Annotated in this window: 60 protein-coding genes (2 of these 60 only partly in view); 6 read left to right on the top strand and 54 right to left on the bottom strand. The window is 46.8% G+C overall.

The window, feature by feature from the left end; translation table 11 throughout:
- From yihA to rpsO, 12 genes are all read right to left on the bottom strand, one after another.
- Positions 1-114, bottom strand: the 5' portion of a protein-coding gene (gene yihA, locus ABC765_RS03345) for a ribosome biogenesis GTP-binding protein YihA/YsxC (RefSeq protein ID WP_347980703.1). Its footprint begins 477 nt before the window's first position; only the first 114 of its 591 coding nucleotides appear in the window; its start codon is at positions 112-114; its stop codon lies beyond the left edge, outside the window.
- Positions 115-168: 54 nt separating this feature from the next.
- Positions 169-1,419 carry an ATP-dependent Clp protease ATP-binding subunit ClpX gene (gene clpX / locus ABC765_RS03340; RefSeq protein WP_006499749.1) on the bottom strand — a complete coding sequence of 417 codons (1,251 nt, stop codon included), beginning with the start codon at positions 1,417-1,419 and terminating at the stop codon, positions 169-171.
- Positions 1,420-1,634: 215 nt separating this feature from the next.
- The gene (gene tig / locus ABC765_RS03335) at positions 1,635-2,948 is read right to left on the bottom strand and encodes a trigger factor (RefSeq protein ID WP_006499748.1); all 1,314 of its coding nucleotides are present in this window, start codon (positions 2,946-2,948) and stop codon (positions 1,635-1,637) included.
- 133 nt (positions 2,949-3,081) lie between these two features.
- Entirely contained in the window at positions 3,082-4,827 is a 1,746-nt protein-coding gene (gene ade / locus ABC765_RS03330; protein ID WP_347980919.1) for an adenine deaminase, read from the bottom strand.
- A gap of 81 nt (positions 4,828-4,908) precedes the next feature.
- Positions 4,909-6,255: an NCS2 family permease gene (locus tag ABC765_RS03325; protein ID WP_006499746.1), complete on the bottom strand. Its 1,347-nt coding sequence runs from the start codon at positions 6,253-6,255 to the stop codon at positions 4,909-4,911.
- 200 nt (positions 6,256-6,455) lie between these two features.
- Complete coding sequence (locus ABC765_RS03320; RefSeq protein ID WP_347980702.1) at positions 6,456-7,226, bottom strand: ABC transporter permease; 771 nt, start codon at positions 7,224-7,226, stop codon at positions 6,456-6,458.
- 15 nt (positions 7,227-7,241) lie between these two features.
- On the bottom strand, positions 7,242-8,003 hold the full coding sequence (locus ABC765_RS03315; protein ID WP_347980701.1) for an ABC transporter permease: 762 nt from the start codon (positions 8,001-8,003) through the stop codon (positions 7,242-7,244).
- Positions 8,000-8,896, bottom strand: a complete 897-nt coding sequence (locus tag ABC765_RS03310; RefSeq protein ID WP_347980918.1) for an ATP-binding cassette domain-containing protein — start codon at positions 8,894-8,896, stop codon at positions 8,000-8,002. The genes ABC765_RS03315 and ABC765_RS03310 overlap by 4 nt, the downstream gene beginning before the upstream one ends.
- Before the next feature lie 445 nt (positions 8,897-9,341).
- On the bottom strand, positions 9,342-10,532 hold the full coding sequence (tuf, locus tag ABC765_RS03305; RefSeq protein WP_006499744.1) for an elongation factor Tu: 1,191 nt from the start codon (positions 10,530-10,532) through the stop codon (positions 9,342-9,344).
- Between the two features lie 187 nt (positions 10,533-10,719).
- Positions 10,720-11,625: a hypothetical protein gene (locus ABC765_RS03300; protein WP_347980700.1), complete on the bottom strand. Its 906-nt coding sequence runs from the start codon at positions 11,623-11,625 to the stop codon at positions 10,720-10,722.
- Positions 11,626-11,688: 63 nt separating this feature from the next.
- Positions 11,689-13,500, bottom strand: coding sequence for a ribonuclease J (locus ABC765_RS03295; RefSeq protein WP_347952927.1), 1,812 nt, complete (start codon positions 13,498-13,500; stop codon positions 11,689-11,691).
- Between the two features lie 206 nt (positions 13,501-13,706).
- Positions 13,707-13,976: a 30S ribosomal protein S15 gene (gene rpsO / locus ABC765_RS03290; protein WP_006499741.1), complete on the bottom strand. Its 270-nt coding sequence runs from the start codon at positions 13,974-13,976 to the stop codon at positions 13,707-13,709.
- A gap of 261 nt (positions 13,977-14,237) precedes the next feature.
- Here rpsO and rpsT point away from each other — a divergent pair, with 261 nt between their 5' ends.
- On the top strand, positions 14,238-14,492 hold the full coding sequence (gene rpsT, locus ABC765_RS03285; RefSeq protein WP_006499740.1) for a 30S ribosomal protein S20: 255 nt from the start codon (positions 14,238-14,240) through the stop codon (positions 14,490-14,492).
- Between the two features lie 51 nt (positions 14,493-14,543).
- Here the strand turns inward: rpsT and holA are convergent, their stop codons facing one another.
- The 12 genes from holA to ABC765_RS03225 all read right to left on the bottom strand — a co-directional run bounded on the left by holA (position 14,544) and on the right by ABC765_RS03225 (position 25,891).
- Positions 14,544-15,569, bottom strand: a complete 1,026-nt coding sequence (gene holA / locus ABC765_RS03280; RefSeq protein ID WP_347980699.1) for a DNA polymerase III subunit delta — start codon at positions 15,567-15,569, stop codon at positions 14,544-14,546.
- Positions 15,539-17,806 (bottom strand): DNA internalization-related competence protein ComEC/Rec2, encoded by a 2,268-nt coding sequence (locus ABC765_RS03275; protein WP_347980698.1) that lies wholly within the window; start codon positions 17,804-17,806, stop codon positions 15,539-15,541. Before ABC765_RS03275 ends, holA begins: the two co-directional genes overlap by 31 nt.
- The gene (locus tag ABC765_RS03270; protein ID WP_033934904.1) at positions 17,803-18,297 is read right to left on the bottom strand and encodes a ComE operon protein 2; all 495 of its coding nucleotides are present in this window, start codon (positions 18,295-18,297) and stop codon (positions 17,803-17,805) included. The genes ABC765_RS03275 and ABC765_RS03270 overlap by 4 nt, the downstream gene beginning before the upstream one ends.
- A gap of 67 nt (positions 18,298-18,364) precedes the next feature.
- On the bottom strand, positions 18,365-19,003 hold the full coding sequence (locus ABC765_RS03265; protein ID WP_347980697.1) for a helix-hairpin-helix domain-containing protein: 639 nt from the start codon (positions 19,001-19,003) through the stop codon (positions 18,365-18,367).
- Between the two features lie 96 nt (positions 19,004-19,099).
- The gene (locus tag ABC765_RS03260) at positions 19,100-20,149 is read right to left on the bottom strand and encodes a SepM family pheromone-processing serine protease (RefSeq protein WP_347980696.1); all 1,050 of its coding nucleotides are present in this window, start codon (positions 20,147-20,149) and stop codon (positions 19,100-19,102) included.
- Positions 20,133-20,654 carry a pantetheine-phosphate adenylyltransferase gene (coaD, locus tag ABC765_RS03255; protein WP_074504807.1) on the bottom strand — a complete coding sequence of 174 codons (522 nt, stop codon included), beginning with the start codon at positions 20,652-20,654 and terminating at the stop codon, positions 20,133-20,135. Before coaD ends, ABC765_RS03260 begins: the two co-directional genes overlap by 17 nt.
- Positions 20,654-21,220 carry a 16S rRNA (guanine(966)-N(2))-methyltransferase RsmD gene (gene rsmD, locus ABC765_RS03250; protein ID WP_347980695.1) on the bottom strand — a complete coding sequence of 189 codons (567 nt, stop codon included), beginning with the start codon at positions 21,218-21,220 and terminating at the stop codon, positions 20,654-20,656. Before rsmD ends, coaD begins: the two co-directional genes overlap by 1 nt.
- Positions 21,217-21,504 (bottom strand): YlbG family protein, encoded by a 288-nt coding sequence (locus ABC765_RS03245; RefSeq protein ID WP_347980694.1) that lies wholly within the window; start codon positions 21,502-21,504, stop codon positions 21,217-21,219. The genes rsmD and ABC765_RS03245 overlap by 4 nt, the downstream gene beginning before the upstream one ends.
- Complete coding sequence (locus ABC765_RS03240) at positions 21,494-22,675, bottom strand: FtsW/RodA/SpoVE family cell cycle protein (RefSeq protein WP_376752319.1); 1,182 nt, start codon at positions 22,673-22,675, stop codon at positions 21,494-21,496. The genes ABC765_RS03245 and ABC765_RS03240 overlap by 11 nt, the downstream gene beginning before the upstream one ends.
- Before the next feature lie 210 nt (positions 22,676-22,885).
- The gene (gene typA / locus ABC765_RS03235; protein ID WP_006499730.1) at positions 22,886-24,730 is read right to left on the bottom strand and encodes a translational GTPase TypA; all 1,845 of its coding nucleotides are present in this window, start codon (positions 24,728-24,730) and stop codon (positions 22,886-22,888) included.
- A gap of 92 nt (positions 24,731-24,822) precedes the next feature.
- Complete coding sequence (locus ABC765_RS03230; protein WP_347952919.1) at positions 24,823-25,587, bottom strand: inositol monophosphatase family protein; 765 nt, start codon at positions 25,585-25,587, stop codon at positions 24,823-24,825.
- 16 nt (positions 25,588-25,603) lie between these two features.
- Positions 25,604-25,891 carry a UPF0223 family protein gene (locus ABC765_RS03225; protein WP_347952918.1) on the bottom strand — a complete coding sequence of 96 codons (288 nt, stop codon included), beginning with the start codon at positions 25,889-25,891 and terminating at the stop codon, positions 25,604-25,606.
- 144 nt (positions 25,892-26,035) lie between these two features.
- On the opposite strand from ABC765_RS03225, the gene def reads away from it, so the two are divergent.
- Positions 26,036-26,596, top strand: coding sequence for a peptide deformylase (def, locus tag ABC765_RS03220; RefSeq protein ID WP_347980692.1), 561 nt, complete (start codon positions 26,036-26,038; stop codon positions 26,594-26,596).
- A gap of 86 nt (positions 26,597-26,682) precedes the next feature.
- Here the strand turns inward: def and ABC765_RS03215 are convergent, their stop codons facing one another.
- A complete protein-coding gene (locus ABC765_RS03215; RefSeq protein WP_347952916.1) occupies positions 26,683-27,147 on the bottom strand; it encodes a hypothetical protein in 465 nt (154 codons plus the stop codon).
- A 132-nt stretch (positions 27,148-27,279) separates the two neighbouring features.
- Here ABC765_RS03215 and ABC765_RS03210 point away from each other — a divergent pair, with 132 nt between their 5' ends.
- A complete protein-coding gene (locus tag ABC765_RS03210; RefSeq protein WP_006499725.1) occupies positions 27,280-27,492 on the top strand; it encodes a DNA-directed RNA polymerase subunit epsilon in 213 nt (70 codons plus the stop codon).
- A 70-nt stretch (positions 27,493-27,562) separates the two neighbouring features.
- Positions 27,563-28,525: a YegS/Rv2252/BmrU family lipid kinase gene (locus ABC765_RS03205; protein WP_347980691.1), complete on the top strand. Its 963-nt coding sequence runs from the start codon at positions 27,563-27,565 to the stop codon at positions 28,523-28,525.
- A 134-nt stretch (positions 28,526-28,659) separates the two neighbouring features.
- Here ABC765_RS03205 and ABC765_RS03200 read toward each other — a convergent pair whose 3' ends face one another.
- Positions 28,660-28,872, bottom strand: coding sequence for a hypothetical protein (locus ABC765_RS03200; RefSeq protein ID WP_006499723.1), 213 nt, complete (start codon positions 28,870-28,872; stop codon positions 28,660-28,662).
- A gap of 220 nt (positions 28,873-29,092) precedes the next feature.
- Positions 29,093-30,634 (bottom strand): LysM peptidoglycan-binding domain-containing protein, encoded by a 1,542-nt coding sequence (locus ABC765_RS03195; protein ID WP_347980690.1) that lies wholly within the window; start codon positions 30,632-30,634, stop codon positions 29,093-29,095.
- Between the two features lie 297 nt (positions 30,635-30,931).
- Between ABC765_RS03195 and ABC765_RS03190 the strand changes: the two genes are divergently transcribed.
- Complete coding sequence (locus ABC765_RS03190) at positions 30,932-31,354, top strand: transcriptional regulator Spx (protein WP_006499721.1); 423 nt, start codon at positions 30,932-30,934, stop codon at positions 31,352-31,354.
- Positions 31,355-31,415: 61 nt separating this feature from the next.
- Here ABC765_RS03190 and ABC765_RS03185 read toward each other — a convergent pair whose 3' ends face one another.
- The 27 genes from ABC765_RS03185 to ABC765_RS03055 all read right to left on the bottom strand — a co-directional run bounded on the left by ABC765_RS03185 (position 31,416) and on the right by ABC765_RS03055 (position 57,517).
- A complete protein-coding gene (locus tag ABC765_RS03185) occupies positions 31,416-32,417 on the bottom strand; it encodes a ribose-phosphate pyrophosphokinase (protein WP_143112979.1) in 1,002 nt (333 codons plus the stop codon).
- A 78-nt stretch (positions 32,418-32,495) separates the two neighbouring features.
- Positions 32,496-34,994, bottom strand: coding sequence for an ATP-dependent RecD-like DNA helicase (locus ABC765_RS03180; RefSeq protein WP_347980689.1), 2,499 nt, complete (start codon positions 34,992-34,994; stop codon positions 32,496-32,498).
- Entirely contained in the window at positions 34,981-35,274 is a 294-nt protein-coding gene (locus ABC765_RS03175; RefSeq protein WP_006499718.1) for a hypothetical protein, read from the bottom strand. The genes ABC765_RS03180 and ABC765_RS03175 overlap by 14 nt, the downstream gene beginning before the upstream one ends.
- Complete coding sequence (locus ABC765_RS03170) at positions 35,271-35,957, bottom strand: tetratricopeptide repeat protein (RefSeq protein ID WP_347980688.1); 687 nt, start codon at positions 35,955-35,957, stop codon at positions 35,271-35,273. The genes ABC765_RS03175 and ABC765_RS03170 overlap by 4 nt, the downstream gene beginning before the upstream one ends.
- Before the next feature lie 13 nt (positions 35,958-35,970).
- The gene (locus ABC765_RS03165; RefSeq protein ID WP_347980687.1) at positions 35,971-36,630 is read right to left on the bottom strand and encodes a histidine phosphatase family protein; all 660 of its coding nucleotides are present in this window, start codon (positions 36,628-36,630) and stop codon (positions 35,971-35,973) included.
- A gap of 182 nt (positions 36,631-36,812) precedes the next feature.
- Positions 36,813-37,946: a tRNA 2-thiouridine(34) synthase MnmA gene (gene mnmA, locus ABC765_RS03160; RefSeq protein ID WP_006499715.1), complete on the bottom strand. Its 1,134-nt coding sequence runs from the start codon at positions 37,944-37,946 to the stop codon at positions 36,813-36,815.
- 111 nt (positions 37,947-38,057) lie between these two features.
- Positions 38,058-38,402: a cysteine desulfurase gene (locus ABC765_RS03155; protein ID WP_006499714.1), complete on the bottom strand. Its 345-nt coding sequence runs from the start codon at positions 38,400-38,402 to the stop codon at positions 38,058-38,060.
- Between the two features lies 1 nt (position 38,403).
- Positions 38,404-39,108 (bottom strand): 5'-methylthioadenosine/adenosylhomocysteine nucleosidase, encoded by a 705-nt coding sequence (locus ABC765_RS03150; protein WP_347980686.1) that lies wholly within the window; start codon positions 39,106-39,108, stop codon positions 38,404-38,406.
- Positions 39,109-39,124: 16 nt separating this feature from the next.
- Complete coding sequence (locus ABC765_RS03145; RefSeq protein WP_347980685.1) at positions 39,125-39,400, bottom strand: hypothetical protein; 276 nt, start codon at positions 39,398-39,400, stop codon at positions 39,125-39,127.
- Positions 39,381-39,965, bottom strand: coding sequence for an NUDIX hydrolase (locus ABC765_RS03140; protein WP_347980684.1), 585 nt, complete (start codon positions 39,963-39,965; stop codon positions 39,381-39,383). The genes ABC765_RS03145 and ABC765_RS03140 overlap by 20 nt, the downstream gene beginning before the upstream one ends.
- 15 nt (positions 39,966-39,980) lie before the next feature.
- On the bottom strand, positions 39,981-40,190 hold the full coding sequence (locus ABC765_RS03135; RefSeq protein WP_033934937.1) for a cold-shock protein: 210 nt from the start codon (positions 40,188-40,190) through the stop codon (positions 39,981-39,983).
- A gap of 121 nt (positions 40,191-40,311) precedes the next feature.
- Positions 40,312-43,107, bottom strand: coding sequence for an isoleucine--tRNA ligase (gene ileS, locus ABC765_RS03130; protein ID WP_347980683.1), 2,796 nt, complete (start codon positions 43,105-43,107; stop codon positions 40,312-40,314).
- Between the two features lie 299 nt (positions 43,108-43,406).
- Positions 43,407-44,120, bottom strand: a complete 714-nt coding sequence (locus tag ABC765_RS03125; RefSeq protein WP_347980682.1) for a DivIVA domain-containing protein — start codon at positions 44,118-44,120, stop codon at positions 43,407-43,409.
- A gap of 16 nt (positions 44,121-44,136) precedes the next feature.
- On the bottom strand, positions 44,137-44,925 hold the full coding sequence (locus tag ABC765_RS03120; protein ID WP_347980681.1) for an RNA-binding protein: 789 nt from the start codon (positions 44,923-44,925) through the stop codon (positions 44,137-44,139).
- A 10-nt stretch (positions 44,926-44,935) separates the two neighbouring features.
- Positions 44,936-45,205, bottom strand: coding sequence for a YggT family protein (locus tag ABC765_RS03115; protein ID WP_347952901.1), 270 nt, complete (start codon positions 45,203-45,205; stop codon positions 44,936-44,938).
- 8 nt (positions 45,206-45,213) lie between these two features.
- A complete protein-coding gene (locus tag ABC765_RS03110; protein WP_347980680.1) occupies positions 45,214-45,657 on the bottom strand; it encodes a cell division protein SepF in 444 nt (147 codons plus the stop codon).
- Between the two features lie 75 nt (positions 45,658-45,732).
- Positions 45,733-47,067, bottom strand: coding sequence for a cell division protein FtsZ (gene ftsZ / locus ABC765_RS03105; protein WP_347980679.1), 1,335 nt, complete (start codon positions 47,065-47,067; stop codon positions 45,733-45,735).
- Positions 47,068-47,103: 36 nt separating this feature from the next.
- Entirely contained in the window at positions 47,104-48,483 is a 1,380-nt protein-coding gene (gene ftsA / locus ABC765_RS03100; protein WP_347980678.1) for a cell division protein FtsA, read from the bottom strand.
- A 135-nt stretch (positions 48,484-48,618) separates the two neighbouring features.
- On the bottom strand, positions 48,619-49,470 hold the full coding sequence (locus ABC765_RS03095) for an FtsQ-type POTRA domain-containing protein (protein WP_347980677.1): 852 nt from the start codon (positions 49,468-49,470) through the stop codon (positions 48,619-48,621).
- Between the two features lie 12 nt (positions 49,471-49,482).
- On the bottom strand, positions 49,483-50,589 hold the full coding sequence (murG, locus tag ABC765_RS03090; RefSeq protein ID WP_347952897.1) for an undecaprenyldiphospho-muramoylpentapeptide beta-N-acetylglucosaminyltransferase: 1,107 nt from the start codon (positions 50,587-50,589) through the stop codon (positions 49,483-49,485).
- Positions 50,589-51,965 (bottom strand): UDP-N-acetylmuramoyl-L-alanine--D-glutamate ligase, encoded by a 1,377-nt coding sequence (gene murD, locus ABC765_RS03085; RefSeq protein ID WP_347980676.1) that lies wholly within the window; start codon positions 51,963-51,965, stop codon positions 50,589-50,591. The genes murG and murD overlap by 1 nt, the downstream gene beginning before the upstream one ends.
- Before the next feature lie 133 nt (positions 51,966-52,098).
- A complete protein-coding gene (gene mraY, locus ABC765_RS03080) occupies positions 52,099-53,058 on the bottom strand; it encodes a phospho-N-acetylmuramoyl-pentapeptide-transferase (protein ID WP_347952895.1) in 960 nt (319 codons plus the stop codon).
- 32 nt (positions 53,059-53,090) lie between these two features.
- Positions 53,091-55,235: a penicillin-binding transpeptidase domain-containing protein gene (locus tag ABC765_RS03075; protein ID WP_347980675.1), complete on the bottom strand. Its 2,145-nt coding sequence runs from the start codon at positions 55,233-55,235 to the stop codon at positions 53,091-53,093.
- Positions 55,235-55,606, bottom strand: a complete 372-nt coding sequence (gene ftsL, locus ABC765_RS03070) for a cell division protein FtsL (RefSeq protein ID WP_302518011.1) — start codon at positions 55,604-55,606, stop codon at positions 55,235-55,237. The genes ABC765_RS03075 and ftsL overlap by 1 nt, the downstream gene beginning before the upstream one ends.
- Positions 55,607-55,630: 24 nt before the next feature.
- Entirely contained in the window at positions 55,631-56,575 is a 945-nt protein-coding gene (rsmH, locus tag ABC765_RS03065; RefSeq protein WP_347980674.1) for a 16S rRNA (cytosine(1402)-N(4))-methyltransferase RsmH, read from the bottom strand.
- Between the two features lie 23 nt (positions 56,576-56,598).
- A complete protein-coding gene (gene mraZ / locus ABC765_RS03060) occupies positions 56,599-57,027 on the bottom strand; it encodes a division/cell wall cluster transcriptional repressor MraZ (RefSeq protein ID WP_034539857.1) in 429 nt (142 codons plus the stop codon).
- A 151-nt stretch (positions 57,028-57,178) separates the two neighbouring features.
- Positions 57,179-57,517: a hypothetical protein gene (locus tag ABC765_RS03055; protein ID WP_347980673.1), complete on the bottom strand. Its 339-nt coding sequence runs from the start codon at positions 57,515-57,517 to the stop codon at positions 57,179-57,181.
- A 122-nt stretch (positions 57,518-57,639) separates the two neighbouring features.
- On the opposite strand from ABC765_RS03055, the gene ABC765_RS03050 reads away from it, so the two are divergent.
- On the top strand, positions 57,640-57,671 hold the beginning of the coding sequence (locus ABC765_RS03050) for a DUF4044 domain-containing protein (RefSeq protein WP_006499693.1). It continues 85 nt past the right edge of the window; 32 of the gene's 117 nt are visible here — the first part of the coding sequence; its start codon is at positions 57,640-57,642; the stop codon falls past the right edge of the window.

Raw genomic sequence — 57,671 nt, 5'->3', positions numbered from 1 at the left:
AGAAGACTTGCCGACATTGGAACGGCCAACCAAAGCAATCTCTGGGTAGTCAGTCTTCGGATACTGTTCTTCAGCAACCGCGCTGATCGTTAAGTCAACGTGATGAACTTCCATAATCTATTTTGATTCCTCCGTTAAAAAAGGGCCACTGCTGACCCTTTCTACTTGTTATGAAGCTTTTTCGTCTTTTAATACGTAGCGCGGCTCGCCATGGCTTTCCACGCAGCGCTTGTCGATTACGACCTTGGCAACGTCATTGCGGCTTGGCAGATCAAACATGACGTCTCGCATTACGTCTTCGATGATCGAACGCAGTCCACGCGCCCCAGTATTTCGCTTGATTGCCAACTGAGCCATTGCCCGCAAGGCCCCATCCGTAAACTGCAGCTGGCTGCCATCCAAGCGGATCAGTTCTTGATACTGCTTGACCAGAGCATTCTTTGGCTCCGTTAAGATGCGAACCAGATCATCTTCATCCAGTTTTTGCAGCGCCGTCAAAACAGGCAAGCGGCCGATGAACTCAGGAATCAGCCCAAACTTAAGCAGATCTTCTGGAATAACGTGCTGGAGGATGTTCTTTTCGTTGACGTCCTGCAGCTCGCCGGTATCCGTTCCAAAACCAATCGTCTTATCACCCAGGCGTTCCTTGACAATATTTTCAATTCCATCAAAGGCCCCACCAACAATGAACAAAATATTGCTGGTATCGACTTGAATAAACTCCTGTTGCGGATGCTTACGACCACCCTGCGGCGGAACGTTGGCAATCGTGCCTTCCAGGATCTTAAGCAGTGCCTGCTGAACCCCTTCGCCGGAAACGTCACGGGTAATTGAGACGTTTTCGCCTTTTTTGGCAATCTTATCAATTTCATCAATGTAGATAATGCCTTTTTCAGCTCGTTCAACATCAAAGTCAGCGGCCTGTAAAAGCTTTAAAATGATGTTTTCAACGTCTTCACCGACATAGCCGGCTTCAGTTAAGGTAGTCGCATCCGCGATCGCAAACGGCACGTTTAAAATCTTTGCCAGTGATTGTGCCAGATAGGTCTTCCCAGAACCAGTCGGCCCAATAATAGCAATATTGCTCTTCTGCAGGTCAGTTTCGTTGTTGTCGCCCGTCATCATGGCGTTGACCCGTTTGTAGTGATTATATACCGCTACGGCCAGCGTCTTTTTAGCATCGTCTTGTCCGATTACATAGTCGTTAAGCTCCTTGACGATTTCGGCCGGCGTTGGTACGCGGAAAGTTTCATTAGCGTGATCTTCTGCCAGCTCTTGTTCAATAATCTGCTGGCAAAGATCGACACACTCGTTGCAAATGTAGACGCCAGGACCGGCAACGATCTTTTTTACTTCGTCTTGCGACTTGCCACAAAAAGAACAGTGCACGGCATCCATGCCACTGGTATCTTCAAACATCTTGCGTCCTCCTCTTAAAATGATTGTGTTTATCATACCAAACTGTCGGCCAAATTTCGAATAATTCAAACCATCATCGATACGACAGGCAGGCTTAAATAAAAAATGATCGACTCAGTACGACAACAGGGCCCAGCACCCGGATAACCGAACGCTGGGCCCCTATGTTGTTTTAACAGTGCTGTTCGCAGCTGTTTTTAACGCAATTTCAAAGATTACTTGTCTTCTTCTGCGTCCTTGGATTCAACTTGCTTAGCAGAATCCGTAACCAGGTCAACGGCCTTCTTGATTTGAATGTCGTGACTCAGCATATCCTTGGACAGAGCCTTCTTAACGGCATCTTCTTCCATACCGTATTGAGCAGCCAGGTCCTTGATTTCAGCATCGATGTCTTCATCGGTTGCTTCCAGGTTGGCATCCTTAACGATTGCCTCCAGAACCAGGTTGGTCTTAACCCGCTTAGCAGCATCGTTGGCGAATTGCTTGCGCAGGTCGTCTTCAGTAGTACCAGTGATTTGGAAGTACATCTTAGGATTGATGCCTTGTTGCTGCATGCCCATCAGGTATTGTTGCACTTGACGGTCCGTGTCGTCGTCCAGCATTGCTTGTGGAATTTCTTCCGTTTCAGCGTTGTTAACGGCAGCTTCAATAGCAGCATCTTCAATGGCAGCGTGAGCAGCGTCTTCTTTTTGTTCCTGCAGCTGCTTCTTCGTCTTTTCCTTCAATTCGTCAAGCGTGTCAACGTCTTCGTCAACGTCCTTGGCAAATTCGTCGTCCATTTCTGGCAGTTGCTTTTCCTTAACTTCGTGCAGCTTGACTTCAAAGACGGCTTCTTTACCGGCCAGGTCTTGTGCATGGTATTCTTCAGGGAAGGTTACCTTAACCTCAACGTCTTCGCCAGACTTGTGGCCAACCAGCTGGTCTTCAAATCCTGGGATAAAGGCGCCTGAGCCCAGTTCCAGCGAGTAGTTGTCAGCAGAGCCGCCGTCAAACTTTTCGCCATCAACGGAACCTACGTAGTCGATAACGACCGTGTCGCCGTTTTCAGCTGGTTGGTCTTCCTTCAGAACCAGTTCAGCTTGTTGTTGACGCTTGGATTCCAGTTCGTCTTCAACTTCCTTGTCGGAAACCGTCGTGTCTTGAGCTGGAACTTCCATACCCTTGTAGTCGCCCAGCTTAACTTCTGGCTTAACGGCAACTTCGGCAGTCAGTACCCATGGCTGACCCTTTTCCAGACTCTTAACATCGATTTGTGGCTGGTCAACTGGTTCGATACCAGTTTCTTTAACAGCATCTTCGTAAGCCTTTGGCAGCACGATGTTTAAAGCATCTTGGTACAGAGCTTCTTCACCGTACATTTGGTTAAACAGTTGACGTGGCACGTGGCCCTTACGGAAACCAGGAACCGTGATCCGTTTTTGCGTACGCTTAAAGGCTTGGTCAATACCCTTCTTAGCCGTTTCAACGTCGATTTCAAAAGTTAATGTCCCTTTGCTGGCTTCGCTGTCGCGTTCCCATTTTGCTGACATTTCATTTCCTCCAATAACTTGCAGTTTTCAACTGGTCGCTGCTCATATCACAAACGACAGCGACCCGTACATACTTTAATAGTTTACCGTACAGTGCCCTGGATTTCAACTATTCGCATTAATTATCGCCAATTTAAGCCTGATCATCGACTTCGAGCGTGACAAACCGACCATTGGCAACGTCAAAGAGTCCCTCATCCGTCAATTTCAATTTTGGAATTACTGCCAATGGCAAAAAACTCAGTGACATGACTGGATCGATGTTTTCTGGAATTCCCAGCTCTTGGTGGGCAGTCTGATTGATCTGATTTTGGGCCGCCACGACCTGTTCAGCCGGCTGATCACTCATCAAGCCAGCAATCGGCAGCGCCATGCGGGCAATTGGCTTTTGATCTTTTATCATGACAACGCCGCCGCCCTGCTTGATCAGTTCAGCAACAGCTGCCCGCATCTCAGAATCACTGACCCCGGCTGTCATGATATTGTGAGAGTCATGACCGATTGAGATGGCAATCGCGCCATGCTTGATGCCATATCCGCTGGCCAGTGCCGTACACATTTTGCCAGTTGCGTGATGACGCTCAATAACTGCTAATTTAACCACATCTTGACTTGGATCGTAGACAAAATCACCGGTTTCATCATGACTGACTTGACAGATTGCTTCATCAGTCAAGACCTCACCCGGAATCACCTTAATCGTCCGCACCGCTTTGCCAGTCAGGTTCAGCTTAAAACAATCGCTGGCTAACGGCTTAACGTGCATCGATGCTGCCACGGCATCGATTGGATAGCGCTGAACCTTTGGCAGATACTGGCCATCTTGAGCCACTTTCTCGCCCAGGATCCAGGTCTGTTCCACATGAAAACTTCTTAAATCATCTACGACTACCAAATCAGCCCGTCTGCCGGGAGCAATGGCCCCACGATCATTTAACCCGCAGTATTCAGCTGCGTTTAAGGTGGCCATTTGAATAGCAGTAATCGGGGAAAGGCCCTGCTCGATACAGATCCGAATGCTGTTGTCCAGATGGCCCAGCGTCATTGCCGTGACTGCCTGGACGTCATCGCCAGCCAAAAGGCAGTGACGCGCTGTTTGCGGCGTTACGACCGGCAAAAGATTTTTCAAGTCATGCTCAGTCGTTCCCTGCCGAAGCAGAACATACATCCCGCAAGCCAGTCGATCCCGCGCTTCTTGAACCGTTGAGCATTCATGATCATTGGCTACACCCGCAGCCGCGTAGGCATTCAGCAGTTTGCCGAAGACTTGCGGTGCATGACCATCGATCCGCCGATGATACTTTTTGGCCAGCATAACCTCATCAATCATCTTGTCATCATTATTGACGACACCGACATAGTTCATTAGTTCAGCCAAGCCATCCACGGTACCCTCTTTTAGCGCCGGTTCCATATCCAAAGCACTAAGGTTGGCGCCGGCATGCTCAAAAGGAGTCGAAGGCACGCAAGAAGGCATCAGGTAACGAATATCCATTTTTGCCAGCTTGGCAGCCTGCTCCATGTATTCCAAGCCTTTTAAACCAGCAACGTTGACGATTTCATGCGGATCGCATAAAGCAGTTGTCGTTCCGCATGGGACAAAGATCCGACTGAATTCTTCCGGCGAAACATAGGAAGATTCTACATGAATATGAGCATCAATCAGTCCTGGCAGCAGGAAGCGGCCTGCCAGATCAACCACCTGCTGTCCTTCATAATGCTCACCGATTCCAGCAATATAACCAGCTGCTAATGCCACGTCGCCTTGCCGAATGGTTCCTAAAAAGACATCCACGATCTGTGCGTTTCTAATCACTACGTCAGCTGGCACGCGACCAGCTGCCACATCAATCAAGTGTTTTAGTTCTGATTTTTTTATCATCACCGAAGCCTCTTTCATTTTTGTCAAAACATTATAAAAAAGGCACGACCGCTTTCGATCGAGCCATTTTAATAGTCGTTATGGTAATACGTTTAAGACGTACAGCATCAAGATGAAGACAAAGAGCAACGTCCACATGATCCAATTGATTTCTTTACGCCGTCCTGCAACCGTCATCGTCAGCGGGTAGAGAATAAAGCCAAACGCAATCCCATAAGAAATATTGTAGGTCAAAGGCATGCCGGCAACCACCATGAATGCTGGAAAGGCAATTTCAAAATGAAGCCAGTCGATACCCGCTAAGGAGCTGGCCATCAGCGAACCAACAATAATCAGTGCTGGTGCCGTAACCTGGGTCGTAACCACCGTCAGCAGCGGACTGAACAGCAGACTGAAAGCAAACAAAACGCCGACCGTCAACGCAGTCAATCCCGTTCGACCACCAACTGCAATCCCAGCCGATGATTCAACGTAGGCAGCCGTTGGCGTAGTCCCCATTACCGAACCACTCAGCATTGAGATTGAATCTGCCATCAAAGCCTGACCAATCCGCGGCATCCGGTCGTTTTTCATCAAACCAGCCTGTTGTGCCAAGCCCACCAGTGTTCCGGCCGTGTCAAAGAATGCCACCAAAAGGAAGATCAGCACCACGGCCCACATCTGCGGCGTATTAACCTTGCCCAGGTTGGTCAGCGCCACGCCAAAAGTTGGCTTCATGGAAGGAGCTAACGAAATAATATGAGCAGGCATCTTAATCAGGCCCGTAAATAAGCCCAATAGCGTCGTTAGAATCATCCCGATAAAGATTGATCCAGGAACTCGTTTAGCCATCAAAAGTGCAATCGCTAAGACCCCAAAGATCGTCAGCCAGGTCGTTGGTACCGTCAGTGAGCCTAATTGAACCAATGAGCTCTTGCTGGCAACGACCAGGCCACCGCCCTGCAGCCCAACAAAAGCAATAAACAGACCAATCCCAGCCGCAATGGCCAGTTTCAAATCATGCGGAATCGCGTTGATCACGGCTTCACGCACCTTCATCAAAGAAAGGATCGTAAAGATTACCGATGCTACAAAAACACCAGCCATCGCGGTCTGCCATGAGATCCCCATTGCCAGAACCACCGAGTATGTAAAGAACGCGTTATCACCAAGACCAGGTGCAATGGCAATCGGATAATTGGCTAAAAATGCCATCAATAAACAGCCGATAATTGCAGATAATGCCGTTGCCGTAAAAACCGCGCCCTTATTCATGCCGGCCATTCCCAAGACGCTGGGATTGACAAACAGAATGTAAGCCATTGAAACAAAAGTCGTCAGACCCGCGAGCAGCTCTCGCTTGATCGTCGTGCCCTGCTCGCTTAAATGAAACCATTTCTCTAAAATATTGGTAGAAGCAGGCGAGTTATTCGTGCTTTGACCCATTAAAATTCATCTCCTATGCATTTAATCCAACAAACAAGATTTGATTATGCAACAATTTTCGGATTTTTGCAATAGATTAAAACGATAAAATTACGAATGTTCGCATCTTATTTTTAAATCGACTTTTGTAAAAGGGTTTAAATACGATTGTTCGGAAATTAAAAACCAGGCCATCAATGTGCGAGCCTGGTAAGAATAAATCAAAAATGTTTTTTTTCAAAAATCAGCCACCCGAGCCAACCAAACAAACACATGTAACAAAACGTACCTAGCAACAATTGATTGGTCGACAGCATAGACGTGCCATGATAACTAGCATAATTATAGTACTCTGGTGTTAGATACGTCATATTCAATGGATTCCAACGAATAATTTTTGAAAGGCCGTTGTTGGCTTCCATCAAATTGGCCGAAAAGCCACCTCCAACCAAGACTAGGAGTGCATTAACTAAAACCGATATCAGCTCAGATTTAAAAAGACATGCGACGACACAGATCATCCCGATCATCATTGCTGTCAGAACTACATCGATCAGTGTCGTAGAAAGCATATTCATCAATAATGACTGATGATATTTATAGACTGCTGATAGAGAAACCCTATTGCTGATTAGTCCTGAAGCATTTAAGAAAATGGTAAAGACAATAGCAATAATGTGTAAAATTACTTCATATAAAAATAACGTGAAATACTTCGCAAAAAATATGACTGATCTATTTGGCGAACGAAAAATCAGCGGCAGAATCGTTTCGCTTTGAAATTCTCCCGTAAATATCATTGACCCAACCACAACCATAATCAACATTATAATTTGACTGGAATTATAAGTTGACATTACCAGTAAATTTCCATAGGACCGCCCCATCATCATCCCAATCACTAACATAAAGGCCATCATTATGATAATTGAGCACCATGTTGATTTGCGATGATTAAGCTTATAGAATTCACGCCAAACTGCTTTGCTCATAAATTTTAATCTCCCTTAGATACTTCGCTTTTCCAATACCAAGATGCCTAATAAAGCAAAAATCAAAGTATAGATTAAATTTCCTACAATCAACTGAGGAGCACTAAGACATACCGTTTTTGAAATACCAGAACTACTCAGCTGAGTAACCACATTAATCATGTTCAATGGATTCCAGGCCCAAATCTTATTAATTTCAGGCAATGAATTCATAATGCCATCAGATATCCAGGCACCCATAAAAGCTAAAAAGATGCCGATTGCAATTACCAATGCACTATTTTTAAACAAAATAAATAATAATAAGCCTAATGCGACTACAAACAATATATAGATAAAAGCGCCACAAGCATTGATCAGCAATACATTCAACAAACGCCGATGATGGTAGATGGTCGTCCACACATTATACTGATTTCTGAAAAGAAGCACCTTAACCAACAATGTTTCAAAGAACCCAAGAATAATCAGCAAGGCACTATATAGAACTAAAATGGTTACTTTGGCCAGATATACGTCTGCTCGTTTAGAACATCGGTATATGGTAGGAATGATCGTATGATATCGATATTCAAATGCCAGACTCTCAGCACTGGAACCAATCATAATTATGACTATCCATTGAAAAACGCCAAAACCATTGGCAATCGTACTTAATGTTACAAAATCCGTTGGCAGGGCACCATAAATCGTAAGCAGCAAGATTGCCCAAAACGAGTACTTAGGAAGGCGAAGATGGTTAAACTTATAGAACTCTCTTTTTAGTTCAATGATCATTTTATTTCAGCTCGTTTCTTTTTTAGAATATTTACAACGATATTCTCAAAGCTTACGCCATCCGGAATCAGAGCAGTCAGCCAAATATTCTGCTTCATCAATACTTTTTGTACTTTTTCAACATCTTCACGCGCTACCAGGCAGTAATTATCCTGTGGCTGAACTTTAATATCATTTTCCCGCAGCAACTGTATGGTTTTGTTCAAACAACTAGTCTGTACTCGATATCGTTTTGGCTGTTGCATAATCTGATCAATTGAAGCATTCAAAACAATGCAACCTTTATTTAAAATAATCACTTTAGTCATGATCTTTTGTAATTCACTAAGTACGTGACTAGAAATCAAGAAGGCCGTACCATGTTTTGCATATTCACTAATAATTTGACGAATCAAGATCGTGGCTTCGATATCCAGACCATTCATCGGCTCATCCAAAATGACAAATTCTGGATCATCAAGCAATGCCAAAGCAATTCCTAGTTTTTGCCGCATCCCAACTGAATATCCCTTTGCTTTACGGTTAATATAAGAAGTCATCTGCAGACGTTCAACCAACTCGTCCATTTTCTTAATATCTCGTGCATATAAGGCTAAGTTTTCACGACCAGTCAAGAAAGGATAGACGGCAGGATACTCGATCAAGGCGCCTACTCTTTGCAGCTCACGATGATGTCTTAGCGTAATCGGCTGTTGGTTCAACAGAATCTGGCCATCTGACTTTGCAATTCCCAACAGCGCTTTCATAATCGTCGTTTTTCCAGATCCATTAGGGCCAACCAAACCAACGATCTCTCCAGGAGAAATGGAAAACGAAACATCTTTAACTGCTTTTTTTCGTCCGTAATAAACATTGACATTTTCCAAAGTTAATAAATTATTACTACCAATCATAATACGCTTCCAATCCAAAATGCCATTAACCAAAAATATAAAAACATATTTCATGACATTAAATGTGTATATATGTTTTTTTACATAAAGTATACCCCCCTTAAATATTTTCAATAAGAAACCTACTTTATTAAGCAACTAGAGCAATCTCATGGTTTCTAAAAATCATTTAGCTATCCTAGCTGCGGCTAATCAATCCATCTATGACTGGATGTCATTGCCTTGATTTTTAGCAACTATACAAGTTATATCAGTAATTTCAGTCCATTGCGGCGCATTGACTGCATTCGCGCCTAAAAAAATTCCCCACTTCATTTTTGAAGCAGGGAATTGATCTTCACCAATACGATTTGACAAAGACCCATTGATCTTCACCAATCCAATTTGATAAAAAAAGAGCAAGCAGAAATCTGCTTGCTCTTTTATTAATTGCACTAATTTGAAATTAGTCCAGGATGTCAGAAACGACACCGGCACCAACAGTGTGGCCACCTTCACGAATCGTGAACTTCAGACCCTTTTCAATGGCAACTGGCTTTTGCAGGGAAACAGTGAACGTAACGTTGTCCCCAGGCATAACCATTTCTACACCATCTGGCAGTTCGATCGTACCCGTAACGTCAGTAGTGTGGAAGTAGAATTGTGGACGGTAGTTGGAGAAGAATGGCGTGTGACGGCCCCCTTCTTCCTTCGTCATAACGTAAACTTCACCCTTGAAGTTCTTGTGCGTTTGGATGGAGCCTGGTTGTGCCAGAACTTGACCACGTTCTACTTGGTCGTGGCCGATACCACGCAGCAGAACACCAACGTTGTCCCCGGCTTCACCAAGGTCCAGCGTCTTGTGGAACATTTCAACACCCGTAACAGTAGACTTCAGGATTTCGTCCTTCAGACCAACGATTTCAACTTCGTCGCCGACCTTAACGGTACCACGGTCGATACGACCGGAAACAACAGTACCACGACCAGTGATAGTGAAGACGTCTTCGATTGGCAGCATGAATGGCTTGTCAGTAGGACGCTTTGGAGTTGGGATGTATTCGTCGATAACATCCATCAGGTGCAGGATAACCTTTTCTTGTTCAGGGTCACCTTCCAGAGCCTTCAAAGCAGAACCACGAACAACTGGAATGTCATCGCCAGGGAAATCGTATTCGCTCAGCAGGTCGCGAACTTCCATTTCAACCAAGTCAACCAGTTCGTCGTCGTCAACCAAGTCAGTCTTGTTCAGGAATACAACGATGTATTGAACACCAACTTGACGAGCCAACAGAATGTGTTCACGAGTTTGTGGCATAGGACCGTCAGTAGCAGCAACAACCAGGATAGCACCATCCATTTGTGCGGCACCAGTGATCATGTTCTTAACGTAGTCGGCGTGACCAGGGGCATCGATGTGTGCGTAGTGACGCGTTTCCGTTTCGTATTCAACGTGGGCCGTGTTGATAGTGATACCACGTTCCTTTTCTTCTGGAGCGTTGTCGATATCAGCGTAGTCTTCAGCCTTTGCCAGACCCTTTTCTGCCAGAACCTTCGTGATAGCAGCAGTCAGAGTAGTCTTACCATGGTCAACGTGGCCAATAGTACCAATGTTTACATGGGGTTTAGTACGTTCATAATGTTCTTTTTCAGCCATTAATGAAATCCTCCTGATAAATTACAAGTATAATGCCAGACAACCAAAACATTGTCTGACACACCCTTAATGAAAATTGTACTACTTCCGGGAGCCAATTAAAAGTTTAAAAACCGGTTTTCCGAAAGAATTCTTAATTATAATATCAGCTCTACCCTGATTTGTAAATGAATTTAACCGAAACTTTTTAATGCATGCCCAGTCGCTGAGCCAGACGTGCAATCTGATTCTGCCACTGCTTAGCCAAAACAACGTCCTGATCTTGATCGGTGCTTTTAGAATACGCCGTCAAAGCCTGATACCAGGCGCCTGCATCAGGAATCGCCAATTCAACCAGGGGATATAAAAAGGCCAGCTGCAGGTGAAACTCTTGGTCAAACATCTGGTATGACAATGGATCCTGCTGGCTGAAATCTCGTTTGATCATTTCTTCAACCTGTGAAACGACCGGTATCGCTTCGACATCCGACAGTTTTGCCAGATCAATCAAATGCTCTCGTTCATCCAGCCAATAGATGGCAATCTTTCCCGTAAGATGCAATCGCTGCAATATTTGCATCAGACTTGATCTGATCAACGGATTGACAAACGGATCGCGTACCAGAAATTTAGCCCCAATCAGATACTGCTTAAGCGGCAGGTGACTGGCGGCTCTAAAACGACGCTGCTGTTCGCTGAAACTGCCATCGCCCAAGTGGTAGAACTGTTTTAGCTGACTGTTCAGCGTCGTCTGATAGCAAGCGGCAAACTCATTTTCGGCCTGCTTGACCTGACCAATAAACTCATCATGCCATTTTGGCAGAGCATTCAGCTGCACGCGCACGTCAATAAACGCCTGAGCATGCAGCTCAGCGTTGATCAACAGCTGCATCAGCTCTTTAGAAGTCACATAGTCATTGAGATGCTCAACTGCATAAAAAGCGGCCTCAGCATACTGCTGATCTTCATATAATGCTCTTACCAGCTGACGATTAACCACAAACTCGTCAACCTCTTCATACAAAGCAGCAAACCGTTGGGCGGCCTCATGATAGTGCTGCTGGTCAAGCAACTGATCTGCTTGATGAAACTGCTCTTGTTGTAAAGGCGTCATAGTCTTAAAATTCCTTTCTAAAAGTCAAACAGCGCGAGCACTTGCTGATGCTCACGCTGCTGATTATTTGCCTGCCTTGGCTTCGGTCTTACGCTGACGCTTAGCTCCGCGTCCCCGACCACGATGCTTGACGGCAGTCTTTTTGGCTGTTGATTCCTCATTAGCCTTGTCATTGTTCTTTTTAGAGTGGTTCTTGCGCTTTGGATGCTGGTTGATTTCCATGATCACCGGCAAAATTACCGGATGACGCTTAGTTTGATTGAAAAGGAAACGATTCAGCTTTTCGCGCACGTCAGATTTAAGATGCGTCCAGTCAAACTCTTTTTGATCAAGATTTTCCTGCACGACTTTTTCAACCAGATCGGCACTTTGCTTCATCAGCTGCCGGTTGGTCTTAACGAAAACAAAACCGCGCGAGGTAATCTGCGGCCGCGCCACAATCTTCTTCTTTTTACGGTCAATCGTTGCCACGACTACAAAGATGCCATCCTCGGACAATACGCGACGATCACGCAGCACGATATTGCCGATATCACCAACCCCGGTACCATCAATCATGGTATTGCCAACCTCAACGTGGGCCCCTAAATGGAATGCCCCGTCTTCATAGGTCAAAACATCGCCTTTATTAGTCAAAAAGATGTGGTCAGCCGGAATGCCAACTTCTTCAGCTAAAATGGCATGCTGATCAAGCAGGCGATATTCCCCTTGAATCGGCATAAACCATTGTGGCCGCATAAAGTTAAGCATCAGCTGCTCATCATTTTGGTTGGCATGACCGGATGGATTCAGATCAGCCGCAATAAACTTGACGCTGGCACCGGTCCGGTAAAGCATGTCCTCAGTCTTTTGCACCGTTGTTTCCATCGCATATGATGGCGTTGTCGTAACAAAAACCAGATCGTTCTCATTTAGCGTGATGTTTTTATTGTCGCCATTGGCAATCTGCTGCAGTGCTTTGATTGGCTCACCCATCTTGCCCGTTTCTAAGACAACCAGTTCCTCTGGCGGCAGCTTCTTGGCTTCCTCCAGCGTAATCAGCAGGTCGTCTTCTGGCATCTTCAGCTTATTAAGGGACATAGCCGTGTCAATGATCTGTTCCAGGTCATGGCCGGAAAGAATCACCTTGCGTCCCGTTGCCGCTGCGGCGTTTAAAATCTGCTGAACACGCATAATATTTGAGGCTACGCTAGCAACCACCACGCGTCCTGGAGCAGCTTCAAAAGTATCTTGAATGTAGGCTGCAATGTCTTTTTCCTTGGTGTTCATGCCGGTAATCCCAGAACCGGCCGAATCAGACAGCAAAAGCAAGACTCCCTGCTGGCCAATCTGAGCGAGCCGAGCCAAGTCAGTCCGATAACCTTCCGCAGCCGTCTGATCAAACTTAAAGTCACCGGTATAGACAATGTTGCCTTCTGGCGTCTGCAAAACAATCCCCATGGTATCAGGAATCGAGTGCGTAGTCCTAAAGAATGAAACCGTAACGTCGTTGAAGTCGATTTCAGTAGCAGCATCAACAACATGGAAGTCATTGAATTTTTTGACTTTCTTGTCGGCACTGTCTTTAACGGCCAGCTTAGCCAAGGCAATCGTCAATTCGCTCCCAAATACCGGTACGTTAAAATCAGCCAGGAAATACGGAAGACCACCAATTGCATCGGCATGTCCCTGGGTTAAAAAGACCCCGACGATTCGATCGGCACTTTCCTTTAAAAATGACCAGTCCGGTACGACCACGTCAATTCCCATCAGTTCGTTTTCCGGATACTTTAAACCGCAGTCCAAAATAAAAATCTGTTCGTCAACCTCAACGGCATACATGTTCTTGCCGTTCTCGTGCACGCCCCCAAAAGGCGTAATTTTAATCTTGCTCATGTTTGCTCCTTTATGATTGTATTTAAACGCGCCACGGTCCTGGACGGCTCATGGCAATTTATTCGTTCATAATTGCTGTTATTCATCTTACCACAGAATCAACACAGATTGATAATTAACCATTTCTATCCATGAAAAATTTTAAAAAGAGCAACAAAAAAAGCCCCGACATTTGTCGAGACTTAAGATCTGAGCAGACGTTAGGATTAACGACGCAGGCCCAGACGCTTGATCAGTTCACGGTAAGCTTGCAGGTCAGTACGACGCAGGTAAGCCAGCAGGTTACGACGGTGACCGATCTTCTTCATCAGACCACGTTGTGAATGGTAGTCATGCTTGTGCGTACGCAGGTGGTTGTTCAGTTCGTTGATGTCAGCAGTCAATACGGCAACTTGAACTTGAGTTGAACCCGTGTCGCCTTCGTGCGTAGCGTATTCCTTGATGATTTCGTTTTTGCGTTCTTTAGAGATAGCCATGTTGCTATTCCCACCTTTCAAATTTTAATGCGCCGAGTTCTAGGTAGAGCGTCGGTGAGGATCGCTGAACCGAGAAGAGGCATGGACCGTTTTTAGCAGCCTTTGATAATATAACGGATTCTGAGTAAAATTGCAACCAACAAAGCCTTTTTTCAAACGATAGGACTAAGACTATTGCAATCGACAACTGACTTTTGTATAATGACAAATGTTGAAAAATTCTGGTCAACTAATTAAACCGGGTTAACGGAGGTGAAATTCATGCCAATCATCAAATCAGCAATCGAACGTGTACGGACCAGCGAAAAGGCCCAAGCACGCAACGCTTCCCAAATGAGCGAAATGCGCACGGCTGTTAAGAAGTTCGACAAGGCTAAGGTAGCCGGCGCCGAAAACCTTGACGACCTGTACAAGGCAGCTATTTCCGCTATTGACCGTGCCCACTCCAAGGGCCTGATCAAGGCAAACAAGGCTGCTCGTGACAAGTCCCGTCTGACGGCTCGTTACAACAAGTAGTGCTTAAATAAAACAAAAAACCGATGTCTCAGCGACATCGGTTTTTTTGTTTTACCCAGCTTTTTTAGCAAACTGCAGCATAAACAGCTGAAACAGCAGTTCTGGCTCGCGCGAAGTCGTTTTTAAGGCTTTTTCACAGCGAATAAGGCCTAAATACGCTCTTACCAAATCATTCATTTGAAAACGACGCGCTGTCTGCATACCAAGCTTAACCCGATATGGATGTACTTTAAGCCGACTGGCCAGCGTTCCCTGGCTCAATCCCCGCTTGCTTAACACCTTAATCTGAATCAGCAGTCGAAACTGACTGACCAACAGCGCATTCAGCTGCAGCGGCTCGTGATTGGTTTCCAAAAGCTGCTGGTAGATATCCAACGCCTTGGCCTGGTCTCTTTTTAAGACTGCCGTAATCAGATCAAAGACGTTCTCATCCAATGACTGTGGCACCAACCCCATCACGTCATCACGTTTGATGCGTTTGCTTTGGTATGCCAAAAGCTCTAGTTTCTCAACGTTCCCCATCATCAAGCCATAATCGGCATTGGTACGTCTGACCAGTTCATCCATCGCACCATTTTCCAAGCGGTAACCGTCACCTAAGAGCTTTTGTTCAACCTGATGGCGGGCATCCTGTTCGCTTAAAGGCGCCGCACTGACTTCAACTGCGACTTTTTTCAGTTCTTTAACCAGTCCCTTGCGATTGTCAAATTTTTCATAAGGTGCCATTAATACCAGTACCGTTGACGGCTCAGGATGCTCCAGATAGTTTTTAAATGCGTCTAAGTCGTGATTGACCTTGACCTTGGCAGGATTACCCGTTAAAAAATATGGCTTGTTGATCAAAACCAAGCGCCGTTCGCCAAAAAAAGGTGCCGACATTGCATCATCAAGCGCAACCGAAAGCGGCGTCGTCTCCATATCGTAGCTGCCAACGTTCATCACCCGCTCTGCTTCAGGAATCAGATTCATAAAAGCATCACGCGCCTGCTGCTGCAAAATTCCTTGTGTTCCCAATATCACATAGATCATTGCCGGCGTCTGGCTGCTCAGCTGTTGGCGTAAGGTGGCAACATCCATTTTAATTCATCCCCTTTTAGTCTGGTTTTCCAGTATCCATGATTTTGATAGTAACAATAGCTGATCATCCCATACTGCTGAGTTGAAACCGGCGTAATCCCTAGGCGCCGCAAATTTTTTATCGTCACGGAATTAGGATGACCATAGCGATTAAAGCGACCGGCTGAGATGATACCGTAACGCGGCTGCAGACGGCTTAAAAATTTAGGATCGCTGCCAGTCCGGCTGCCATGGTGGCTTAATTTCAGCACGTCGGCTCTCAGCTGTGAATAGCGATCAATAACGGCCCGTTCTCCTTTGCGATCCAGATCACCGGTAAAAACAAAGTCAAGTGATCCAAAGCGTCCTGCCAGCACCATTGAGTCTTCATTTTTACCCGTCCCAGATTTAAAGGGATGCAACACCTTTAAGGGCAGATCATTGGGCTGGTGATCGGCTCGCACCGGTATGACTCTAAGCGGCTGGCTGACCAGGCGCTCAAATTTTTGATTACGCTCCATTCCACTAGGGACCAGCACCTCTTTTACGTGCATTGATTTGAGTACGGTTGGCAGATAGCCGATATGATCAGCATCGCTGTGGCTTAGACAAACAGCATCAAGTCGCGTAATTCCACGACTCTTTAAATAGCTGATCGAAGTTCTGGCTGCCATATCGCTGGTCGTCTGACTTTTGGCCCATCGCGGCAGACGATACTGCAGTCGACCACCCGTATCAATCATCACTACTTGGCGGTTAAACGGCGTCCGAACAATCGCACAGTCGCCCTGACCAATATCTACAAACGTCACCTCACCAGCTGGCGCTAGATGAATCGACAGAAAAGCCACACAATAAGCAGCAGCCAAAATGTACCAGCTGCTTTTTTTAGCCGGCTCTGCCAACAGCCACAAAGTCAAAAGCAGAATTATAATAGCCCCAGGTGAAGACAGTTGACCAAACACCAGCATGCCTGGCCCAGCAGCCAATTGATCCAAAATCCGATGCAGCAGCTTCAGCATTTGATTAAAGCTGTATGCCAAAAGCGGCAGCCAGTTGGCAGTCAAAGCCGCCAGCAGCGTAAGCGGAAAAAGCACCGTGCCGAATAATGGTATCAGAAGCCAGCTGACCAGCGTGCTTAATAAATGTACCTCATAAATATAATGAAACAGGCTGGGCAGACTGACCAGATTCAGCCAAAATGCTCTTTTTAGATCCGAGACGTTTCTTAGCGACAACGGCATCAGTAAAGACATCAAATAGCTCAACTGGCCGCCAAGCGTCAACAAAACGTATGGATCAATCAGAATGCCGATCACTAGGCTGATCGACCAGGCATCAACTCTTGAAAAACGCAGCCGGTGACTCAAAAGGCGCACTTCAGCCATAATCGATGCTCGAATCAGACTGGCCGCACCACCGCCAATAATCAGATAAAACGGCAACAGAGCGATTAAAAGCCAGTCGATCGTTTCAATATTAAACCGCAACCGGATCAAAAGTCCTCTTAAAATTGCAATCAATAAAACCACGTGCATGCCTGAGATGCAAAATAGATGAATCACACCCAGTTTTTTGACTGAACTCAGCAGCTGTGTGGTCTTAAAGGTATTAAGGCCAATGATCAGACTATCGCAATACTCGCTCAATGGCGAGGGCAGCGTCTGAAAATACTGATGCAGACCAATTCTTAGACAATGACAGCGTTCAATCAGCGTATGCGGTTTTTGCGGCTGCCAATGCCATTTTTGTACCCGAATCTCATTATAGATATGATGTCGCCATTGGTACTTTTGGTAGTCAAACTGGCCAAAATTGGTAGGACCGATGATTGGCTGCTCTTGACCTTTGATCTGTAAAAACAGCACGGCTTGGTTATGAACCAACGCCGCCTTTTCTTGTGAAGAACGCAGTCTTAGGACCACTGATTGACGCTCGCCTGAATTCAGATTGGTTCCCTGCATCTGGACCAGATTGCCGTTAACTACGATCTGATCAGGCAGTACCTTAAAATTGCATTCAACCGGCTGCGGCGTTGTGAGCGGCTTAGTCCGAGCATTATAAAGCGCATAGCCGCAAACTAGGCTCGCCGTCAAACCAGCTAAAAGCACCAGCCTGATCGTTGCAAAATCATGCAGCGTCCAAACGCGAAACAGCAAATAGAGCAGCAGCAGACTCAGCCACAGCTGACTGCCCAGGATGATTCCAGTAACCAAAGCAGCGGTTAGGGCAGGAAAAAGCCACCGTGAATCAATCAATCCTTAAATGGCTTTTGCGGATTGATGTACTGATCCAAATGGGCTTCTTCCAAAATATTGGTATCAAGCTTGATCTGGTGTAAAGCGACATGTTTCAAGCGAATCAGCTTCATCGCATAGTCGTCGTTATGATAATTGCGGATATAATTGATCTCTTTGATTCCAGCCTGTAAAAGACTCTTGGTGCACTGCAGGCAAGGAAAATCGGTGACATAAAGGCTGGCGCCATCCGTTGAGGCACCAAACTTGGCACACTGCAGAATTGCATTCATTTCAGCATGAATCGTCCGCACACAATGACCGTCACGCAAATAGCAGCCCGCATCCAGGCAATGGTCATCACCTGAAACCGAGCCATTGTACCCGCCAGCGATAATCCGCTTGTCACGAACCAAGACGGCGCCAACCGACAGTCGCTGACAGGTGCTGCGGGAAGCCAGCAGGGCCGCCTGCATCATAAAATACTGATCCCAATCAATTCTATGTTCCACTTTTATCATCCTCTTTTTTGTTCTGCTAACCAGTATACCAGATTCAATCTCAACACCAACGTCAATTTTAAACCGCGACTTGGTCTTTTAGCTTGGCAACCGTCTTATCGCCAAAGCCATCGACGTTTTTCAGCTCATCAATGCTTTTAAATGGTCCATGCTGCTGCCGATACTGGATGATCATATCAGCTTTTTTATCGCCAATTCCGTTAATCTGACATAGTTCTTCCTTGCTGGCCTGATTAAGATTGATCTTGGGCGCATCCTGTCCTCCCGCCGTAGTACTCGGCCCAGTTTGATCAGCCGCCATCCCTGCCGTCAAACCGCCTGGCAGCTGTTCGCCTTGAGCTGGAACATAGACGACCTGCTGATCCTGCAGCTGCTTGGCCAAGTTGACCTGGCGCATATCTGCATCGGTATGGACGCCTCCCGCTGCTGCAATTGCTTCTTGAACGCGGGCATTTTTTCCCAGCGTGTATACTCCCGGCCGATTGACCGCTCCTTTTACATCAACACAGACCTTGGCAGGCGATGTCTCTGCCTTGCTTTTATCAACGGCTGCCGGCTTGGTGCTGACGGCCGTGGCGAAAGTTGGATTGGCTGGCGCCGGTCTGGAATACAGCCAGCCACCGATCAGCAGTGCCACCCCGCCTAAAACGATCAAAATCGTCTTGCGGTGCAGCTCCCAAAATTCTTGCCACTGCATTTTTTCACCCCCCTCAATATGCTTTATGCCAAAAAGAGTTATTTGCATTAAAAAAAGCCGAAAATTCTTAAAATTTCCGACTTTCATATTATTTCTTTATTGATGAGTTCTCAGATACTCAACAGCGTCATTGAAGCTCTTGACCGGTACGACTTTCATTCCCGGCGCATACTTTTTGGCCGTCTTTTTAGCCAATTGGTAGTTGGTCTGATGGCCTTCTTCATATTTAAGAATTGTTTTGGTTGGCTTGACGTAAGGAGCAAAGAAAATCGTCGCGCCGGCTTTATGAGCGGCAATGACCTTCTTATCGATGCCGCCAATCTCGCCAACCGATCCATCTGGGGCAATCGTTCCCGTCCCAGCGATTTTGCGGCCATGCCGTAGATTCTCGCCAGATACCTGCTGATAGATCTGCAGACTGAACATCAAGCCGCCGGATGGTCCGCCCAATTGTCCTGGATCAACCTTCACGGGAATCTTGGTATGAATCTTGACGTTGTCAGTCAGTAAAATTCCAATGCCGGCACGATCGCCCATTATCTTGATCAGCTTGTGCGTTGTCTGATGCTTTTTGCCGTTGTGCAGGTAGGTGATCGTAAGGTTTTGACCTACTTTCTGCTTGGCAATGTATTTTTGATAACCCTGAGCAGTATCAAAATGCCGGCCGTCAACCTCGGTGATCGTATCGCCAACCTTTAGATCATTTTTGAACTTGGATTGCTTTTCAACCTCAAGAACGTAAATTCCCAGATACTGCTTGGTGTATTCTTGATGAGCAGCCTTGTAGGCAACAGCAATCGCCTCATTGATGGCACTCTTCATATAAAAATTTTGTACTTTGTTGTAAGTGGCACCGCTTTGACCGCCCGTAACGTCGGAAGCCTTCTCAATCGTTGCCTGCGGATCAAAGTGGGCCCAGATATAGGTTGCGGGACGAGCCTGCTGCAAATAGACGGAGGTAATCATATAGCTTCCCTTGCGCTTATCTGGATGTCCCTTAACCGTTACATATGATTTTAGATTATCGGCGGTTCCTGGCGTCTCAATATAATAGTTCAGCGGCCAGAATAAAAACCAGCCAACAAACAAAACCGCGGCCAGAACCCCCGCAATCCGCTTGAGAATCTGCTTATCTTGTCTGCTCATTTTGTTCTTTTACCTGCTCCAGTTTTTGTTCCCGCAGCCGTTTCTCCAAAGCCTTATTGATATTACCTGGCAAATAGGCAGAGATATCGCCACCAGCTGCGGCAGTCTCCTTTAAAAGGCTGCTGGAGAGATGCTGATATTTAGGATCGGCTAAAAAGAAGACCGTTTCTGCCTGATCGTCTAAAAATTGATTCATCGCTGCAATATCGCGTTCGTATTGAAAATCGGTAACGTTGCGCAGTCCACGCATCAAATAGTCGGCACCAATCTTGTTCATCAGATCAACGGTCAAGCCCTCAGCCGTGATTACCGAAACATTGGAAAGTCCAGCTACTGCTTCTTTAACCTGGGCAACGCGCTCCTCAACCGTAAACAGCGGCTTTTTGGAATCATTGCTCATTACTGCAACCGCCAGCTGATCAAACAGCGCGCTGCCGCGACGAATAAGATCTAAGTGGCCCAGAGTCAGTGGATCAAATGACCCGGGAAAAAGTGCAATCTTCATTAGGCTTCATCCTTTCTAAAACGATAAATCGTCAATACCGTAATACCATAAGTCTGTTGTCGCAAAAACTCAAAGCGGCCCCAATTCTCAATCGGCAGCTGAGCTTCTTGATTGGTCTCAGCTACGATTAAGGCTTGATCGTTCAAGAGATTCAAGTCAACCATTTTTTCAAGATCATCAATAATATGCTGCTTGGCATATGGCGGATCCAAAAAGACCAAATCAAAATGCTGTGCTTGCCGACTCAAAAAATGCAGGGCTTTTTCGGCATCCTGTTTATAAACACTGAAACGCTCAGGGTGCTTGGTAACCTCAATATTTTTTTTGATGGTTTTGATGGCTGCATACTGCCGATCAATCAAGGTCGCATGATCGATTCCCCGCGAAACGGCTTCAATACTCAGCCCACCGCTGCCGCCATATAGATCTAGACTGGTCCCGCCTTCAAAATACGGGCCGATAATATTAAACAGCGACTCTTTGACCTTATCAGTCGTTGGCCGCGTTGCCATTCCAGGTACGGCATTCAAGCGCCGTCCACGAAACTCGCCTGAAATAATTCTCATTCTTTTTCATCCTCATCATGTTTTTTGTACAGTCCCGTCACTTCCAGATCGGTCAATTCAGGATCGATTTCCGGCCAGTGTGACTGCATTACTTTTCTGACATTACGCAGCTGCCGCAGTTTTTCAATTGTACTGGCAATATTTTCTTCATCAACGTACAAAACCACGTAATGCATCCGGCGCGATGAATATTGAACATGACCATACCGTCGCAGCGACTTGACCGTCTTCATGCTGTTTAAGTAGACGATCAAGCCGCGCCGGGGACGAATCTTAAAGCTCATTACCCAACCCCCTTTGTCTGATTGCCTGCAGACGCCGCTGATTTTTACGCCGCAGCTTTTGCCGAATGCTGACGTTCATCGCCAAACCAAGCGCAATGCTTAATGCAATCATACTGGATCCCCCATAACTGATAAATGGGAACGTTACCCCCGTAATCGGCAGCAGACCAGTAACCCCACCAACGTTAATTGCAGCTTCAACGGCAATAAAAGTACCGACTCCATAGCAGAGCAGCCCCTCATACATATTGTCAGAGCGAACCCCAACCCGAATAATCTGGCAGATGATGACCGCTAAAAGCGCCAAGATCAAAAATACGCCAATAAAGCCAAGCTCCTCGCTGACGACTGATAAGATAAAATCGGTATTTGGCTCTGGCAGATAGCCCATTTTTTGAATACCATTGCCCAGACCAACGCCTTTTAGCCCACCATTGCTGATTGCATAGTATGAATTGACCAGCTGACTACCGGCACCGCTCTGTGTCCCAAACGGATTGACAAATGCCACGAAGCGCGCGACCTGATAGTTTTTGATATGACCAGTTGCCACAACCTTAGCCAAGCTGGGCAAGGCAATCATTCCAACAAAAAGCAGGCCGTCAAAAATCAGAATCGTCCAGCGTGAATTATAGCCCGATGCCATGATCATCAAGGCAGCAATGGCAAAGTTGATCGAAAAACCGCCGACGTCAGGCTGAATAATGATTAAAATCAGCAAAATTGCAGTCAAAATCAATCCTGAAACATAATCCTGCATACTGGGACGATGCAGCTCGTCATTGACTTTGGTACAGCGATCGGCCCAATAGACAATCATAAAGAGCTTGGTGAACTCGGCCGGCTGAATGCTGATCGGCCCCAGATTAATCCAGCCATTGGCACCATTAACGGCACGACCGGCAACCTTAACAAAAAGCAGCGCCACAAGCAAAACCCCAAAAGACAATCCTAAAACGCCTTTAGTTCTTAACTTTTCTAGATTAAGCGAAGCAAAAAATCCAAATACTCCCCAGCCCATCAAGACAAATACGATCTGCTTGATCAGATAGTTGACTGGTGAGCCGCCCGTCTGCATTCTGATTGCGGCACTGGCCGAATAAACCATGACTACGCCGATTAGACACAGCACCAAATACGGAATCAAAATCCAATAGTCGATGTTGCGCATTTTTCGATAGATTTTTTTAAACGTCGTCTTCAACTAGCCATTCCTCGCTTTTTGATAAAATCAAGTAACATTATACACCACTATCCATGCAAACATGCGGCAAATCACAAGCCGTCTGAAAACTGGACGACATTTAAAAAGACTCATCATCCGGTCACTAGGCCGAATGATGAGTCTTTATCAAATCTTAATACATGCATCAAGCACTGACTACTTGCGTGAAGCTGCCCGACGACGCTTGGCTTCCTTTTCACGAGCATTCGTGTTCAGAATCTGCTTACGCAGGCGCACGTTTTCAGGAGTGATTTCACAGTATTCATCATCGTTCAAGAATTCCAGTGATTCTTCCAGTGAAAGATGCGTTGGCGTCTTGATCCGCGCCATTTCATCAGAACCAGCAGCCCGCACGTTGGTCAGGTTCTTACCCTTGGTGATGTTAACGGTAATGTCGTTTTCACGGTTGTTTTCACCAACGATCATACCTTCGTAGACTTCCGTACCTGGGTCGATCAAAAGCGTACCACGCGATTCGATCCCCATCATTGCGTAAGTCGTAGCCTTGCCAGCATTCATTGATACCAGCGTCCCCTTCGTCCGGCCTGGGTTCCAGTTCTTGATAACTGGACGGTATTCCTTGAAGGAGTGGCTCATGATCCCATAACCACGAGTCTGTGACATGAATTCAGTCGAGTAGCCAATCAGACCACGGGAAGGAACTTCAAAGATCATCCGCGTTTGACCGTTCTTGGAAGGCTCCATGTTCTTCATTTCACCCTTACGCTTTGCGAGTGAGTCAATGATGCCACCAGTGTATTCATCAGGAACGTCTACTTGGACTTCTTCAAATGGCTCGCAGGTCGTACCATCGATTTCACGGTAGATAACCTGTGGACGAGAAACCTGCAGCTCGTAGCCTTCCCGACGCATCGTTTCAATCAGGATTGACAGGTGCAGCTCACCACGGCCAGAAACCGTCCAGGCACCTGGTTCGTCAGTTGGATCAACCCGCAGTGAAACATCCGTGTGCAGTTCAGCGTTCAGACGGTTTTCCAGCTGACGAGACGTAACGAACTTACCTTCCCGACCAGCAAATGGTGAGTCATTGGTCCGGAAAGTCATTTGCAGCGTAGGCGGATCGATCCGCAATGGCTTCAAGGCTTCAGGATGTTCGGAATCCGTAATCGTTTCACCAACGTTGATGTCTTCCATCCCAGAAATGGCAATCAAGTCACCCGCCTTGGCTTCTTGAATTTCTTCACGCTTCAGACCAAAGAAACCAAACAGCTTGGTAACCCGGAAGTTCTTCTTGGAGCCATCCAGCTTCATAACAGAAACATTGTCGCCAACCTTGATCTTGCCACGGAAAATCCGACCAATTCCAATTCGGCCAACAAAGTCGTTGTAGTCCAAAATGGCAACTTGGAACTGCAGTGGTTCATCGGAGTTGTCGATTGGTGCTGGAATCGTCTTGACGATCGTGTCAAACAATGGCTTCATCGTGTGTTCCTGCGTTGAGACATCAGAGTCGTAGCTGGAAGTACCGTTCATTGCTGAAGTGTAGATAACTGGGAAGTCCAGCTGATCTTCATCGGCACCCAATTCAATGAACAGATCCAATACTTCATCAACGACTTCTTCTGGACGCGCGCCTTTACGGTCAACCTTGTTGATAACCACGATTGGCGTCAGGTGTTGTTCCAGAGCTTTTTGCAGCACGAACCGCGTCTGTGGCATCGTACCTTCAAAGGCGTCGACAACCAGCAGCACACCATCAACCATTTTCATAACCCGTTCAACTTCACCACCGAAATCGGCGTGGCCTGGGGTATCCAAAATGTTGATCTGGTACTTACCGTACTTAACGGCCGTGTTCTTGGAGAGGATGGTGATACCACGTTCACGTTCGATGGCGTTGGTATCCATGGCCCGATCCTGAATTTCGAAGTGTTCTGGCAAAGTGTCAGACTGCTTCAACATTTCATTGACCAGAGTAGTCTTACCATGGTCGACGTGGGCAATGATCGCAATGTTGCGAATATCATCACGTGTTTTCAAAAGTTATCTTCCTTTCGTCTAATCAATACTCTAAATTTTGTGGGGCAGCGGCCTTGTCATAAAAAAACTGTGACCGCTGTCACAGTCTTGGGCTATTCAGCGATGGTCAAAAGATCTTGACCAGCTTGCTTTGTCGCTACTAATACAAGGTTAGATGATAACACATTGAGATGATCATCGTCAATTGGTTTCACAACTAATCCCAGTTCTTCGGCTAAGACGCGGCCAGCTGCCAAATCCCATGGATGCAGGTGTGAAACGTATGCACCTAAGCATCCGGTCAGCACATAGATCATTTCAATGCCGGCACTGCCATACATTCTCAGACCACGTGCTTTGCGAGCGGCTTTTTGCAGACCATGAACGTTATTCATGGTCAAATACCCATTCATTACCATCAGACTATCGGCCAGTGATTTGTTTTCGGGTGTATGCAGCCGCTGCTGGTTGGCAAATACTCCCATGCCTTTACCGCCATGATAGAGCGTTCCCTCGACAACATCCATGATATAGCCCAGGGTTGGCTGACCATCAACATATAGTCCCATCATAATCGCAAAATTACGTTTTTGCATGACAAAATTCATCGTGCCATCAATCGGATCGACAATCCAAACATGCCCCTTTAAATCATCAACCTGATCGCCAAAGCCTTCCTCACTGACGATTCGACAGGCAGGATCAATTGCTTTGAGCCGTTCATCAATCATTTTTTCATTCTGCTTATCGACAGTCGTCACCAGATCCCTGGCACTGGTTTTTTCAGCAACGTTAAATTTTTTGGTCATCAGCTGCAGCGTTTGCTGACGGACTTCCCACATCAGCCGCTGCGCCTGCTGATCAATTTGTTCGAGCATTCCTACACCTCTAATGTTATTTTACACTTAGCTTGATCTGTCCTGCTTTTTGCTCACGGGCAGCTTTGACGACATCATAGAGCTGATAGCCACCCGTCACCTTGGCAAATTCTTTACCCAGCCTTTTTTCTTCGCTTTTAGCTGGTACCACGTTCTTAAAATCTCGATAACAGTCCATGATCTGCTGACGATTGATGCCTGTTTCGTAAGCATCTTCCACAACTCGAAACATTGCAATCACGGTTTCAATCTCAGCTGTACTCCAACTAGGATCCAGTGGATAGGAATAATTTTTATCGTGCACTGTCTTCACTTCCTTTTTACGGTATTCTGCTTATCTCATCTAGTATATGCCTTCATTATCAAATTGACAGGCTTCTGACCGCTTTTTTTCGAGTTTTTATGATAGACTATTCTTTGAACGTTTAATATGGAGGCGAAACCAAGTATGTTTCTAATGAAAGACATTGTTCGTGATCCCGACCCCGTTCTGCGCAAGCGGGCAGCCAAAGTCGAGTTCCCTCTTTCTGAAGATGACCAAAAATTGGCCAAGGACTTGATGGAATACCTGGTGGTCAGTCAAGATCCTGAACTGTGTGAAAAATATAAGCTGCGAGCCGGCGTCGGGCTGGCGGCTCCGCAAGTCGGCGAATCCAAACAGATGGCCGCTGTCCTGGTTCCTGGTGAAGAGGCAGATGACAAGCCAGTCTTTAAAGACGTTATTATCAATCCAGTAATCGTCAGCGAATCGGTTCAATATGGCGCTTTAACTGAAGGCGAAGGCTGTCTGTCAGTTGATCGTGACGTTCCTGGCTATGTACCGCGTCATGATCGGATTACCTTGAAATACCAAGACACGACTGGTGAAACGCACAAGATCCGGCTCAAGCATTATCCAGCCATCGTCTGCCAACATGAAATCGATCACCTGCATGGGGTCTTGTTCTATGATCACATCAATAAGGAACATCCTTTTGAGGCACCTAAGGATACGATTCTATTCGACTAGGCTTAGCTGATTCAAGAAGTCTGAGCACACCGCTTTTCGTGCGCTTGGGCTTTTTATATTGCCTCAGTGACGTCTGACAAGCGATATCAATTGTTCTGATTCAATTTGTGCAGATCCATTACGTATTCGCGCGTGGCTTCATTATAGATATAGGCTACGTCAATATGCAGCATTTGTTCGTAGGTCCACCAATCAGTCACGACAAATGTTTTGGCTGCTGCTGGCAGATGATCCAGATGCTTTTCTTTAGCATAGGCATTCAGCGCCATTTCAACGTCTTTTTCTTTTAGTTCCGTTACTTTTTTAGCTTTGAGCGTATATTCAAATGCCAGCACGCCTTTCCCCCAAACATCGGCCACCAGCTGTGATTCCGGCATCGATGGCAGCTGCAGCAGATTTTGTTTTAATGCATAGGCCATTGCCGCATCGGTTGCCGCTTGAGCCTGTCTGCGCAGCATGAGGGTTGCTCGGTTGATCATCGTCCGGTGAATCAGTAGATAGATTGCAATGACAATAATTGCCGAGACTAGAATCATGATAAACAGTCGCATTTTAAATTCCTCCGTTTTATTATTCTTATCTTAAGAATACCACATGGTTCATTAAGAATGGCGACACTGCTCGTTAGTTGTGATAAAATAAATTGGTGATTTATCGAGATCCAATATCTAAGGAGAGAAAAAATGACTTTTAAAGTTTACTATCAACCAGATAAAACCATGACTCCTCGACGTGAAAACACCAAGTCGCTTTACTTGGAAGCCGACTCTGAAGCAGCGGCACGTCAGCTTGTGGAAACTAAGACCGAATATCAAATTGAATTCATTGAACTGCTGGATGAAAAGTCTTTGGCATACGAAAAGCAGAATCCAGACTTCAAGATTACCGAATTTTAGGCTGAATGGTCTTTAATGGCTGGGACGGCAAGTCTGTCTCAGCTTTTTTATTATTTTTAAGGAGCGTTGCATGGAGTATTCAATCATTGTTAATCCATTAGCAGGCAGCGGCCGTGCTAAAAAAATCTGGCAGCAGCTGCAGAACCGTCTAAACGAGCTGAATATCGTGTATCAAGTCGTTGAAACCCGCTATCATGGACATGCCGTTGATTTGGCCGCGCGAATTGCTCATCGTTTTGCTTCTGCTGCGGCTACTCATGTCGTAATGGTAGTTGGCGGCGATGGAACCTTGCACGAAACACTCAATGGGCTGATTAAGGCAAATTCGTCATTACCGCTGGCCTATATTCCGGCCGGCAGCGGCAATGACTTTGCTCGCGGCTATGGTCTATCGCAAGATCCAATGACCGCCTTAACGCAGGTATTGGACGCTCAACACCCGACACCGATCAATGTTGGTCATTATTATGATGCGATCAAGCAGGAAGAAGGCTACTTTTTAAACAACCTCGGAATTGGCTTTGATGCTGCCATTGTCAGTCAAGCCAACGCATCAAGAGCAAAAAAACGGCTGAATCGTTGGCATCTGGGCAACTTGTCGTATATGTCGCAGGCTTTGGGCGTTTTATACAATCAAGAGCCCTTTGAGACGATGGTTCAAGAAAAAAACGGTCACCATCACCTTTTCCCTAAAACCTTTATTCTGATTGCCAGCAACCATCCCTACATCGGTGGCGGTTTTAGGATTGCTCCCGATGAATCCCTACAGTCATCAACTTTAGAGCTTTTAGTAGTTGAAAGACGCAATTGGCTGATTACGTTTTGGTGTCTGCGGCAGTTTGCACGCGGCAAGCTGAATCATTCTCGCTTTGCCAAATGCTTCCGTGCATCCAGACTGCATTACGTTACGACCTCACTAGAATTTGCGCAAACCGATGGCGAGGAAATGGGCAGTCGTTTTATGGATCTGACGCTGGATACCTGTCAATATCCGTTTTGGGGCACTTCGCTAAAAGAAAAAAAGTTTAATTAAAAACGTGCGAACAGCAGGCATTATCGCCGCAGCTCGCACGTTTTTAACATCTTCGCCTCTACAGTTGAAAACGAAAAACGATTACTCAAGCGGACTTGAAATAATCGTTTGTTTTTATATTTATTTTAAACCGACTAATCCTCAGAAGCTTCCATCGCCTCAAGAATAATGCTTAGCTGACTGCATTCCTCACGCAGACGCTGCATTTCATCCCCAAATTGAGGTTCGATCGTTATCGTTTGCGTACCGGATTGAGCGGCATTAGCCTTAGATTCTGCCTGACATAACCGGTTAAGCTTGTTTTGGGCTTCAACTAAATCATGTTGAATTTCAAACTTGTTGCTCACTTTAAACAACCTCCAATAATGAAAATATTTAAAGCTGATCCGGATTGGATAAACATAATTTAACACTCTCTTTAAAAAATGTTAACCTTTTTCGTTTTACAAGTTTGTTACGTTTCAATAAGAAATCTTTTAGTATTTTGTACCTTCAAAACAATTGCTTAATCGACTCAATCAAAAAAGCAGCCCGCAGATCAAGCCGGCTGCTCTTTTATTTTATGGATCAGCGGATTACCGTCCCCGCAAAGCTTGGCATAAAGTAAGGACTGATCGTCTCAATCTCAACGTTTTGCCCAGGCTGTGGTGCAGCTACGTACTGATTGTTGCCGATGTAGATGGCACAATGATAGGTACTCCCATGATTGCCCCAGAATAAGATATCACCTGGCTGAGCTTCAGCAACTGAGTGCTGACTGACACAGCTTTCCAAAGATACCGTATAGTGTGGCAGCGAGATTCCTTCCGCATTTTGGAAAACATAGTCGACCAAACCAGAACAGTCCATTCCGGAAAGCGAAGCCCCGCCCCATACATATGGAATGTTGGCGTTGGCCAGCTTAACCGCCAGACTCACTACTGAGCCAGTCGTCAGATCTGAGCTGCTGTTGGTTGAAGCAGCAGTGTCTGCGGCAACAGCCGTACTATTGGTACTTGCCTGTTCTGACGTACTAGATGAACTAGTTGAAGCAGCCGCAGTGGAATAATCAGTAGTCGCAGTCTGAGTACTTGCTGCTGATGAATCAGCGGCCACTAGACTGGTCGAATCTGCTTGCTGACTGGTAGATTCTGCAACTGATGAAGCTGATGAAGCTGCTGCAGACTGCGTTGGCTGTTCAGCCGATGCGCTTTCGCTGTCTGCATCTGCCGAACTGATTGCTGCCGCGGTCGTTGCCGTGCTGGATGCAGCAGTCTGCTCAACGGGTGCCGTTTCACTAGCTGAGCTTGCAGCCGCTGTTGCAGCGGATTGATCATCAAAACTGGAAACCGGATCTGCCGAAACAGTATCAGCAGCTGCCGATTCTGCAGATACCGTCTCTGATGATTCTGCTGTAGATGACTGTTCAGCGCTGCTGTTCAAATTCTGCGCTGAAGTCACTGCAGGAGCTTGACTTGAGGCAGCTGCCGGTTCATCAGCTTGACTTGTCTGTGATGCCGCATTATTGATTGAAACAGCACTATCTGAGGCGGTTGTTTCAGCTGAGGCAACCGGTGCTGTCTGGACGACCGCTTGACTGACGGAACTGGCATTAGTCGTTGCTGGTACGCTGACAGCAGTATTTGATTTTTCAGCTGCTGAGGTTGAAGCTGGCGTTTGACTGGCAGCTGCCGTTCCTTTGACGATCAGCTGCTGACCAATCACCAGCTGGTCAGGATTGCTCAGATGATTCCAGCTTACCAGGTCGGCAAGCGATACATGCAGCCGTTCACTGATCTGACTCAGCGTGTCGCCGCTTTTGACCGTGTAAGAGTCGCTATCAACAGCTGAAGCTTGACTGACAGTACTGTTTTTTGACAGTTCCAGCTGTTGGCCGGCGTAGATCAGATCAACGCTGCTGCTGATTTTTTTAACATGAGGATTGGCATCTTCAATTGCTTTAACGCTGGTTTGGTATTGATTGGCCAGATCCCAAACAGTATCACCATCTTTAACGGTAACCTGATCAGCTTTGGCATGAGCCGTTGCCAGCAGGCTCAATGCACTGACCGTTCCCAACAGCCATTGCCGGCCATGCCGCTGATGCTGAGCTTTGATCCGTTTAACCATGAATTTAACACCTCTTTGAGCTTTACTCGATTGACGTCAAGACGCCACGGAAAAATTTATACTCTTTTAATTTAACATTTTTTGCCGCATATTTGAAGACGCCACCATGTTCGCTTTATTGGTGATAATCTGTCAATCGCTTGCTAAATGCCGTGTTAAGCCTTTTCAAAAAGATTAAGACTTTCTAAAAAAAGTCATATTTGATAAATTTTATTTAACAATTGGTCAATTAGTCTTTATATTATTGTCAAACTTGCTAAAATGTCTTTTAAAGCACATAAAAGGTGGTTCGTTCAAATGGTTAATCTGTATTTTCATACTAATGATCCTTCCAAGCGCAAAGCCGTTCAATGGTTTGCCAAGCATGATATCGCGTTGACGCAGCGCAACATTGAGAAAGAACCATTGAGCGCAGCCGAAATTCAGCAGCTGCTGACGATTTCTTTAAATGGCACCGATGACTTGGTATCTCAGCGCTCTCGTGAAACCAAGGCCTTAAAGATTGATCCCGATCAAATGACACTCAACGAATTAACCGCGGCCATTCAAAAAAGTCCGCATATCTTAAAAAACCCGATTATTTTTAGTGAGAATAAGCTGATTACGGGCTTCGACAAGGAAAAAATGGGACTCTTTATCTCCAAACAGCAGCGGCGCATCGAGTTAAAACGACTTCTGCAAAGTTTCGCCACGCCAAGTCCGCAGGCTAAACCGGCTTAGGCTGCCCAATACTTAACATAACTAAAAAGGATTCAGCATTAAAGCGCTGAATCCTTTTAGTTTAGTCTTCAACCGGTTTAACTTCCGGCATGTTGTAGAGATAGTGAATCGATTCGTGATTATGAATGCTTGCAACGGCGCCGGCTAATAGATCAGCAATCGACAGCCGCACCAGCTTATCGATCCGTTTTTCTGCCGGCAGATCGATCGTATCGGTAACCACCATATTTTTAACGGCCGAGTTTTGAATCCGTTCAACGGCACCTTTTGATAAGACTGCATGCGTGGCAACGCCATAGACCTCTTTGGCGCCACAGCTCTTGAGCAGTTCTGCTGAGTTGGCAACTCGGACGCCGGTATCAACGATGTCGTCAACTACCAGGGCCGTCTTATTGGCAACGTCCCCAATGATTGAGGTTGGCGTTTCCGTAGTCTTGGCGCCACGCTGCTGTTCAAGATTACGATTATCAATAATGGCAATCGGCGTCCCCAAAAATTCAGCAAAGCGCCGTGCCAACGTAACCCCAGCATGATCCGGCGCTACAATGACCGTATTTTCCAAGTCAAGATCACTTTGCGCAAAGTAGGAAGCCAAAATTGGTGCAGCCTGCAGGTGATCAACCGGAATGTCAAAGAAGCCTTGCAGCTGTGGTGCATGGAAGTCAATCGCAATCAAGCGGTCAATCTGATCCATCTCCAACAAATTGGCAATCAGCTTGGCCGTGATCGGTTCCCGACTGCGGGCTTTTCGATCTTGACGAGCATAGCCATAGTAAGGCATGATCACGTTGATTTTTGCCGCACTGGCCCGCCGCAAGGCATCGACCATGATCAAAAGCTCCATCAGATTGGTGTTGACCGGCTGAGAAACGGATTGCAAAACATATACTTCACGACCACGAACGCTTTCATTGATGGTAATCGAGATTTCACCATCCGCAAAGTGCGTAATCGTAGCATCCGACAGCGGTAATCCCAATTTTTCAGACAATCGCCGTGCCAGTGGCTGATTGGAGTTCAGTGCAAACAGACGAACGTTTTCTGCATTTTCAATCTTGCTCATTTAAATCCTCCACGCAATTATGTTAAACATTAAGAATATTATCGCAACAAATCCCTTGTTGTGCAAGCCGTATCTGATTTAATCATCATTAGGCGTAACGTTTTGCATTCCGATCATCGGGTCAATCGCCTCTTGTTCAATCAGCCGCGCAGTCAAACGATCAGGCAACTGTGCGGCTGACTGCGGCTGGGTCTGAAGATCGCTGTTTTGGTGATGATGCTTTAAAAAATCAATTGCTTCTGCTTTAGGAACGTTGGCAAACAGATTGATTCCCTCATCATCACTGACCGGTTCAGGTGCCCGATAAAAGTCTGGCCGCTGCCAAACCTTGAGCAGGCGGTCAGGCAGCATTGTATGTCGAGCCAAGGGCGGCTGCTGGATGCAGTCCTGAAAAGCTTCTGGCTGGCCAAGCAGCAGTAAAAAGTCAGTCGCCCGTGTGACTCCCGTATACAGCAGATTACGCTGATACATCAAGCGGTAGTTGGCCAGCATCAATAGGATCACCATTTTAAACTGACTCCCCTGTGATTTATGAATCGTTACACAGTACGCCAGCTGTAGATTGGCCAGTTCTTTGCGATTATAGCTAACCTCGTTGTCATTGTTGAAACGGACGGTTACCTTGAGCGGCTTTTTGGCTGCTTTGGTCTGCGGAGCATTGTCGCCTCCTTCAATCGCGGCAATGATTCCCATGTCGCCATTATAGACGTTGTTGCTTGGATCGTTGACGGTTTGAATTACCTTATCGCCTTTACGAAAAACAGTCTCACCAAATTTAACCTCCTGCCGATTTGGACTGGCGGGATTCAAATGATCCTGTAGATTGCGGTTTTGCTGATCAATACCGGCAATTCCCTTATGCATTGGGATCAAGACCTGCACGTTCATTAGATCGCATCCCGGCTGGCTTAGTCCCCAATCCATCAGCTGATTGATAAACCGACCAGCATTTTGAGCATCGGTTGGAATAAACGAACGATCCGGCAAGGCCTGCTTAAACAAATCTGTTGGTACCTGGCCGTCATTGATGCTTTTCGACAGCGGAATGATCGTTGACTTGGCTGACTGACGATGAATCTGCGTCAAGCGAACCTGCGGCAGTTGGTCAAAGCTTAAAAGATCCCGAAAAACCTGCCCGGGTCCAACTGAAGGCAATTGATCCTGATCGCCAACCAAAACCACGTGCATCGTTTGAGGAATTGCGGCAACTAAAGTCTTAAAAAGCAATGTGTCAACCATCGACATCTCGTCAACGATCAGCAGACTGCCTTTCAAGCGACTGGCCGTCATTTTAGATGGCGTTTCTTGACCGGTCAGTCCCAGCAGATGGTGAATGGTGCTGGCTGGCATCTTGGTTGCAGCCGCCATTTGCTGGGCAGCTCGACCGGTTGGCGCCGCTAAAATGATTTCTTCATCATCGACACCATGCAGCTGAGCAAAGCTGTTAACGATTCCCCGAATAATGGTCGTCTTCCCCGTTCCTGGTCCTCCAGTAAGTAAAAGCACCTTGGATTCAAGCGCCATTTTGATCGCTTTTTTCTGCTGCTGGTCATAATCGATCCGGGCTGCTCTTTCTGCAGTCTGGACGGCCTCATCAACCCGTTTTTCATCAACTTTGGCTTCAGTAAATAAAATCCGATGCAGATGCTCAGCAATCAGCCATTCGGAATTATACAAGAAGCGTGGATAGATATGTTCGGCATCCTCAGCCTGCAGTTGATGGGTTTTAATCAGCTCAGCCAGCTCGTTTTCAAACAATACTGGATCGGAAACGTTGCCCAGCTGCCCCATTGCACGCGCGATCAGCGTCTTTTGACTGACATAGGTAGCACCTTGATTCATGGTTTCTTGATTTAAGACTTCCAATAAGGCTGCCGCAATTCGCCGCGGATCATCTGGTGCAACTCCCAAGACCCCTGCAGCAAAGTCCGCTCGACCAAAACCAATGCGATCGATATCCAAAACCAGTTGATAGGGATTCTCCTTGACGATCTTCATCGTATCAGCACCGTACTTATTAATGATCCGCTCACTGAGACGATCCTTAAAGCCGAGTTTGGCCAGCCATTCCACAAGCTCATCATTCATTTGATGCTCATCATGGCGGGCATTAAAATAATCAGCAGCCAGCTTGCGATCAGCCTCGTTAGAAATCTTGATCTTCTCTAGTCGCTTGGGATCATCAACGGTTTTGGCGACCGCTTTTTTGCCAAACTTCTTAAACAGGCGGTGGCTGATCTCGGCTGCATCCGTAACCGCAATCCCAGCCTGATTTAAGGTTCCAGTCAGCTCATCTTCTGACTGTGGTAGGGCAATCTGACATCCCGCAGCTTCGAATTGCCGGCCATAATTGGCATTATCAACCAGCCGACCGGTAAATTCATACATTTGGTGTTTTTTTATGTCTCCCAGTGGTCCCTTGACCGTAATCTCCATTTCTGACCAGGGAAAACTGGCCTCTTCTACATCAACTACGCAGATACGAAAAGCTCTGGGGCCTTCTTCTTTAGCAAACTTGATAAAATTAACCGTCCCCCGCAGACTCTCTTTAGCTGATGCGCTTTTACTCTTGGCCATGCAAATCCTCCCTTACTTCCTGGTAGTCAACGGCACGAAACTGATTGCCAAAACGGGCGCGCGTCTGCCAGTAGCCGATGAAGCGGTAGGCCTGACCGACTTTTAGCTGACCAAAGCGTCCAACCACGGTAATCTCGGCCTGTTTCTTGACAAACGGCGCTTCTAAAACCTGCACGTATAAGACTTGATAAAAACTGTTCGGCGCAACAAAAGCCGCCCGACGCAGAACGCCGATAAATGACGTTGCTGCCGGACGGCTATTTTTTTGAGCAGCAATCATTTATCTTGACCAGATTGCTTTTGCAAAAAATGCTCAATATCTGAAATACGTTTTTCGCTTTGTGCATAATAGTCTGGATCAAGCTGCTGTGATTGATTCAGGTAATCCTGGTAAGGCTCGCCTAAGACCATTGCCACCAGTCCTCGGTTGAACTGCGTATCTGCACGGCCTGGGTGACGCTTTAAAATCAGGTCATAGTAGTTTTTAGCCTGTTTGAACTCGCCCAGCGCCAATAATGAATCCCCAATTGCCTGGTTGATTTCAGGATCTTGCGGACGCAGATCATGAGCCGTCAAACCATATGCTACCGCCTGCTGGTAGTTTTTCTGCTTCATGTAGCTTTGCGCAAGCATCAAATAAGAATCGGCCTTTAGCTTGGCATCATCGATTTTATTGTACTGCTTGATAGCCTCATTGATCTTGCCGACTGAGTAATAGACGTTACCCAAACCATAGTTTAACAGGTTGACGGCTTTGGCATCCTTTTTCTTTTCAAAGATGCCCAAAGCCTTCATAAACAGTTCTTCTGCCTGCTCAAAGTCGTTAAGACGCGTCAAGAGTGCACCCAGGTCATAGTAATTGTTGAATTTGTCTGGTTCTTCATCGATTGCCGTTACCAAGCGGTGAACCAGCTTTTGAGTCTGTTTTTTCTGTTCTTCGCGATTGATTTCTTGGTTGCTCATATTATTCACCCCATTAAATCGTATCAGTCGGATCTAGATGTTCTTTATGCAGATAAGTGGTATCGTTCCATTTTTCCAATTCAAAATGCTCAGCATCATCGGTTCTCAAAATCGTAGTCGACGTATTGCTAAGTCCGCCGCGATCCTTTAGATGGGCCATTGGAACCGCAAGCAGACCATTAATGGCGGCATTTAAAGCGGCCCCATGGGAAACGATCAATAGATTTTGATTGCCTGGATAGCAGCGCGCGTACTCTTTAACGGCCTGACCAACCCGAGCGATTACCTCAGGAAAACTCTCGCTTTGCACGATCGAGGCATCATAACAATCGGGATGATGCCGAAAACTATCCAAAACTGCGGGCCACTTTTCAGCAACGGCGCTGAAATGCATTCCCTCCATCAATCCCAGATCAAATTCACGCAGCCGACTGTCAATCGTAAACGGCACTGCCTGCTCCAGATTGTCAAGCAGCGTCATTGCCGTAACGCGGGCTCGTTTAAGTGGACTGGCATAAGCATGAGCAAAAGCGGTGTTATTTAATGATTTCGCTAACAACTCAATTTCTCGATAACTGCTTTTCAAGAGCGGTGAATCGCCATGGGCACCTTGATAGCGCGATTGGAGGTTCCACTGAGTCTTACCATGTCTGATAAAATAGATCCTTGTCATTTTTTCTCTTCCAAATGTCTGCCTTTTTTTGATGTGTCTGCTTATATGATACCAAAAATAACCGGGAGATAACCAATATTTATCATTATAAATAAATATAATTAAAGCTATCGTCAAAATACTCAATGATAGCAAAAAACCGCTCACAGCTATCTGCAAGCGGCTCTGTCAAAAAGTCTTGATTAAACGTATTGAAGTTGATGATCATGGTTGTAGGCACGATCGATAATTGCACTGCCCAGGCATTCCTGACCGTCATAGAAAACTACGGCCTGGCCTGGCGTAATTGCCCGTGCCGGCTCATCAAACTCGACCGTTACCATCTGATCGTCATCACTGATCGTTACCGTAACGCCCTCATCGATCTGACGATAGCGGAACTTAGCCGTACAGTGGAAATGGCGACCATAGCGACTGACCACGTCATCAACCCAGTGAATGTCGCTGGCTTCCAGATGGGTAGCATACAGATGCTCATTTTCATAGCCTTGACCAACGTAAAGCACGTTTTTGGTAATATCCTTGCCGATTACAAACCAAGGCTCATTGCTTTCCTTGTTGCCGCCAAGGCCCAAACCGCGTCGCTGACCAATCGTGTAGTACATCAAGCCAGCATGCTGACCAACTACCTTGCCATCAACGGTTTCCATGTTGCCGGGCTGTGCTGGCAGATACTGGCTCAAGAATTCACGGAAATGACCATCTTCTCCGATAAAGCAGATTCCTACCGAGTCTTTCTTATCAGCAACCGCCAGTCCTGCTTCCTTGGCAATCTCGCGCACCTGCTTTTTAGTGTAGCCAGCCAGTGGGAACAAAACATGATCCAGCTGAGCATGATCCAGCTGACTCAAGAAATAGGTCTGATCTTTATGCGGATCAGCTGCCCGCATCAAATGCATATTGCCATCAGCATCTGCTTTCAAATCAGCATAGTGACCGGTTGCAACGTACTCGGCACCCAACTGATGAGCATATTCAATAAAAGCCTTGAATTTGATCTCTTTGTTGCAGATGACGTCAGGATTAGGCGTGCGGCCCTTCTTATATTCAGCAATGAAGTACTTAAAGACCCGGTCCCAGTATTCCTTTTCAAAGTTCACTGAATAATATGGAATGCCAATCTGCGTGGCAACCTTGGCGACGTCCTTATAGTCCTCAGTTGCGGTACAGACGCCGTTTTCATCAGTGTCATCCCAATTCTTCATAAAGACGCCCACGACATCATAGCCTTGCCGTTTCAGCAAAAGCGCCGTGACTGAGGAGTCAACGCCGCCACTCATACCAACGACAACGCGAGTCTTAGAGTTGTCTGTCATTTTATCACCATCATTTTCAATAGATTCTGGAACAATCTACGAGTGAAGGTCGCGTGTTCACAGTGCTTTTCATTGTAACAAAGACACGCCCGGTTTGACCAGTAAAAAATATTATTGACGATCAAAGATATGCCGCTCTACCATTTCATTCAAGATGAAGTGATACTGAGTCGTCAATTCATCAGCACGCGGATGCTTAAAAATGTTGACTTCACGAAAGCCATTAGTATTGACGGTTTCCATTTTAAAACCCGTCATTTCAGGATTAATACGAATCTTCAAACGAGCAACCGGTTTGAATGGATTTTGCCGATCCAGGCTGCCTAAGTAGGTATAGACACCCCGCGCCGATTGTTCAAATCCTAGATCAAGCAGCGTGTATTTTTTTATCTCCGGACTGATTGAATATGTGTCAGTATCGCCGGGAAGCTTTAGCTTAGAAACAAATTCAGCCATCTTATCCCTCCTGAGCGTTTAAATCGCTAAACAGCTGTAAAAGCATCTTAGCTGAACGCTTACCGGCTTCGATGATAAACTCATCAAATGAGACACTGGCCTTTTCATCACCAGTATCAGACATTGCCCGCACAACGACGTAAGGAAGCTTGTGATCACAGGCCACCTGTCCCACGGCCGCTCCCTCCATTTCAGCAGACAGAGCATCTGGGAAGTGCTGCTTGATCTTGGCAATCGCAGCCTGACTGGCAACAAATTGATCACCTGAAACGATCAGGCCGCGCTTGACGTTCAAGCCGGTCTTTTCGCCCGCCGCCATCAAAGCACTGCCCCATTGCTGCGAAGCTTTGAAGCGAGGCGCTTTTTGCGGCAGCTGGCCGTATTCATAGCCAAAAGCAGTTGCGTCAACATCATGATAGGCCGTCTCTGAAGAAACTACCACGTCGCCAACGTGCAGGCCTTCGCCAATACCGCCAGCCGAACCAGAGTTGATAATGACGTCAACGGCAAAGTCCACTGCCAAATGCTCGGCAGTAATTGCAGCCTCAACCTTGCCGATTCCAGATTCAACCAGTACGACGTCTTGACCATCAATCTGACCGGTAAAGTACTCTTTATCGCCCAGCGTCTTGGTCTGATTATTTTTTAGAGCTGCTTTTAGTTCCTTGATCTCCTCTTGCATCGCACAAATAATTCCAAACTTCATTAAGATCTTCCCTCCATCAACCTACAAAAAACAAAATTAGATAGACGACGATAATCGCCAGACTAAGCCCTAGAATTGCCCAATTCAGCCGGCGCTTTAAACGAGCAGTCTTTTCTTCAGCCAGCAGCTGTGCCTGAGCCTTTTTTACCGTTTGCCGCGGTTGCAACGGCTCTGGTTCACTGACATCATCAAGCGGTGGTTCAGGATTTTCCTGAATTCGCTGCTGTTGTTTTTGCCATTCACGATACTGCTGGCGCGTCATATTTTCTGGATCAATCTGTTGATTTTTCATTATTTTCCTTTAATTTCTGGGCCAGTGTCTGAGCCTGCCAATAATAAACCGCTACGATCGTCTTGGAGTCTTGAATCTCACCATTGGCAATCATCTGCAAAGCCTCCTCAAGACTGAAGCGGTAGAGCTTGATGTCTTCATCTTGGTCTTGCGGCAGGGCGCGTTCAACCGGTTTGAGACCTTTAGCCAGATAAAGCGTCAAAAATTCATCGCAAAAGCCTACGGAACTGTAAAAAGACGTAATCTTGGTCAATTCGTCAGCTTTAAGGCGCGTTTCCTCGTTCAGCTCACGAACGGCCGCATGTCTTGCATCGCCTTGATCACGCTCATCCAGCTTGCCGGCCGGAATTTCCCAGGTAATATTCTGCACTGGGGATCGCCACTGTTTTTCCAAAATCATCTTTTGATCATCATCAATTACCAACAAAGCAATTGCCGGGGCATGACGAACGATCTCACGCACGGCAGTATTTCCCTGCGGTGTTTTGACGTGCTGAAGCTCAACGTCGACTATATGGCCTTTGAAGACCGTCTGCCGATCAAGCGTTTTTTCTTCTAGATCCATTGTCGTCCCTCATTTCTAAAAATTATCCAATGGTCGAACATGAGCAGCTTGCGGCCCTTTTCTTCCTTGTACGACGACTAAGGAAACCAGCTGTCCGGGCTTTAGCTCACGATGGCCGCTGCCTTCAATGCCATTAAAGTGAACAAAGACGTCTGGTTCGTTTTCAACCTCGATAAAGCCCCAGCCTTTTTGGGCATCAAAATTTTTTACGCGTCCTTTTAGCAATTTTTTCACCTGCCATTTCACTGCAAAATAAAAATGCATCAAACAGTTAAATGCTGCTTGATACATTTTACACCGTTTATTAAACCTTGTCTTTAACCGGTCAATAAAGGTTCGTTTAAGATTACTTTTCTAGGCCAGTAGCAACCGTTTCAGGGAAGTTTTCCCGCACCAGCTTTGCACAGCGCGCACAAAGCATTGGATAAACGGCATCTTCGCCAACGTCTTCTTTAACCATCCGGCAGCGTTGGCAGGTTTCGCCAGCAGCGACGGAAACCTTCACGGCAACATTGTCGTTGAACTTCTCGGCATCAGCTGGTGCTTGGTCAGCATCATGAACGTGCAGTGCTGATACCCCAAAGAGCAGACCGGCATCAGCGTTCATGCTGTCCAAAAGCGTCTTTTGACTGTCGGTTAAGTACAGATCAGCCTGTGCTTCCAGTGACTTACCAATCAGCTTGGCATCACGTGCTTCTTCCAGCGCCTTCAAAACATGAGAGCGAATCTCCATAAAGTCGTCCCACTTGCTCAGCAGTTCTTCTTCATTGGCGTAGGTCCGTGGCTCTGGAATCTCAGTCAGCTGGACGAACTGTTCTGGCTCATCCATGTATTCCCAGACTTCTTCAGTCGTGTGCGGCAGAATTGGCGTCAGCAGCTTAACCAGCGTTACCAAAATGTCGTAAAAGACCGTCTGCATTGAACGACGCGCATGAGAATCCTTGGCTTCGACGTACAAGACATCCTTGGCTACGTTCATGTAGAATGCCGACAGATCATTGTTGACAAAGTTGATCAGCTTCTTGTAGGCCGTCATGAAGTCATATTCATCAAACAGATCGCGCATTTCCTTTAAGAAGCGGTTCAGCTTAACAACCATGTATTGGTCAACGCTTTCCAGCTTTTCATAGGAAACCGTGTCGTCATTGGCATCAAAGTCAGCCGTGTTGGCCAAGAGGAAGCGGAAGGTATTGCGCAGCTTCCGGTAGGCATCCGAGATCTGCTTGAACGTATCCATTGAAACCCGCACATCAGCCGAAGTATCGGCACTCATTACCCAAAGACGGATAATTTCGGCCCCCATCTGCTTAACGACCTTGTTTGGATCAATAACGTTACCGATCGACTTGGACATCTTTTTGCCATCCTTGTCCAGCGTAAAGCCTTGCGAAACGATGGACTTGTATGGAGCATGACCAGAGAGCACGACGCTGCAGATCAGACTGGAGTTGAACCAGCCACGATACTGGTCAGAGCCTTCCAGATACATGTCGCATGGGTAGGTCAGGTAGTCACGCTCAGCCAATACGCCTTGATGACTGGAGCCAGAGTCGAACCAAACGTCCATGATGTCGGTTTCTTTCTTAAACTGACCATGTGGCGAATGTTCACTGGTAAATCCTTCTGGCAGCAGGTCCTTGGCATCGCGTTCAAACCAAACGTTGGAGCCATACTCACGGAACAGGTCGGAAACATGGTTGATCGTTTCTTCAGTCATGATCGGCGTGCCGTCTTCAGCGTAGAAGATTGGCAGTGGCACGCCCCAGACCCGTTGACGCGAGATGACCCAGTCGCCGCGATCCTTGAGCATGTTGTGCAGCCGAACCTTGCCCCAGCTTGGGTAGTACTTAACTTCATCAACGGCATTCAAGATTTCATCACGCATCTTGTCAATTGAGACGAACCATTGATCAGTAGCCCGGAAGACGATTGGCTTTTTGGTCCGCCAGTCAAATGGATAGCTGTGTTCCAGCGGTTCCTGCTTCAAAAGCGCATGATGCTGCTTCAAAAGATCCAACGAAATGTCGTCTGCATCCTGATAGAAGACGCCATCAAACTCAGGACCGTTTTCAGCGGTCAAGACACCCTGATCGTTCATTGGTGCAAAGATTGGCAGGCCATACTTCTTGCCGACTTGGTAGTCATCATCACCATAGCCTGGCGCGGTATGAACCAGCCCCGTCCCTGCTTCAAGCGTAACGTGATCACCATTAACGACCAGCATTTCCTTGTCGTTGTATGGGTGCTTGCTGGTCATGCGATCCATGTCTTGACCAGACAGCCGATCAACGACTTCATATTCATCCCAGCCGAACTTTTCAGCACATTTGGCAACCAGCTCATCGGCAATGACGAACTTGCGATCATCATTAGCCGGCTTAACTACGGCATAGATAATCTTAGGATTTACGGCAACGGCTTCAGAAGCTGGAATCGTCCAAGGAGTAGTCGTCCAGCCAACCAGGTACGTATCATTGTCCAAACGTCCCTTGCCATCAATAACCTGTTCACAGAAGTAAGCCGTCTTGGCTACAACGTCATGATATTCAACTTCGGCTTCTGCCAACGCAGATTCAGATGACCATGACCAGTAGACCGGCTTTTTAGCTTGATATAGCAGACCCTTCTTGGCAAAAGCACCAAAGACTTTGATCTGTTGTGCTTCAAACTCCTTAGCCAGCGTCAGGTATGGATTGTCCCATTCGCCAGAGACACCCAGCCGCTTAAAGTCAGTCCGCTGCTTGTCGACCTGTTCCAAGGCAAACTTACGGCACAGATCCCGAAATTCGGTCGTGCTCATCTTCTTGCGGTCATAGCCCATCTTGGTCAGCTGATGCTCAATCGGCAGACCATGCGTATCCCAGCCTGGTACGTATGGTGCCCGAAAACCAGCCATTGACTTGTAGCGAACGATAAAGTCTTTGGAAATCTTGTTCATGGCATGGCCAATGTGGATGTTCCCATTAGCATATGGAGGGCCATCGTGAAGAATAAAAGTTGGCTTGCCCTGATTCAATTTTTGCCGCTGTTCGTAGACTTTGTTGTCTTCCCACAGCTTTTCGCGTTGTGCTTCGGTTTCCGGCAAGCGTCCACGCATAGGGAACTTAGTCTTGCCGATGTTCAAAGTGTCTTTGACCCGCATCTGCGAATTCCTCCTTGTCAATTCTCTAAACTTAAAAATCGCGTCCAAACGACAAAACGCTCCGTCCGCAATGGGACGAAGCGTTTTCGTGGTACCACCCAAGTTCAAATCAGTTACCTGATTCCTTAAGTCATTTGGTAACGGCAATGAGCCGGCCAATGCTACTAAGTTCGCATTGACGTTCAGAGATGATAGCTGCCCAGGCCTTAATTGCCAACCTCTCACCAATCGTTGGCTCGCTGAAATACGACGCTGGGGGCGCGATTCTCCTCAACAGTTTGTTCGCGATTAATTATCAACTAGTGTGCCGTACTGTCAGGAAAGACAACGACCGTCTCGCCATCATTTTTAGCAGCCGGCTTGGCGGCAGCTTTTTGATCCTGCTTTGGTGCTTGACTTTCCTGTGACTTTTCAGCAGCTGGTTGATCGATTGCTTGTGATTCTACACTGTTTGTCGAATGATTGTCAAGACTGCTTCCCAAAATCTTTTGAATTTCGTCATATTTGCTCAGATCGTCATTAGCCAGCAGCTCATCCCAATCCTTGCTCTTAACGACTTCCAGCTGTGATTCCAGCATTACCTGCAGCCGCTGTCTGAAAATCCGTGTCTGTTTTTTAAGATCATTGGTTTCCGTAGTCAGCTTCCGCGTTTCATCGGCACTGTTTTCAACAACTTGATTTGCCTTGGCATTAGCCTCTGAAACAATATCGGTTGCCTGCTTTTGCGCCTCGCGAATCATGATTTCGGCTTCGCGTTTGGCATTATTCTTAACCTTATCGGCGGCTTCTTGCGCGACCAGAATCGATTTGTTCAAAGAATCCTTCAAGTCCGTGAAGTATTTCAGTTTTTCTTCATTGGCCTTGATGGTTTCCGTTAATTCATGATTCTTAGCCTGCAGTGCCTGAAACTCACTGGCCACTTGACGCAGAAATTCATTGACCTCACTGGGATTATAGCCCCGCATCTTGTTGTCAAACTGCTTTTTGCTGATTTCTTCAACGGTTAACGTCATTTGCTTTTCCTCCAAACTAAGCATGCACCACTGACATGGCGACGCGAATCTTATTTTTTCTTGTAGTTCCTTGGATCTCATCAATCCGAATTCGGCCTGCATGCCGTACTGAAAGCAGGTCATGGGCAACCAGCGGATAATCGGGACGCATCTCAGTCTCCCAGTTTACCCGCGCATCGCCATGTTCAATCAGCTGCTTGGCACGGTTGCGTGAATAGTTAAAGCCGGCTGCAATCACAGCATCCAGGCGCAGCGATGAAACCGTATCAGTCATGGCTTCCCAATCTTCTTGAGGCGTCACGACCATTTCTGGTTCAACCGGCTTCATTTTAACGTGGATCTTGCCAATCTGACCAACCTGCTGCCGCAGATAGTCGGTTAGACTACGACTGACTACCACTTGCCAGCGCATTCCCTCGTTGAGCACGTCACCAAATGATGAACGTGCCAAGCCAGTGCCAATCAGTGTTCCTAAGATCTGCCGATGATGCAGCTCGGTAAATTTGGTTGGGTAGTCGATTTCAATCAGCTGCAGCTCAAAATCAGCCTGCTGCGGCTCATAATAGCTGGGATAAAACAAGACCCGCTGCATCTCAGCATGCTCCCAACCGCCATTGGCCCGCATTTTAACATCATCACGTCGATTGGTCAGTGTTTGAGCAATATAGACCTGGCGCGGATTCAAAAAATCAGTCAAAATCGGTCGGTACTGATCAGCAGCCATATTCAGCCAATCCTCAACCTGAGCAATCAAGGGCGCTTCATCAGGACGAAAATGCTGCTTAATGTTTTCTTCATCCGTCATTTTTCTGCTCCTAATAGCCTATCATTCTGGTCAGCATAATAATGCCATACTGCACCAGATAAAGCACGAATACGGCCGCTACCGGCGCAAAACTGATCCCTCCCAGCGGCGGAATGTGTTCGTCAAAAAAACGCAGATACGGCTGAACCAGCTTAGTGATCAATTCACCTAAACGGCTCTGCATTGCACCCGGAAACCAGGTTAAAAGACACCAGACAACAATCAGTAAAATATAAGCATCAATAATTTTATTGATCAGCCATGCAAGATAAGCAACCATATTTCTCCTTAAAGTCGTTCACTGTTATTGGAATTAAGATCACCGGCCAGCTTACCGGCAACATCAACGTCACGTGGCACGCATAGAAAGATCTGCTCGCCAATCCGCTTAATTTCACCATCAATTGCATAGACGGCCCCATTTAGAAAGTCCACGACCTTGTTGGCGGCTTTGTTGTCCATTTGAGTGAAATTAACGATAACGGCATGATGACTCAGCAGCTCATCAACGATTTCCTTGGCCTCGCCATACAACCGTGGCTCAAACAGCATGATCTTGCCATTTTCAACCGGTGCTGGCTTAGCCGCAGCATGCTGTGCTCGATCAATCGGTACCACCTTTTTGCTGACGGCTGGCGTTACGGGAGCTGCCGGTGCAACCGGCTGTGGCTCGTAATCTTCAGTTTCTGATTCAGAGCCGATTCCAAAAAAGTTATTTAAAAAATTAGCCATTTTGCTCCTCCTTTAATTCTGAGCTGAAGATACAGCAAAAGGGAGCGCCTTTATTCAGCTCCCCCAAATCACTAATTAATCATGACGACGGTTCTTGAAGAATGGCGGCATCGTCAGATTATCATCGTCTTGTTCGTCGGATGCGGCTACATCTCCATGAAAGACATTGAATTCTGGCTTTTTAACGTGATTGAACTCATCGTTTTGTTCACGCGTATCGGTTAAATGAGTACCAGCGGTTGGATCATCCCAGCCAGCAAATGGATCTTGAGAAGCTGCTCGTTCACTCCGTTGATTTTCAGCTGGACGTTCTTCGGCAGGCTGTTCAGCAGGCGTGCTTTCAGAAACTGGCTTGGCCTCTGGTTCAACACGAGCAGCGCGCGTTTCGCTGGCAGCTGGCGTGCTTACTGGCCGAGCAGCGGCTGCCTGTTGGCGCTGCTGCTTGGCCTTATCGATGCCAGTAGCGATAACCGTTACGCGAACCTCATCGCCAAGCGTGTCATCCATGGCCATCCCAAAGGCAATGTCAACATTGGTATTAGCGGCCTGACTGATGACGTTGGAAGCTTCTTGAGCCTCAAACATCGACAGATTCTTGCCACCAGTAATGTTCATCAGGACATGTTCGGCCCCGTCAATCGATACTTCAAGCAGTGGTGAGGAAATGGCCTTCTTCGTGGCTTCGGCAGCCCGATTTTCGCCTGTTGAAGAACCAATTCCCATCAAAGCAGAGCCTTGGTTTTCCATCGTATGGCGAATGTCGGCAAAGTCCAGGTTGATGTAGCCAGGATTGGTAATCAGATCGGAAATCCCTTCCACACCTTGACGCAGAACGTTATCTGCCTCTTTAAAGGCTTCCATCATCGGCGTCTTCTTGTCAATCATTTCCAACAGTCGATTATTGGCAACGACGATCAGCGTATCAACGTTTTGCTTTAATTTTTCAAGTCCTTCGCTGGCTAGTTTGGCACGACGCTGACCTTCAAAGGTAAATGGACGCGTAACGACACCAACCGTCAGCGCACCAGAGTCCTTGGCAATCTTAGCCACGACTGGAGCAGCACCAGTCCCGGTACCACCACCCATGCCGGCAGTTACGAATACCATGTCAGCACCTTCAAGAGCCTTTGAAATTTCAGACTCGCTTTCTTGAGCAGCCTTGGAGCCGACTTCCGGATTAGAGCCGGCACCCAGTCCTTTAGTCAGCTTGGGGCCTAATTGAATCTTGGTTTGGGCGTGTGAGGCATCCAGTGCCTGCAGGTCAGTGTTGGCAACGATAAAATCAACGCCGGACACTTTATCATTGATCATTTGATTAACTGCGTTGCCGCCACCGCCGCCGACACCGATAACCTTGATCTTCGCACCCTCTAATTGCATTTGGTCAGTTTCATTAGTTACATTGTCCATTCGTTGGTTCCTCCGTCACTTTAAAAGTTAGTCTAATTAGTCAAAGAAGTTCTCAAAGAAGCGCTTAATGCCACCCTTGCTCTTAGGCTTTTTGACGTGCTTTTCCGGCGTCATTGGCTCTTCTTTTGCTTGCTGAGGTTCTGACGAGGCATCAGGCATTGGTTTTTGATATGACTCTTGATAGTAGCTGCGAGTCGTTTCCAGCTTGCGCGGCTGCTCGGCTTGATGAGGGCTCATAATCAAGGCACCTTGCTGAACGGTTTGCTTCAGCAGACGATCAATATCGTTTAGGTGATCCTCATACATTCCCAAGGCAATTGCCAGCGCAAAGCCAGGATGACGGACTCCCATCTGTTCAGGCACAAAAGTCTTCACATTGGTCGTAAAATATTCCTTGGCCAACTCAACCACACCAGGCAAGGCCGTCACGCCGCCAAGCAAAATGACGCCACCAGGCAGATTAGGCGCATGCACCTCTTTTAAGCGATTGCTGATACGTTGGAAAATCTGCCGAATACGAGCCTCGATGATTTCTGCCAGATACTTTTCAGAATATTCGACCGGCTGATTTTGACCAACGACATCAACTGCCAGCTGCACGTTTTCATCAGCCATGCGACTGTCGGCATAGCCATGATCTCGCTTTAGGCGCTCAGCATTACGCATCGAGGTATTTAACACTGTCGAGATGTCGCGCGTTACTAATTGACCGCCTTCAGGATCAACATAGACAAACTTCAGCTGATGGTCATGAATGATGCTGGCCGTAGTCTGACCGCCACCCATGTCGACAACCAGCGTGCCAAAGTCCTGCTCGCCATCGTTGAGCAGGTTAAAGCCAGTGGCAATCGGTGAGACGACCAGATCTTGAATCTGCAGCCCCGCTTGTTCAACTGCCTTCTTAGTGTTGTGAACGATCGTCTTGGGACCAGTATAAAGAGTAGCTGCCAATTCCAAGCGAACGCCAACCATTCCCCGTGGATCCTTAATTCCCTTAAAACCATCGACCGTGAATTCTTGTGGAACCAGGTCAATGATCTCGCGTTCAGGCGGCAGATTCTGCGTCAGCGTTGACTGAGCAACGTCGATTACGTCTTGATTGACGATCTCACGCGACTGACCTTGACTGGCGATCGTAATCATGCCATGAACGTGACCCATTTGCAGATAGTTGGCTGGCAGAGCAACGACAACTTTTTTGATGTCAATGCCTGACTTGGCCGCGGCCTCAGCAACCGCTCTTGAAATTGCCTGCGCCGTTTTGTCAATATCGACGATCACGCCACGATTCAGCCCAGCAGATGGTTGAACGCCAGTGCCTACGACTTTTAATTGTCCTTTTACGTTTTCGCATACCAATACTTTAATTAAAGTGGTTCCGATATCTAAGCCTACGTAGACTTGTGAATTTTCCATCTGCCTGGAACCCTCCTGTTTTCTAAAATTCAACCCGGATTCAGATTGTAGCCATAAACTGTACTAAATTTTACCACACTTAACACGATACAAAAAAGGTCCAAACCATGTTTATTTGGCGCTTGATCAACGAACCTACTCGTCTTGGGTGCCATATGAGTACGAGAAGGCCCCATATTGCAGATCAACTACGCCGTTTGCCTTCATTTTAGAGGCAATTGAAGGATAATAGCGCATTTTTTGATTCAGATTGTCAGAACGAACCAAAATCTCGTTGCCATCATTCATGTAAATGCGCAGACGCTTAGTATCTGATGTCGTGGGGGCAAAGGTTACTTCTGAGATGCCACCCCGGATTGCGGCGGGAAGCCTGCCAATCTGACGGGCCGTCTGCTGCATGATCTTTTCGTGATGCTCAAAACCGGCATAGCGTACAAAATTAGAGATTGAGCGATTCTTGACTGGAGTCAGCCGACCATTGCCAATCAGCAGCTGATTGACCCCATTATGCTCAATTACGCCAATAATCGGATATTCAGCGACCTTGATTTTGATCGACTGCGGTCCAGTTAGACTGACCTTGAGCGATTTAACCTGCGGATTGGCTTTTTGGGCCGTCTGTTCAAGTTTTTTTTGCTGAATCAAGACTCGCCAGATCAGGGCTCCCTTTTTGATCTGAGCTGCCGATTCAACTTTAGCGGCTGACAGATCTTGATTGCCAGTTACTTGGATGCTTTTGATCTTGCTTAAGGGAGAAACAATATACAGGGCCAGCAGCATAATGATCAAAAAAGGAACCAAGATGCTGAGTACGCGCCGTGAGTTGTCAACGCGCTGTGCACGCTTGATACCCACGACACGACTGCCAATGCCCTGTTTTTGATAGCGACGACGACGATCAAAAGCCGCGGCACTCTGCGCTTCTAATTTGGCCAAACGTCGTGCATATCGCTGATGCTCTTGATTTCGTTCTTCGTCGTCTTTCATGTTTTTCCCCCTTTATTTTTGGTGATCGGCAATCGCCTTATGCAGAATCTTAATCAAGCGATCAGCTGCATCTGGACGGCCCATCTTTTTTGAGGCCTGTGCCATCTGATCACGGGCAGCCTGATCTTCCATCAGACGATCAGCTTGAACCAGCAGTGAGCGGCCATCAAGCTGATCTTCGGTAATCATGGCCGCAGCACCGTTTTTAACCAGCGCCATGGCATTTTTGACTTGATGGTTGGCCGTTACGTAAGGACTTGGAATCAAAATCGTTGGAATGCCCAGTGCCGTAATCTCAGCAATCGTGGTTGCACCGGCTCTTGAGACCAGGCAGGCAACTTTAGGCATTTTAGCCGGCATGTCTTCAATATAAGGAACGATCTTGACGTTTGATCCGACTTTAACGCCTTTAAGTGCCTCTTTAACCTGATCATAGCGCTTCTGCCCCGTGGCAAAAACAACCTGATAATCGCGCTTGCTGAATTCAGGAACGGCCTGAACCACACTGGCATTGATCTTAGGCGCTCCTTGACTGCCCCCAAAGATCATCAGAACCGGCTTGTCATCGCTTAAGCCGTAGCTGGTCCAAGAAAAATCGGAATTTGCATTAGCGGCTGCCTGCTGCGCACGTGGGTTGCCGCACATCGTAACCTTGGCTGCTGGGAACTGATCTCTGGCAGCATCAAAGGCAATGGCAATCTCATCAACGTAACGACTTAAAAATTTATTGGTAATACCGACAACGCTGTTTTGTTCATGGATAACCGTTGGCACGTGCAGTTTGGCTGCCGCATACAAAACGGCGCCACTGACATAGCCGCCCGTTCCTAAAACCACGTCAGGCTTAAATTCCTTAATAATTTTTTTGGCATCATGAACGGCTTTTAAAAACAGATAAGCCGTCTTAAAGTTTTCCAGCGACAATGAACGCTTAAAGCCCTGCGTATGCAAAACCTTTAGTTCAAGTCCTGCTGCTGGAACGATTTTGTTTTCCAGACCGCGATCAGTACCGACATAAAGGACCTGGGTATCTGGCTCCACTTGCTTTAGGCGCTCAATCAACGCCAATGCTGGATAGATATGGCCACCGGTACCGCCACCGGATACGATGATTCTCATTAGTTCTGCTCCTTTTGTCCAGTCAGTTCTTCAACCGCCTTGATGAATTCGTCGCCGCGTACTTCAAAGCTAGGGAACTGATCCCAGCTGGCATTGGCTGGCGAAAGCAGGATGACGTCACCAGGCTCGCTAAGTTTCCAAGCTTCTGGAACCGCCGTAACGGCATTTTCGGTTTCAACGATCTTGGCAATGCCAGCCTGCTCAGCAGCATCCTTCATCTGCTGCTTGCATTCACCAAAGACGATAATTGCCTTAACGTGTTTCTTGAAATATGGTACCAGACGCTCAAACGTATAGCCACGATCCAAGCCACCTGCAAGCAGAATTACCGGCTGCTCAAAGCCCTGCAGTGCAACTTCAGTGGCTTCGATATCGGTCGACTTGGAATCATTGTAGAAACGCCGCCCTTGATAGTCCATTACATACTGCAGGCGGTGACGCACTCCAGAAAAAGTCGTCAACACGGCAACGATATCCTCATTGGAAACACCGCTCAGCTTAGCCGCGGCAATTGCTGCCAGTGCATTTTCAACGTTTTGCGGTCCAATCAGGCGAATATCCTTGGCTGCCATGATTGCTTCATCCCGCCAATAAATCATGCCATCTTGCTCATAGGCTCCCTCATGACTCTTGTTAAGCCGGGAGAACGGAATAATCGTTGCATTGGAGCGCCGCGCGACTGCCTGCCATTCATCGCGATCCCAGTTGATGATCAGGTAGTCATCCTTGGTTTGGTTGCGCGTAATGTTGAGCTTGGCATTGATATAGTTTTCCCGATTTTTGTGATAGTCGAGGTGATTGGCGAAAATATTGGTAATAACGGCAATATGGGGATGAATCGTTGGCGCGCCCATCAGCTGAAAACTGGACAGCTCAGCAACGATCGTATCATCGGCCCCCATCTTTTCAGCGGTCTTGCTGAATGACACGCCAATATTGCCTGCATAAGCGGTCTGGTACGGATTGCTCTTGGCAACCATTTTTTCAATCAAAGTCGTGGTCGTGGTCTTTCCATTGCTGCCCGTAACTGCAATCAGATGCCCCGCAAAAATCTCACTGGCCAGTTCAGCTTCGGTAATGATTGGCGTTTTTTGGGCCATGAATTTTTGAACCAGCGGCACATCATAAGGGATCCCAGGATTTTTGACAACGACATCAAAGTCCTCATCAGCCAGCCATAAAGGATTCTCACCCGTAATCACCTCAATGCCGTCTGCTTTAAGATCAGCTACGACCGCTGGATCCTCAGGCGTTTTTTGATCATTGGCTACCACCTTGGCTCCCAGCTTGACCAGCAGATGTGCAGCGTTAATGCCACTAATGCCAAACCCTAATACTAATGCCTTTTTGCCTTGATACTTCGTTACTTGTCGCACGAAAATTCACCTCGTATTTTCATCAATTATAAAAGCAAAAATTATTTTACCCAGTCTTTAATCACAAAAATAATCATAGACCACTTATGCTGATTTATATTTAAAATTATCGTTAAAAACAAAAACCAGCTGACTATTCAAATAGCATGATCGTACCAATCGTCAGGATCGAGAACAGCAGCGTAACGCTCCAAAAGACGATATCGATCTTCCATTCACTCCAGCCTTTCATTTCAAAACTGTGGTGAATCGGCGTCATCGGAAAGATTCGATGACCGGTTGTCTTAAAGGCTGCTACCTGCAGAATCACGCTCAAGGTCTCAGCAACATAGACGATCCCAATAAACAAAAGCGACCATTCATGATGAAGAAGCAGCGCAACGGCAGCCAACGATCCCCCAATTGCCAAAGAGCCCATGTCACCCATGAAGATTTTAGCCGGTTTGTGATTATAAGGGAAAAAGCCGGCCAAAGCCCCTACCATTGCCAGACAGAACAAAGCAACCTCATATTGACGCTGCATAACTGCCAAGAACAGGTAAGCTAAAAAGGATACGATACCGCAGCCAGTTACCAGGCCATCCAAGCCATCAGTCAGGTTTACGGCATTGGAGAAGCCAACCATCCAGAAAATAATAAACAAACCATAAAACCAACCGATCTGTGAGCTGCCAAAGCCCATTTGAAAGCCTTCATGCTGATAGATTACCGTAAAGATCATGGCAGCAATAATTTGGCAAAGCGCTTTTTGCCATGGCTTAAACCCCTCATTTTGATGGTTAAAGATTTTGATCGAGTCATCCCACATGCCAATCAATCCATAGACCACCAAAACAAACAGCAAAGCCCACATCGTATTGGTTAAGACTCCTTGCCAGACTGCAACCCACAAGCAGGTTACCAAAGCGGCAATGATAAACAAAAGCCCGCCCATTGTCGGCGTCCCGGCTTTTTTAGCATGCCAGGTCGGACCTTCCTCACGAATCTGCTGTCCTTCTTTTTTAGCTCGGAAATAGCGAATCAAAGACGGCATCAGCAAGAACGTAATTAAAAACGAGCTGAGCAGCGTCAAAATGACAACTAATATACTCATAATATCCTCCTAGAATCAATTCTCATATGGTTTTATTTTGCCTTGTAGCGGACCTGCAAGGCTGCTCCCTCTTTAAGGACCGTGTTGGCCTTGATGCTTTGTGAAACGGCATAGCCACCACCAGTTGATTTTAATTTAAGCCCCATCAGCTGAGCAAACCGGCTGACATCGGCCTGTGACCAGCCAGAAATATCCGGCATCGTAACCTGCCCGCCAGTCAACAAAAAGACGCGCTCATTGATAATCACGCTGCTGCCTTTAGCGGCCGACTGCTTTTTGACTTTTTGGCCATTCCCTAAAACAACCACGTTCAGTTTCTTGTTCTGCAGCTTCTTTTGCGCATCAGCCGCACTCATTCCAACAACATTTGGCAGCTTGACGACGCCCTGGTGCTTAGAATCCTTGGCCGCTGCTCGGTCCAAAAGCTGCTTGGTGACTGGATTGACTACCTCGGCCATGTACTGCTCGGCGGCTTTGGTAATGTGCTGTGGCTGTTTCATTGTAATATAGACAACGTATTTTGGATTTTTAGCTGGTGCCATCCCGACAAAAGAATACAGGTAGTTGGTACTCCCGGTTTCATAACCATGCGAGCTGCCGATCTGGGCCGTCCCAGTCTTACCAGCAATCCGATAGCCGCTGATCTTATATACTTGGCCGGTCCCATTCTTGTTATAGATGACGCCTTGCATATAATGGAGCACCTTTTTTGCCGTAGCCTGGCTGACTGGATGACCGATCGTTTGCGGTTTGGTTTTTTCAATCGTCTTTCCATCACTGGCTACGACTTTTTTGATGAAGTAGGGCTTGACCATCGTACCCTTATTGGCAATGGCTGAAAAAGCCTGCATCATCTGCATCACGTTGACGGTAATCCCCTGACCAAACGCCGTGTTGGCTTGTTCCAGCGTCCCCTTATAGCTCGTATAGCCTTTGGATTCACCACTCATGCCATAAACGCCGACATTTTTCAACAGCCCAAACTTTTGGATGTACTTTTTCCAGGTAGCTGATCCCATGTCCTGTTCAATGTGGGCAAAGGCAACGTTACTGGAACGATAAAATCCTTCCTTATATGTAATATTGCCCCAACCGGCCGTATTCCAGTCAGTGATCTTACCGCCGCCAAGCTCCCAGGTCCCCGACTTGTACACGGCCTCGGGGTTAAAGTTGCCAGAATCAATTGCCGCCGCCAGTGCCAAAACCTTCATTGTTGATCCCGGTTCATAGGTATCTTGTACCAAGGCATTGCGCCAGACCGGAGTTGATGAATTGACATTAGGCCGCTGCGTTGCTGCCAGGATCTTGCCGGTCTTGGCCTCCATAACTACGGCGGTCATTGAACTGGCCTGTGTTTCTTTTTCAGCTTTGGTAATTAAAGTCTCAAGCTGCTGCTGCGTTCGATTATCCAAAGTCGTATAGACGTCGGCGCCATCTTTGGCAGGACGGCCCTTTACCTGACTGTCAGCCAGCTGATAGCCATAGACGTCCTGCTTGATTTCCTTTAGGCCGTTGATACCGGTCAGGTTCTTATTGAAATAGCTTTCTAATCCCAGTCGCCCAACCAGCTTGGTCTGACCAGTCTTGTCATTGGTCTTGGCAGTAGCCAGACCAATCAATTGACTGGCAAATTCGCCGGCCGGATACTGGCGAGCAGGCGTTGACGTAAACTGCAGTCCCGTAACGTGCTGGGCCTTGATTTTTTTCATCGTGCTGACTGAAATACCGCTGCCAGCCGTACCGAACTCAACCTGGTAAACGTTCTTGCGCTTTGGCGACATGATCGACAAGGCCTTTTTTTCCGTGATATCCAGATACTTAGCCAGGACTTTAGCTGCCTTTTTCTTATTGGTTACGTAATTAGGCTTTCCCTTGGCAGTCAGACTTTGATGACTCAAGACCGCTGTTACGGTATAGGTTTTGGTATCCTGAGCCAGTGCATTGCCCTGTGCATCATAGATCGTACCTCTTTTGGCCTCAATAATTCGTTTCGAGGTGTACATTCGACTGGCCATCGTCTGTAAATTTCGATTTTGGACATCCTTGGTCGTTGCAATGACAAAAAAACGAACGACAAACAGAACAAAAATACAGAAAAATGTTAGGAATAATGCGATACCGAACATTTTGCGATTTTTTTGATTCTTTCCAATCGTTCGTTGTTGTTGGTTTTTCATTACTTATTAACGTTCCTTACGCTTGAATTCGCATCCGTGAGGCCATATTTCTGCGCAATCTGCTCCAATCGCGCTTGACTGGTCAGCGTAGTAACTTCCTGCTGATCGCTGACATTTTGCTGTTTAACATTGGCTACCTGCGTTTGCAGATTCTGCAGACGGTGCTGCTGCTTAACGACTGACAGCTGGGTAGTTACGACCATGATCATCATCGAAAATGCAACGAGAGCGCCAAAGATCATCAAAATCTTTTCAAACGGCGAAAACGGCAAGCGATGCTGATGAGACTTTACTTGTGGCGTCGGCTGATTAGGGCGCGGCGTCAATTGAGGCGTTGGTTGATTTAATTTTCTTGCCGCATTTGAGGCCATATAAAACACGTTCCTTACTGATTTCTACTTAGTTTTTTCAATAATCCGCAGTTTGGCACTGTGTGAACGATGGTTGTCGCGCAGTTCCATATCGCTTGGCAGGATTGGCTTTTTATTTACCAATTTAAAGCTGGGTTCCATGTCCGGTGGAACTACTGGCAATCCTGGCGGTAATTCTGGCAATGATGCCTGTTCTTTAAACATTGTCTTGACCAATCGATCTTCCAGTGACTGAAAGGTAATCACACTGATGCGGCCACCAACGTTAAGCATCTCAAACGCCTGCTCCAATGAGTCCTCCAAGGCGCCCAGCTCATCATTGACCGCAATGCGAATCGCTTGAAAGCTCTTTTTGGCCGGATGTCCGCCGTGCCGCCGAGCTGCCGCTGGGATTGCATTTTTAACGACTTCAGCCAGTTCAAGCGTGGTCTTGATCGGAGCCTGTTTGCGCTGTCGTTCGATTGCCCGCGCGATCTGCTTGGCAAACTTTTCTTCGCCATAGCGGTGCAGAATCTTGACCAGACGTTCATATGGCCATTCATTAACGACTTCCATAGCTGAAAGCGACTGGCTCTGATCCATGCGCATATCCAGCAATGCATCGTGCTGATAGCTAAAACCACGCTTGGCATCGTCAAACTGTGGCGAAGAAACGCCAAGATCATAGACGATGCCATCAATACTCGTTACGCCCTGCGCATTCAAAGCCGATTTTAAATGGCGGAAATTGTCCTTAATAAAGGTTTCTTGGCCAGCCTTTAAGTACGGCTTAAGATGCTCTTGATTGTAGTCAATTGCAGTCTGATCCTGATCAAACGAGTACAGATGTCCTGTCGTAAGCTGTTTTAAGATCGCCTCACTGTGACCGCCACCACCAAGCGTTGCATCAACGTAAATGCCAGCTGGTTTAATGTTCAAACCAGCCACTGCTTCGTTGAGCAGCACCGTAACGTGGTTGAATTCAGTCATTAATATACCTCCTTTCTGACAAGCTACAGATCGAAGTCAAGATCCTCGGCAATCTGATCAAAATCTGCAGCCGTACTGTCCATATACCGCTGCCAGCGTTCTGTATCCCAGATTTCCAAATGCTCTGATACTCCAACGATCGTGCACTGTTTATTTAAAGCAGCATGCTGTCGCAGTGCTATTGGCAAATTGATCCGTCCTTGCTTATCGAACTGGCATTCGGTCGCGGCAGCATACAAAAAACGCACGAAAGCTCGTGCATTGCGTTTTGTCATTGATAACGACTTTAATTTTGTTTCCAATTCATGCCAGACACTCAGCGGATAACCAGTCAAACAGCCATCCAAGCCACGAGTAACGACGAATCCGTCTCCCAGTTGCGAACGAAATTTGGCGGGGATGATCAGACGACCCTTATCGTCAATCGTATGTTCATATTCACCCATGAACATACTAATCCCCCCTTTTGGACCAATGTTACAGATACAGTCTACCACAATCCCCCACTTCTCACCATGGATTTTAATAATTTTGTACAGCCTAAAAAAGCCGCTGCCCCTTGAAGCGAGACAGCGGCTTTGAAACCCTAAACATATATTCTTTCTAAACGACCGGCAGATATGATCCGGTTAAAGAAACCAAGAAAGCTGCAACTGAAACGACCAGCGTTACGCGCCAAAAAGCCGGCCAATACTGTCGATAGATGAACTGATGCGCGGCCGCCAGCTGTAAAAAGATCAGGCCGATACTCAGCAGCATCCAAACGATCAGCACGTAGCAGTACCAATAAAACCCCAGATTCCAAAAGCTCAAGACCATCAGCAGCGTGGCCCAAAGCCAGGTATTCCGCCGCTTGGGCAGTTTAAACAGCTTAATCGTTAACCGTTCCAGCATCCCATAGCCAATCAAGATAACGAACTCCATAATTAGTTGTCTTACCATTTAAACTGCCTCCGCTAAATTTAGTCAAGTCTCATTCTATCACAGATCAACAACAGATTTGAATTTGGGTGCTAAGATGTGTAAACTGATAAGGATAAATTGAAAGGCGGGATTATTTACCGATGCAACGCAAGAAAAAGACCCGATTCCAAAA

The sequence above is a fragment of the Limosilactobacillus sp. WILCCON 0051 genome, from assembly GCF_039955095.1.
In the GTDB taxonomy this organism is placed as follows: Bacteria; Bacillota; Bacilli; order Lactobacillales; family Lactobacillaceae; genus Limosilactobacillus; species Limosilactobacillus allomucosae.
Note: the sequence above shows the minus strand (reverse complement) of the source record. Positions and strands in the feature narration are given on the sequence as shown.

Coding starts and splice junctions, on each gene's coding strand:
- ABC765_RS03210 (WP_006499725.1), top strand. CDS start 27,280: ATGACTTTTAAAGTTTACTATCAACCAGATAAAACCATGACTCCTCGA.
- ABC765_RS03320 (WP_347980702.1), bottom strand. CDS start 7,226: ATGAGCAAAGCAGTTTGGCGTGAATTCTATAAGCTTAATCATCGCAAA.
- mraY (WP_347952895.1), bottom strand. CDS start 53,058: ATGAGTATATTAGTTGTCATTTTGACGCTGCTCAGCTCGTTTTTAATT.
- def (WP_347980692.1), top strand. CDS start 26,036: ATGTTTCTAATGAAAGACATTGTTCGTGATCCCGACCCCGTTCTGCGC.
- tig (WP_006499748.1), bottom strand. CDS start 2,948: ATGTCAGCAAAATGGGAACGCGACAGCGAAGCCAGCAAAGGGACATTA.
- rsmD (WP_347980695.1), bottom strand. CDS start 21,220: ATGAGAATTATTTCAGGCGAGTTTCGTGGACGGCGCTTGAATGCCGTA.
- ABC765_RS03095 (WP_347980677.1), bottom strand. CDS start 49,470: ATGAAAGACGACGAAGAACGAAATCAAGAGCATCAGCGATATGCACGA.
- coaD (WP_074504807.1), bottom strand. CDS start 20,654: ATGAAGATTGCACTTTTTCCCGGGTCATTTGATCCACTGACTCTGGGC.
- rsmH (WP_347980674.1), bottom strand. CDS start 56,575: ATGACTGAATTCAACCACGTTACGGTGCTGCTCAACGAAGCAGTGGCT.
- mraZ (WP_034539857.1), bottom strand. CDS start 57,027: ATGTTCATGGGTGAATATGAACATACGATTGACGATAAGGGTCGTCTG.
- ABC765_RS03325 (WP_006499746.1), bottom strand. CDS start 6,255: ATGGGTCAAAGCACGAATAACTCGCCTGCTTCTACCAATATTTTAGAG.
- ABC765_RS03260 (WP_347980696.1), bottom strand. CDS start 20,149: ATGAGCAGACAAGATAAGCAGATTCTCAAGCGGATTGCGGGGGTTCTG.
- ABC765_RS03265 (WP_347980697.1), bottom strand. CDS start 19,003: ATGCAGTGGCAAGAATTTTGGGAGCTGCACCGCAAGACGATTTTGATC.
- ftsL (WP_302518011.1), bottom strand. CDS start 55,606: ATGGCCTCAAATGCGGCAAGAAAATTAAATCAACCAACGCCTCAATTG.
- ABC765_RS03175 (WP_006499718.1), bottom strand. CDS start 35,274: ATGATTGCTGCTCAAAAAAATAGCCGTCCGGCAGCAACGTCATTTATC.
- ABC765_RS03245 (WP_347980694.1), bottom strand. CDS start 21,504: ATGAGCTTTAAGATTCGTCCCCGGCGCGGCTTGATCGTCTACTTAAAC.
- murG (WP_347952897.1), bottom strand. CDS start 50,589: ATGAGAATCATCGTATCCGGTGGCGGTACCGGTGGCCATATCTATCCA.
- ABC765_RS03140 (WP_347980684.1), bottom strand. CDS start 39,965: ATGGATCTAGAAGAAAAAACGCTTGATCGGCAGACGGTCTTCAAAGGC.
- ABC765_RS03315 (WP_347980701.1), bottom strand. CDS start 8,003: ATGATCATTGAACTAAAAAGAGAGTTCTATAAGTTTAACCATCTTCGC.
- mnmA (WP_006499715.1), bottom strand. CDS start 37,946: ATGACAGACAACTCTAAGACTCGCGTTGTCGTTGGTATGAGTGGCGGC.
- ABC765_RS03150 (WP_347980686.1), bottom strand. CDS start 39,108: ATGAAGTTTGGAATTATTTGTGCGATGCAAGAGGAGATCAAGGAACTA.
- ftsA (WP_347980678.1), bottom strand. CDS start 48,483: ATGGAAAATTCACAAGTCTACGTAGGCTTAGATATCGGAACCACTTTA.
- ABC765_RS03110 (WP_347980680.1), bottom strand. CDS start 45,657: ATGGCTAATTTTTTAAATAACTTTTTTGGAATCGGCTCTGAATCAGAA.
- ABC765_RS03155 (WP_006499714.1), bottom strand. CDS start 38,402: ATGGCTGAATTTGTTTCTAAGCTAAAGCTTCCCGGCGATACTGACACA.
- ABC765_RS03145 (WP_347980685.1), bottom strand. CDS start 39,400: ATGAAAAATCAACAGATTGATCCAGAAAATATGACGCGCCAGCAGTAT.
- ABC765_RS03185 (WP_143112979.1), bottom strand. CDS start 32,417: ATGAGCAAGATTGAAAATGCAGAAAACGTTCGTCTGTTTGCACTGAAC.
- ABC765_RS03240 (WP_376752319.1), bottom strand. CDS start 22,675: ATGCGCAACATCGACTATTGGATTTTGATTCCGTATTTGGTGCTGTGT.
- ABC765_RS03300 (WP_347980700.1), bottom strand. CDS start 11,625: ATGACGCCTTTACAACAAGAGCAGTTTCATCAAGCAGATCAGTTGCTT.
- clpX (WP_006499749.1), bottom strand. CDS start 1,419: ATGTTTGAAGATACCAGTGGCATGGATGCCGTGCACTGTTCTTTTTGT.
- ABC765_RS03190 (WP_006499721.1), top strand. CDS start 30,932: ATGGTTAATCTGTATTTTCATACTAATGATCCTTCCAAGCGCAAAGCC.
- ABC765_RS03165 (WP_347980687.1), bottom strand. CDS start 36,630: ATGACAAGGATCTATTTTATCAGACATGGTAAGACTCAGTGGAACCTC.
- rpsT (WP_006499740.1), top strand. CDS start 14,238: ATGCCAATCATCAAATCAGCAATCGAACGTGTACGGACCAGCGAAAAG.
- ABC765_RS03195 (WP_347980690.1), bottom strand. CDS start 30,634: ATGGTTAAACGGATCAAAGCTCAGCATCAGCGGCATGGCCGGCAATGG.
- ABC765_RS03230 (WP_347952919.1), bottom strand. CDS start 25,587: ATGCTCGAACAAATTGATCAGCAGGCGCAGCGGCTGATGTGGGAAGTC.
- ABC765_RS03125 (WP_347980682.1), bottom strand. CDS start 44,120: ATGACGTTAACCGTTGAAGAAATCAGCAAAAAGCAGTTTGACAACAAG.
- ABC765_RS03310 (WP_347980918.1), bottom strand. CDS start 8,896: ATGATTGGTAGTAATAATTTATTAACTTTGGAAAATGTCAATGTTTAT.
- ABC765_RS03180 (WP_347980689.1), bottom strand. CDS start 34,994: ATGGCCAAGAGTAAAAGCGCATCAGCTAAAGAGAGTCTGCGGGGGACG.
- holA (WP_347980699.1), bottom strand. CDS start 15,569: ATGGATGTTGCCACCTTACGCCAACAGCTGAGCAGCCAGACGCCGGCA.
- ABC765_RS03205 (WP_347980691.1), top strand. CDS start 27,563: ATGGAGTATTCAATCATTGTTAATCCATTAGCAGGCAGCGGCCGTGCT.
- ileS (WP_347980683.1), bottom strand. CDS start 43,107: ATGCGGGTCAAAGACACTTTGAACATCGGCAAGACTAAGTTCCCTATG.
- ABC765_RS03120 (WP_347980681.1), bottom strand. CDS start 44,925: ATGACGGATGAAGAAAACATTAAGCAGCATTTTCGTCCTGATGAAGCG.
- ABC765_RS03295 (WP_347952927.1), bottom strand. CDS start 13,500: ATGAGCAAGATTAAAATTACGCCTTTTGGGGGCGTGCACGAGAACGGC.
- ABC765_RS03055 (WP_347980673.1), bottom strand. CDS start 57,517: ATGGTAAGACAACTAATTATGGAGTTCGTTATCTTGATTGGCTATGGG.
- ABC765_RS03075 (WP_347980675.1), bottom strand. CDS start 55,235: ATGAAAAACCAACAACAACGAACGATTGGAAAGAATCAAAAAAATCGC.
- rpsO (WP_006499741.1), bottom strand. CDS start 13,976: ATGGCTATCTCTAAAGAACGCAAAAACGAAATCATCAAGGAATACGCT.
- ftsZ (WP_347980679.1), bottom strand. CDS start 47,067: ATGGACAATGTAACTAATGAAACTGACCAAATGCAATTAGAGGGTGCG.
- tuf (WP_006499744.1), bottom strand. CDS start 10,532: ATGGCTGAAAAAGAACATTATGAACGTACTAAACCCCATGTAAACATT.
- ABC765_RS03170 (WP_347980688.1), bottom strand. CDS start 35,957: ATGAGCAACCAAGAAATCAATCGCGAAGAACAGAAAAAACAGACTCAA.
- ABC765_RS03115 (WP_347952901.1), bottom strand. CDS start 45,205: ATGGTTGCTTATCTTGCATGGCTGATCAATAAAATTATTGATGCTTAT.
- ABC765_RS03215 (WP_347952916.1), bottom strand. CDS start 27,147: ATGCGACTGTTTATCATGATTCTAGTCTCGGCAATTATTGTCATTGCA.